A 57,418-nucleotide genomic window follows, 5' to 3' on the forward strand; every position below is an offset into this window, starting at 1 on the left:
CGCCGGCCCGATCCCCAGCGCCTGGGCATAGGTGTAAAGGACGCCGATGACGAGTACCGCGAGGATCAGGCCATTGATCGCCGGATTGGCCCGGAATGCCGCTCCCAGCGGCTCGATCAGGAACAGGGCGATGGCGGCAACCGCCGCCGTGAACAGCGCCATCCAGACGATATAGCGCCAGGGTCCGGTAAAGCGCACCGCCGGTGCGGAATGCGTGCGGTCGTTCCGGTCGAGAACAGGCATGCCTTCCCCTCGTGTCAGCTCCAGCCCTTCCTTACCCCGGATTGGGACATTTTGGAGGCGAGGTCAAAGCCTGCCTGCCGCGGGGTACGCGAGCGTCTCGCGACACCTTATTCCAGATCGGAATTAATGGAATTCCAAAAGGCGAATTAAATCCGGACGGGAGGGAACCTAACTGTCGGTCGTCGCGCGGCAGACCCGCCGCCGGACCTGACAAGCCGATGGAGTCTTCCGATGACCGATACCTCGCCCCGCCACATCCTCCGCGTCGATGCCAGCATGCGCCGGGAGGGCTCGCACAGCCGCGGCCTGGCCGACCGTGTGATCGACCGCCTCACCGCACAGCGCCCGGACACCCGTGTCACGGTGCGCGATCTTGCGGACGGGTCGATGCGCCTCGTCGACGAGACCTGGATCGGCGCGAACTTCACCGATCCGGCCCAGCGCTCGGACGACCAGAAGGCGGCACTGGCCTTCTCCGACCGGCTGGTCTCGGAACTGCGCGCCGCCGACACGCTCGTCATCACCGTGCCGATCTACAATTTCACCATTCCGGCCTCACTGAAGGCCTGGATCGACCTGGTCGCACGGGCCCGGGAAACCTTCCGCTATACCGAAGCCGGCCCGGAAGGCCTGCTGACCGGCAAGCGCGCCATCGTGGTCTATGTCTCCGGCGGCGTTGCGGCCGGCAGCGAGACCGACTTCGCCACGGACTACATGAAGCATGTGCTGAAATTCATCGGCATTACCGATGTCGAGATCATCGACGCCGGGCAGCTGATGTTTGCGGAAGCCGAGAAGCTCGAAGCCGCGCACGCACGGATCGAGACGCTGGCAGCCTGAAGCGTGATCAGGTGAAGTGGGTACCGGTTCACCGGTTCGATCACGCGACCACCCAAGTAGAGCGTGATCAGGTGAAGGAGCAGAACCGGTTCCGCAGGAAACGATCCTGCCCTAGGCCGAAGCCGTCTTCAGGCGTGCGGTGAGTTCGGCGAGCATGTCTTCATTGCCGGCAGCGATATTGCCGGTGCGCAGGATGTCCTCGCCGCCATCGGCTTCGGCCACGAAACCGCCGGCCTCTTTCACCAGCACGATACCGGCCGCGATATCCCAGGATTTCAGATTGCGTTCCCAGAAGCCGTCATAGCGGCCGGCCGCAACCCAGGCGAGATCGAGCGCCGCGGATCCCATGCGGCGGATACCCGCCGTGTAGGGCATGATCTGGTGCAATTCCTTGAGGAAGCGGGCATGACCGGTCTTGCCCATGAAGGGCATGCCGGTGGCGATCACGGCCTCGTCGAAATGCTTGCGATTGGCTACGCGCAGACGGCGGTCCGCCAGCCAGGCACCGCGGCCCTTCTCGGCGTGGAACATCTCGTCGGTGGCGGGATTGTAGATCACGCCGGCGACCAGCTCGCCCTCGCGCTCCAGCGCGATGGAGACGGCAAAGTGCGGCATGCCGTGCAGGAAGTTCAGCGTCCCGTCCAGCGGATCGACGATCCAGCGGTGGGACCGGTCGGTGCCCTCGACCACGCCGCGCTCTTCCATCAGGAAACCGTAACCCGGGCGGGCCTGGGTCAGACGGTCATAGATGATGTCCTCGGCCTTCTTGTCCGCGATCGAGACGAAGTCGGCCGGCCCCTTGCGGGACACCTGCAGGTGCTCGACATCACGGAAGTCGCGATTCAGCGAGCGCCCGGCGCGGGCGGCCACTTCTGTCATCACGGTCAGGAGAGGAGAAAGGGCACCCATGCCGGATCAGTCCGCGCGGCGGACGTAGGAACCGTCCTCGGTTGCCACGATGATCTTTTCGCCGATACCGACGAAGGGCGGCACGGAAGAGCGCACGCCGTTGGACAGGATGGCGGGCTTATAGGAGTTGGCGGCCGTCTGGCCCTTCACGACCGGCTCGGTCTCGGCCACTTCCAGCGTCACGTGCTGCGGCAGGGAAATGCCGATCGGGCGATCTTCGTGGAATTCCACGACGACCGTCATGCCTTCCTGCAGGTAGGCGGCGCGGTCTTCGCCGACGAAATCCTTCTGCAGCTCGATCTGCTCATAGCTCTCGGAGTCCATGAAGGTCAGCATGTCGCCGGTGTCGAACAGGAAGGTGTGATCCTTCTGCTCCAGACGCACGCGCTCGACCTTGTCGGCGGCGCGGAAGCGTTCGTTCAGCTTGCGGCCATCGAGCAGGTTCTTCAGCTCGACCTGAGCGAAAGCGCCGCCCTTGCCCGGTTTCACGTGGTCGGTCTTCACCGCAACCCACAGCGTGTCCTGGTGCATCAGGACGTTGCCGGGCCGGATTTCATTGCCGTTGATCTTCATGCCGTCACCTTGGGGCAATAAGCGGAACAGCGGCCGGATGGCCGCGAGGTGGCGCTCTCCTATCAGCGAGGACAGGGAACGGCAAGCGCGGTGCCGCAATCGGCTCAGTCGCCCGCGCCGGCCTCGCGGACACGCGCCTGGACTTCCAGCGGCAGGGCGCGTTCGAGTGCAGCCTGCAGACGGTCGCGGTCGCGGTTGTGAACCGGTGCGCCCAGCGCGTCCGCGCCGGCCGCAACGACCCAGCGATAGGCCGCCTCGAGATCCTGTTCGACACCATCGCCCTGGGCCAGCACGAAGGCGTAGAGGAACTGGCTTTCCGCATCGCCGCCGCGCGCGCCCTGGCCGAACCAGTGCGCCGCCAGTTCGGCATCGGCCTCGCCGCCGCGGCCCTGGTAGAGCATGAGGCCGTACTGGCCCTGAGCCGGCGGATAATTGCTTTCTGCGGCAATGCGCAGCCAGCGCCTTGCTTCGGCATCGTCCTGCTCGCCGCCCTCGCCATCGGCCCACATCATGCCGGCCTGGAAAGCGCCTTCGGCCAGATTGGCATCGGCCGCCCGCTCGTACCAGATACGCGCGCCCTCGGCGTCGCGCTCGCCGCCATCGCCGGCATCGAGCATCTGGGCCAGCTGGTACATGCCTTCGGCCGATCCCTGCTGTGCCGCCCGTTCCGCCCAGCGCCGGGCCGACTGGCCGTCCTGCGGGACCGAGGAGGCTTTCAGGGCGAGCGCATAGGCGACCATGGCGTCGATATGACCGGCCCGGGCAGCGCGTTCGAACCAGCGGCGCGGCTCGCCCAGATCGAGACTGTCATCACCCAGCCGGGCCAGCAGGCCGAGCTGGTAGAGCGCAACGGGGTGATCCTGCTCGGCCGCCCGGCGGAACCAGCCGGCGGCCGCGGCCATGTCAGCCTCACCGCCGCGGCCGTCGCGTGCCATCAGGCCTGCCAGCGCTGCGGCGTCGGGGATACCCGACACGGCGGCGGTCTCGGCATAGCGGCGGGCGAGGTACCAGTCCTCGCCGACAAAAGCCATCTGTGCGCGATACCAGGCTTCCTGGGCGGCGGTCATGCCGGTGGGGACCTCGGCCGTCTCGGCGTTGAAATCGCCGGCCTGCGCTTCGCGCTGCACGTCTTCGGGCAGCAGGATCAGCTCGTCGGGAAATGTGGCATCCGGGTCCTCCTGCGCGTGAGCGGCGGAGAGGACGGCAAGGCAGGCGGCGGTCAGGACGGATCGGATCATGGCGTCTCTTTCAGCGTGACGCAGGGGTGCCGGTCAAGTGACATAGCGGTCACATGCGGCCCTCACAGCTGCCCGCTCAGCGGCACACTTCGTTGAAAGCCTTCACCGCGACAGCGGGTCCGTCAGGATGGTTCCAGACACCGCCGGAAACGGCGAGGAAATCGGCCCCCGCCTCGACCAGCGGTCCGGCATTATCGACCGTGATCCCGCCGATCGCGACACAGGGCAGTTCGAACAATTCGGTCCACCAGGTCAGGAGGCCCGGCTCGGCCTGCGTCGGGGCATCCTTGGTCGAGGTCGGGTAGAAGGCGCCGAAGGCGACATAGTCCGCCCCCGCCTCGCCGGCGACCATCGCCAGATGCCGGCTGTCATGACAGGTCACGCCGACCGTGCGGTCCTTGCCCATGATCGCGCGGGCAGCCTTCACGGTCCCGTCCTGCTGGCCGATATGGACACCGTCGCAGCCCAGTTCGGCGGCCAGTTCCGGATCGTCATTGAGGATCACGGCGACGTCGCGGGCATGCGCGGCCTCGATCAATGCCGGCGCCAGGGCGCGGACCTCGTCGCGGGAATGATCCTTCAGGCGGATCTGCAGTGCCGCCACCTCGCCGCCATCCAGGGCTTCGGCCAGGCGGGCAGCGAATGTCTCGTCGATACGGGGCGGGGTGATCAGGTAGAGCGCGGTCGTCATGCCGGCTCTTCTGGCAGCTCGCCCTGCAGCCGACAACCGTTTTCAGCGCCCGCCATTGCGCGCGGGGCAAATCGCCGCCGCGCCTACGTTCAGCTTCCCTTCATCTGCATTATGTGAGAAGCACGCGTACGGGTTGGCCGTGGGCCTCCCGATTGTTTTCTCGCAGGGGGATTTCATGTCCATCAAAACCATTTTCGCCGCCACGATTGCCGCTGCCGCGGTCGCCGGCGTTGCCGCCGCCCAGGACTGGTCGCAAAGCCCGACCTTCGGCCAGACCACGCTCACGGCCGGTTTCGCGCCGGACCCGTACACGGTCTCCATCACCGCGGGCGGCAATATCGACGCCAGCTCCTCGCTCGGCGGCTCCTGCCGCGGCATGATCGCCAACGCGCCGGACTACCGCCTGCACTACAATGCCGGCAGCCTGCCGCTCTACATCGGTGCCCGCTCGAACGCCGACACGACGATCGTCGTCAACGCGCCGGACGGCTCCTGGTACTGCAATGACGACAGCAACGGCCTGAACCCGATGGTGTCCTGGTCGAACCCGCCGTCCGGTCAGTACGACATCTGGATCGGCACCTATGGTTCCGGCAGCGGCATGGCCTCGGCCACGCTGACCATCTCCGAGCTGGGCAACTAGTCCACCGGCGATATCCGAAACGAGAACGGGGCCCCGCGGGGCCCCGTTTTTTTATTGCGCAGACGTCGAAGGTCCGGCGGTTTACACCGTCTCCTTCTCCAGTGCCGCGTCCCATTCGCCGAGCGAGGCGAGGCCGTTCATTTTGGCGCGATGGTTGAAGGCGGCCTGGCCTGCGGCGACATTCTCGGGCTTGCCGGCCCAGGCCTTCAGCGGTGCGGCCTGCAGGGCACGGCCGTAGGAGAAGGTAAGCGGCCAAGGCAGGTCATAGCTGGCATTCATGGCGTTGAGGTGGGCCGTGGCCTCCTCGTCGCTCTGCCCGCCCGACAGGAAGGCGATGCCCGGCACGGCGGCCGGCACGCAATTGGCCAGGCACTGCACGGTCATGTCGGCGACTTCCTCGATGCCCGCACGGTCATCTGCCGTGGTGCCGGAGATCACCATGTTCGGCTTGAGGATCGTGCCTTCCAGCACGACGCCCTGGTCGAACAGTTCGCGATAGAGGGTTTTCAGCGCGAATTCGGTGACTTCATAGCAGCGCTCGATCGAGTGATTGCCATCCATGATGACTTCCGGCTCGACGATCGGAACGATGTTGGCTTCCTGGCACAGCGCCGCATAGCGGGCCAGGGCGTGCATGTTCACATTGATGCCGTACTGGCTGGGCACGCTGTCATCGCCATTCTGGCCGATATTGATCACGGCACGCCATTTCGCGAAGCGGGCACCGAGCTCGTAATAGTCCGCCAGACGGTCGCGCAGGCCATCCAGCCCCTCGGTCACGGTCTCGCCCTCGGCGCCGGCCAGCGCCTTGGCGCCGGTATCGACCTTGATGCCCGGGATCGCGCCGGCATTGCGGATCAGCTGGACCAGCGTGGTGCCGTCCTTGGCGCTCTGGCGGATGGTCTCGTCGTACAGGATGACACCGGAGACGTGCTCATTCATCGCCATTTCGGTGCGGAACAGCATTTCGCGCCAGTCCCGGCGATTGTCCGGCGTGTTCTCCAGACCGATCGAGGCAAAGCGCTTGCCGATCGTGCCCGTCGACTCGTCCGCCGCGAGAATGCCCTTGCCCGGCGCCACCATGGCACAGGCGGTTTCGTTGAGTTGATCGAGATCCATCGCGTCTACCCCAGCTTTAAATACCGATTGGCGGACCGCCGCGGTCCGCCCGTTGTCTACCGCAGAGCCCTTTTAATACGCCGGGCGCCGCTTGCCCACCGCCCTCCGGCGACAGGCCGGGCGTGCCCGCGGGCCGCCCGATGTTATCGTTACCAGTCGTGGCGCGGCAAGCCGGTCCCGCGGCTCAGGCCGCGATGCCGGCCTCGTCCCGGAGCACGCTCACGCCCGGAAGAACCTTGCCTTCCATCCACTCGAGGAAAGCGCCGCCTGCCGTGGAGATGAAGGAGAAATCATTCGACACACCGGCCTGGTTCAGCGCCGCCACCGTGTCGCCGCCGCCGGCGACAGCCACGAGGCCGCGTTCCTTGACCGCGGTTGCCGCCTGCTGGGCAGCCGCCACGGTCGCGGTCTCGAAGGGCGGCGTCTCGAACGCGCCCAGCGGACCGTTCCAGATCAGCGTCTTTGCCTCTTCCATCGCCATGGCGAGCGCCACGACAGTGGCCGGGCCGCAATCGAGGATCATCTCGTCACCGGCGACATCATTGACCGCGGCGAGACGGGTTTCCGGGTTCGGCTTGAATTCCTTCGCCACCACCACGTCGGACGGCAGCATGATGCGGCAGCCGGATTCCTCGGCCGTTGCGAGAATGGCGCGGGCCGTATCGACCAGATCCCTTTCGCACAGGCTGGCGCCGACACGGATACCCTGGGCGTGCAGCAGCGTGTTGGCCATGCCGCCGCCGACAAACAGGATGTCGACCTTCTTCACCAGGTTCTTCAGGAGATCCAGCTTGGTCGAGACCTTGGCGCCGCCCACGAGGGCAATAACCGGGCGTTCCGGCGCTTCCAGCGCGGCGACCAGATGGTCGATCTCGCGCTGCATGGCGAGGCCCGCATAGGCCGGCAGCAGACGCGCGACACCCTCGGTCGAGGCGTGCGCACGGTGCGCGGCAGAGAAGGCGTCGTTGACATAGATGTCGCCCAGATCGGCGAGATCCTTTGCAAACGCCGGATCATTGGCTTCCTCGCCGGCGTGAAAGCGGGTGTTCTCCAGCAGGAGGACATCGCCGGGCTGCATGTCGGCCACGGCCGACAGAGCCTCATCGCCGGTGGTCTCGGTGCAGAAATCCACCGCCACCCCCAGAAGATCGGCCAGCGGCTGGGCCACCGGTTCCAGCGACATCTCGGCCACGCGCTGGCCCTTGGGACGGCCGAAATGCGCCAGCAGGATCACTTTCGCGCCGGCACCGGTGAGATGCTCGATGGTCGGGATGGCCGAGACCAGACGCGTGGCGTCGGTCACCTGCCCGTCCTTCATCGGCACGTTGAAGTCGACACGCACGAGGACGCGCTTGCCGGCGACCTCCGCGTCCTGGATCCGGCGGATCTGCGTCATGATCAAAGGTCCCGAGCGCGATCTAGAGGTATTTGCCCATGGCGACAGCCGTGTCGATCATGCGGCAGGCGAAACCCCACTCATTGTCGTACCAGGTCATGACGCGCGCGAGGCGTTCGTCGACCACGTTGATCTTGTCGATCGCGACGATGGAGGAGCGGCTGTCGTGATTGTAGTCGATGGAGACGAGCGGGATGCTGTCATAGCCCAGCACACCCTTCATCGGACCGTCGGCTGCGGCCTTGATGGCCTCGGCCAGTTCTTCCGCGGTCGTGGCCCGGCCCGGCGTGAAGACCAGGTCGATCAGCGACACATTCGGGGTCGGCACGCGGACCGAGGCGCCGTCGAGCTTGCCGGCGAGTTCCGGCAGCACCAGACCGACAGCCTTGGCGGCACCGGTCGTGGTCGGGATCATCGACATGGCTGCGGCACGGGCGCGGTGCAGGTCCTTGTGATTGCGGTCCAGCGTCGGCTGATCGCCGGTATAGGCGTGGATCGTCGTCATGTGACCGCGCTCGATGCCGACGGCATCGTTGAGCACCTTGGCAACCGGAGCCAGGCCATTCGTGGTGCAGGACGCGTTGGAGACGACGAGATCGTCGGCCGACAGCTGGTCGTGGTTCACACCGTAGACGATCGTCTTGTCGGCATTCTTGGCCGGCGCCGAGCACAGCACCTTCTTGGCGCCGGAGCTCTCGATGTGCGCCATCGAGGCTTCTTTCGAATTGAACTTGCCGGTGCATTCCAGGACGATGTCGATGCCCAGATCCTTCCAGGGCAGCTGCCCGGGATCGCGGTTCGAGACTTTCTGGATCTTGCCGAAACCGGCATCGATCCAGTCGTCCCCAACCTTGATCTCGCCGGGATAGCGGCCGTGCACGCTGTCATACTTCAGGAGGTGTGCATTGGTCTCCGGCGTCGAGCTGTCATTGATCGCCACAACCTCGATCTCGCCCCAGCGCTTCTCTTCCAGGACGGCACGCAGTGCCAGGCGGCCGATACGGCCAAAGCCGGTAATCGCAACGCGAAGAGCCATGCTCACAATTCTCCATGCAGCACGCCGGAAGGCAGATTCCCGGCCAGATTTTGGCGCGGATTTAGCGGCCTTTCGCGCCTGCGTCCACCGATGCGGTGCGGCAAATGGGTCCGGACGGGAAATTTTTCATTCTGCCCCCGGAGCAAACACAATTGCGGGACGCAGCGTGAGCCGGAAAAGCTCCTTCGGCAACCTCCCGGAAAGCCGAAATAATTTTTCGTGGTAACGTTACCGTTTGGGGCGATGAACCGCGGCCGGGCGCCCGCATCGCCGGTCCACGGTGCGCAGCAGCTCTCGCAGGCGAGGACTTGAAATGCCGCCGCCCCCCTGCGAGAACCCTTTTCAACAGTTGATCAACACGTCAAGGGCAGGCGCGTAACACATGAAAGTAATCGTTCTGGGCGGAGACGGCTTCTGCGGATGGCCGACGGCGCTTCACCTCTCCAATCTCGGTCACGATGTTGTCATCGTGGACAATCTGTCCCGGCGCATGATCGACGTCGAGCTGGAGGTCGACAGCCTCACACCGATCCGTCCGATGTCGGAACGTCTGGCGGCCTGGAAGGAAGTCTCCGGCCGTGAAATCCGGTTCGTGAACATGAATGTCGGCAAGGACTACCAGGAGCTGGTGGACCTGATCGAAGCGGAAGCACCGGACACGATCATCCATTTCGCCGAACAGCGCGCCGCGCCGTATTCCATGAAGTCGGCCCGCCACAAGCGCTACACCGTCGACAATAATCTCAACGCCACCAATGACGTGCTCGCCGCGATCGTCGATAGCGGCCGCGACATCCACCTCGTCCACCTCGGCACGATGGGCGTCTATGGCTACGGCACGGCCGGGATGAAGATCCCGGAAGGCTATCTCAAGGTGAAGGTGGAGACCGAGAACGGCCTGCAGGACCAGGAAATCCTGTATCCGGCCAATCCGGGCTCGATCTACCACATGACGAAGACCCAGGATCAGCTCTTCTTCCATTTCTACAACAAGAACGACAAGGTGAAGATCACCGATCTCCACCAGGGCATCGTCTGGGGCACCCAGACCGAAGAGACCAAGCGCGACGAGCGCCTGATCAACCGGTTCGATTATGACGGCGATTACGGCACCGTGCTGAACCGCTTCCTGATGCAGGCCGCCGTGGGCTATCCGATGACGGTGCACGGCACGGGCGGCCAGACCCGCGCCTTCATCCACATCCAGGACACGGTGCGTTGCGTGCAGCTGGCGGTCGAGAACCCGCCCCAGCACGGTGAAAAAGTGCGCATCATGAACCAGATGACCGAGACGCACCGCGTGCGCGATCTGGCGAAGATGATCGCCGATCTCGCCGGCGCCGAGATGCAGCTGGTCCCGAACCCGCGCAACGAGGCCGACGAGAACGAGCTTCACGTCGAGAACGACACCTTCCTGCGGATGGGCCTGAAGCCCACCACGCTGGCCGACGGCCTGATGGAAGAGGTCACCGACATCGCCCGCAAATATGCCGACCGCTGCGACCGCACGAAAATCCCCTGCATCTCCTACTGGGGCAAGGGCCGCGAGGAAGCCGCCGAAGGCGCCAAGACAGCCGCGGAAACCGCGGCGGAATAGGTTTCCGCTTACCGGAACGAGAAAAGGGGCGCCCGATGCGGCGCCCCTTTTTTGTGTGCGCGTGCCGGCCATCACACTCTCAACCCTCCCCATCTCCTAACGTCATTCCGGCGAACGCCGGAACCCAGTCGGACGGAAGGTCTGGGGCCTGACTGAAGCCTGCGCCCGCGAAAGCGGGTGTCAGGATGACGGTATGTGGGTGGGAAACTGCTTGAGGCCGGGCAGCAAGAGCTGGACAGACCAAACTTCGCCGTCATTCCGGCGAACGCCGGAACCCAGTCGAGCAGCCGGTCTGGGTCCTGACTTTCGTCAGGATGACGGTGTCGGGGATGGAGGCAGAAGTGGCGAAGCACCCGTGCGTCTACATTCTCGCCAGTCAGCGAAACGGCACACTCTACACAGGCGTGACAGGCAATATCGCAAACCGTGTCATGCTGCACAAACAAGGCAAGGGGTCGGCCTTCACCAGAAAGTACGGCGTCACGCGGCTGGTCTGGTATGAGTTTCACGAGGATTTCGGCTTTGCCATCGAACGCGAAAAGCGGATCAAGAACTGGCGCCGTGCATGGAAGCTCGAGCTGATTGAGGCCACCAATCCCGATTGGGAGGACCTCTACGAAACGATCCAGATGTGGGCCCCGATGGATTGAGTGTCCCATTCTCTACCGTCATTCCGGCGAACGCCGGAACCCAGTCGGACGGAAGATCTGGGTCCTGACTGAAGCCTGCGCCCGCGAAAGCAGTGGCAGGCTGACATCATATGGGTGGGAAACGGCTTGAGGCCGGGCAGCAAGAGCTGGACAGAACGAATATCTCCGTCATTCCGGCGAAAGCCGGAACCCAGTCGGGCGGAAGATCTGGGTCCTGACTTTCGTCAGGATGACGGTCTGAGGGAGGAAAACCGTTTGAGACAAGTGATCACTCAGCCGGAAGAACTTGCCAGACCGAACTCCAACGTCATTCCGGCGAACGCCGGAACCCAGTCGGCCAGTTGGTCTGGGTCCTGACTGAAGCCTGCGCCCGCGAAAGCGGGTGTCAGGATGACGGTCTGTGGGAGGAAAACCGTTTGAGACAAGTGATTGCTCAGCCGGAAGAACTCGCCAAACCAAACTTCACCGTCATTCCGGCGAACGCCGGAACCCAGGCGGACGGAAGGGCCGGGTCCTGACTGAAGCCTGCGCCCGCGAAAGCGGGTGTCAGGATGACGTCGGAGACATGCCCTTACCCTTCCAGCACCCGCACCAGCTTCTCCATGAACACGCAGCACTGATCGAGCTGGTCAATCGCCACAAACTCATCCGGCTGGTGGGCCTGGGAGATCGAGCCGGGACCGCAGACGACGACGGAGAGGCCCGCGGCCTGGAACTGGCCGGCCTCGGTGCCGTAGGAGACGACGCGGGTGGAATTGTCGCCGGTGAGCTGGCGGGCGAGGCGTTCCGCGGCACCGTCGACTTCCGGAGCGAAAGCCGGCACGTCCGAGCGCACCTTGATCTCGATCCTCGCTTCCGGCGCGCCCTCGCGCATCTTCGCCTCGATCGCGGCGGCCCGCTCGCGCAGGCCTTTCTCGATAGCCTTCACATCATCCCAGGGCGCCGGACGCATCAGCGAGGCAAACTCGGCTTCCAGCGCCAGGATGTTCAGCGCGGTGCCGCCGTGCATCTGGCCGATGGTCAGCGTGCCATAGGGCGGGTTGAACGGGCTGTCCGCCGGCGCCGCAGCCTCCATCTTCGCGGCCTCGTCGACCAGATACTGCATCAGCGGCACGGCATGGGTGACGGCGCAGGCGCCATCCCTGACCAGCGAGGAATGCGCCTCGCGGCCGCGCAGTTTCACGGTCAGCGAGAACAGGCCCTTGTGAGCGGTGACGACCTTCATGTCGGTCGGCTCGCCGACGACCACGATGGCCGGCTTTACCGGACCCTCCATGATCCGGTCGATCAGGGCCGGCGCGCCCAGGCAGCCCACCTCCTCGTCATAGGAGAGCGCGATATGCACCGGCTTTTTCAGCTCCGCCGCCGCAAAGGCGGGAGCCAGGGCCAGAATGCAGGCCGAGAACCCCTTCATGTCACAGGTGCCGCGACCATAGAGCAGCCCGTCCTTTTCGGTCAGCGACCAGGGATCGGTCGACCAGGGCTGGCCGTCCACCGGCACGACATCGGTATGCCCGGACAGGATCACGCCGCCATCCACCGCCGGGCCGAAGCGCGCATGCAGATTGGCCTTCGTGCCGTCGGCATTGGGAATGCGCTCGCACACCGCCCCCAGCGCCACCAGTTTCGCCTCGACATGGTCGATCAGCGGCAGGTTGGAATTGCGCGACGTGGTGTCGAAAGCGACGAGGTCGCGCAGTTCGGCGATGGCGGTGTCGAGATGGGGGGAGGCAGCGGCCATGAGAGCAATCCGATTTATATTGTCGCCAACGTGTTAGCCGGGTTTTTACGGCAAAGACAAATGCGAGTCCGCCCCGGACGCGATCTTGGGCACAGTCGCCCGGTTCGACTGGGACATGTGGGCGATGATCACGAAGCTGGCAAACCGGATGATGATGTTCGCGCGGGCGACGCGCGGCAATGTCGCGATGATTTTCGCGCTGGTGCTGACGCCCCTGACGGTGCTGTCGGGCGGCGCCGTCGATCTCAACCAGGCCCTCAATGCGCGCACCCGCCTGTCCCAGGCGCTGGATGCGGCCGCGCTGGCCGTCGGCGTGCAGACCTCGATCAGCGAGACCGACGCCGCCACGCTCGCCCGCGATTTCCTGCAGGCAAACTATCAGAACCGCGAGATCGGCAGCGTGCAGAATCTCGTGGTGACACTGGACACGGTGAATGACCGGGTGCGGGTCAGCGCGGAGTCGAAGATCGAGACCATCGTGCTGGGCCTGATCGGCATCCCCTATCTCACGGTTGCCTGGGAGACCGAGGTCCAGCGGGCGCGCAGCGAGCTGGAACTCGTCATGGTGCTCGACAATACCGGCTCGATGGGCGGTTCCAAGATTTCCAGCCTGCGCTCGGCCGGCCTGCTGCTGACCGATATCCTGTTCGACGGCGCCGATGCCGACATGTTGCGGATCAGCCTGGTGCCCTTCTCTTCGACGGTGAATGTCGGCACCCAGTTCGATCGCGCCTGGTGGATGGACCCGGACGGGCTGTCGCCGGTGCATTCGGAGAATTTCAGCCCGGCCGCCAATCGCTGGGACATCTATGACACCATCCGCAATCGCGACTGGACGGGCTGTGTGGAAGCGCGGCCGATCCCGCACGATATCGAGGACACCCCGCCCTCGGCCGGCGATCCGGAAACCCTGTTCGTGCCCTATTTCGCACCGGACGAGTCCGACCGCGGTTCCTATTCCAACGATTATCTCGACGACGATATGGGCGGATATGACGAGCGGGCGCGCATGCGCAACACGTCGAAATACACCAATGCCTGGATCTCCGGTGCCGGTCCGGGCTGGGGCTGCACCGCCCGCCCGATCACGCCGCTCACGAGCCATCGCGGCACGATCGACGATGCGATCGGCGACATGATCGCCAGCGGCACGACCAACATCCCCAACGGTATCGGCTGGGGGGTGCGCGTGCTCTCGCCCGGCGAGCCTTTTACCGGCGGCGCGCCTTTTGACCAGGATGACACGATCAAGGCCATGGTGGTGCTGACCGATGGCGAGAACGTCATCAATGGCCGGTCCAACCAGAACTATTCCGACTATTCCGGCTATGGCTATGCACGCGACGGCCGGGTCGGGGTCGTGTCTTCGAGCTCGGGCACGCTGTCCAACGCGCTCGACGCGCGTACGCTGGCCGCCTGCGAATACGCCAAGTCGCTGGGCATCCGGGTCTACACGATCACTTTCCAGGTCAACTCCACCTCGACCCGCAACATGATGCGCGACTGCGCCAGCAACCCCTATCTCTATTTCGACTCGCCGTCGGAATCGGCGCTGCGCAGTGCCTTCGAGATGATTGCCGGCGACCTGACCAATCTGCGCCTCTCCCGGTAGGCGCTTAACCCTCCGGAAACCCTGCGGGATAACGTGCCCTTAATTCAGAACCGCTAGCATTTTAGCGAGTTCGAACGGGATTCCGTCATGCCGCTTGCCAGGCTGTTGAAAAACCTGCGCGCATTCCTCGCCGACCGGCGCGGCAATGTGGCCATGATCTTCGCGCTGTCGCTGATGCCGATCACGCTGCTGGCGGGCGGTGCCGTCGACCTGAACCAGGCCATGACTGCACGGACCCGCCTGTCGCAGGCGCTCGACGCCGCTGCGCTGGCCGTGGGTGTGAATACCAGCCTGTCCGATGCCGACGCCCTGCGCATCGCGAACGATTTCATTGCCGCCAATTATCCCAACAATCGCGTCGGCACGGTGACCAGCGTCACGGTGGTGATCGACGACGACACCGACACGGTGACCGTGACCGGCGAGGCCACGGTGAACACCATCATGCTCGGACTGGCCGGGATCGACCATCTCACGGTCGGCTGGGAGAGCGAGGTCCAGCGGGCCCGCCAGCGGCTGGAACTGGTCATGGTGCTCGACAATACCGGCTCGATGGGCGGCTCGAAGATCCGCTCGCTGCGCGACAGTGCCGAACTGCTGACCGAAATCCTGTTCGAGGCGGCCGACGAACCCTCCGACGTGAAGATCGGCCTCGTGCCCTTCGCGGCGACGGTGAATGTCGGCACCCAGTATGAGCGCGCCTGGTGGCTCGATCCGGACGCCCTGTCACCGCAGCATGCCGAGTGGGCCGGACCGAATGGCGAGATCGAGATCGAGACCTGTTCGGGCTGGGGCTGGCGGCGGCGCTGCGAGACCGAGACGATCGAGGTCAATCACTGGGACCTCTATGACGAGCTGCGCAATGCCGAATGGATGGGCTGTGTCGAAGCACGCGCTCTGCCGCATGACATCGAGGACACGCCGCCCAGCGCCGGCAACCCGGCAACCCTGTTCGTACCCTATTTCGCACCGGACGAGCCGGACAATGGCTATTTCTCGAACAGCTATCTCAATGACGGCACCAGTGGCGGTGTCGAGGAGCGGCTGGAGAACATCGCCAAATACGAAAATGCCTCGGTCTGGTCCGGCTATCCCAACCGGTCCTGCACCACGACGCCGATCACGCCGCTGACCTCGAACCAGCGCACGGTCGAGAACGCCATCGGCGACATGGAAGCCAGTGGCAATACCAATATTCCCAACGGCATCGGCTGGGGCATCCGCGTCATCTCGCCCGGCGAACCCTTCACCGAAGGCACCGGCTATGACGATGACGAGGTCATCAAGGCCATGGTGATCCTGACCGACGGCGACAATGTCATGTCCGGCCGAAACACAAACCTGATGTCGGACTACGAGGCCTATGGCTATGCCCGCGACGGCCGTCTGGGCATTCGCACATCCAGCGGCGGCGTTCTGTCGAACGAGCTCGACGAACGCACCGAAGCGGCCTGTGACTATGCCAAGGCCCAGGGCATCCGCGTCTACACGATCACCTTCCAGGTCAATTCAAGCTCGACCCGGAACATGATGCGCGACTGTGCCTCGCATCCCAGCCTGTATTTCGACTCGCCGTCGAACCAGGCGCTGCGGGACACGTTCGAGATGATCGCCGGCGACCTGACGAATCTGCGCCTGTCGCGCTAAAGCAATTTCACGGCCATCGATGCCAATGAAATTGCTCCAGCTTTTTTGTTGAGCGATCGCATTTTCGAACCGCAAAACCGGTTCCCACTTTTGCTGAAAATGCTCTAGCCGGCATCGTCCGCGGGATCGGCCTCGCCGTTTTCAGCTTCAGGCAGCCCCACCAGCTCGAGCTGGAAGACCAGCGCCTGGTTGGGACCGATCGGTCCGCCCGGCGTGCCGCGCACGCCATAGCCCAGATCCGGCGAAATGTAGAGTTCCCAAGTCTCGCCGACCCGCATCAGCGGCAGGGCCTCGACCCAGCCGCGGATCAGGCGGTCGGACGGGAAGGTTGCCGGCTGGCCGCGTGAATAGGAGGAGTCGAACTCCTCGCCGTGCGGAAACAGGCCGCGATAATGCACCGTCACCAGATCGCCGCGTTCCGGCGAAAGGGCATCCTCACCGGCCGACTGGCGGATGCGGAAGACAAGACCATTGTCGAGTTCGAACACGCAGCGTTCCTCGCGGACGCTGTCGAGATAGGCCGTCGCCGCGTCGGCATTTTCCTGCGCGCTCGGACGGCTTTCCGGCGCGTCCACTGTCAGGATGGCCGTGTCGTCCGGCGTGTTGCAGCTGCGGGCCCGGGCGATGGCTTCCGCGTCCGTCGCGGGCGGCGCCGCCGTACAGCCTGCAACGAGGCCCAGAACAGCAACAGTCGTCAACCAGCTGAATGTCTTCATCTCTCAAACCCTCCGGGTACTCACTCGCCGTCACGCGGCAGGATAGTAACGCGCCAGCTGTCCTGCGGTTGCAGATAGGTCTCGGCGAGCGCCACGAGATCCTCACGCGTGATGCTCTCATAGTCGGCGGTCAGGGCCCGGATCCGCTCCAGCCGGTCCGGGTGCGACCAGGACTGCGCCAGCCAGCTCATCCAGGCGCCGTTGTTCTCGAACGCATTCTCGATCTGTTCGAGCAGCGGACGGCGGGCCCGCAGCACTTCGTCCTCGGTGATCTCGCCCGCGGCGAGGTCGGCCGCCAGCTCCTCGATCGCGGCATAGGTCGCGTCGACATTCTCGATGCGGACATCGGCCCCGACATAGAGATAGCCGTAATCGGGATAGACGTCGGACGTGTTGGTATTGTTGAAGGCCGAATAGGTGAAGCCCTCCTGCTCGCGCAAGCGCTCGGTCAGCTTGAGATCGAACACGGCCCGCAGCAACGACAGGGCCCGCGTGCGGCGCGGATCGCTGTCGTCGAAGGTCGGCCAGTAGACATTCGCCATCGCCTGGTAGTCGGGACCGTTGTGATACAGCACGACAGGCTCTTCGACCGGGTCCGGGAAGCGGATGGTGCGGGCCTCGTCATAGTCCGGCCAGCTCCCAGCGCGCTGCGGCAGCGCACCGAGCGTCGGGGCCAGCGCCGCGACGAGATCCGCCTCGGACACATCGCCGACCACAGTCACCTCGATCGGTGCTTCCTCCAGGGCCGGCTCCAGGAAAGCCTGGACGGCGGCCATGTCGATGGCGGCAACCTGCTCGGAATCGGGCAGGCCATAGCGCGGATCGCCGCCCCGGATCATCCGCGTGACATCCGCCTGCAGCACGCCGGACGGCGAGGAATAGAGATTGCGGCGGATTTCCGGGATGACGGCGCGGAACTGGTCCAGACCTTCCTGGCGCCAGCCCGGATCGGTCAGGAAGGCGGTGAGAAGATCGAACTGCACCCGCAGGTCCGACGGGGTCGTCGTGGCCTGGAAGGAGAAGCTGTCATCGCCCACGCCGAAGCCGTAGCCGATATTGCGGCCGGCCAGGACACGGCCGAGCTCGTCTTCGCTGTGCTCGCCCAGACCGGCCGAGGTGAAGACCGAACCGGAAATGATGTCGACACCGTCCTGCGCCCGCGGCTCGAGCTCGCCGCGGCCGAAATCCAGACGCACCCGGATCGAGCGATCCTCGAAATCGGTCTGCTTGAAGGTCACGGCAACGCCGTTCTCGAACCGGAAGCGCACAAGGCCGAGATCCTCGATCTCCTCGCGCGAGACCACCTCGCCGGCCGGGCCGAAATCGCCATAGGCAAACTCGGTCGCGCCACTGTCTTCCGGAGCCTCGACGGGCTGCTCACGGCTTTCCGTCCAGACCTGCCGAATCTCGTCCTCCGGATTTTCCAGCTCCATCGGCGAGGCCAGATAGAGGAGCGGCTCAACCCCCTCCCACTGCTCGCGGAAGGCCGCATTGACGGCCTCGACGGTGACATCGTCCAGCGACGCCTCGAACCGCTCCAGCATGGAAGCCGGCGTGGTCAGCACCTGGTCCTGGCGCCACATCGACCAGGTCTGGTCGGCGAGATTGGCGCTGGTGCGCGTGCCGGCCTGGTCGGCCGCATCGCGCAGGGCGGTGCGCATATTGGCGATCTGCTCGGCGAGCTCGGCTTCGGTGAAGCCATGCTCGACGGCCCGCCGCAGCTCCTGCTCGACCACGGCGATCCCGTCCTGCCACTGGTCCGGCCGCATGATGGCCAGCACCGTGGCCCGGTCGGCGATCTCGAAATCGGAACCGTGATTGGCCGAGGCCTGGATCAGCGGCGAGGTGCCGGAACTGGTCAGCGTCGCAAAGCGGCGCGACAGGATGGCATCGCCCAGATTGGCCAGATTGTTCTCGAAGCGGGCCTGGGTGGTATCCAGCTCGTCCTCGTGGGGACGCACGGCGTCGACCGTGAAGATGGTGTAGATTTCCGGGTCGTGGAGATAGCCCACCGAAAGCGGACGGCCCTCGGTGACGGATCCGATATCCGGATCGCCGCGCGGATCCTCGATGGATTGCCAGTCGGCGAACGCGTCGCGGATCTTGGCCTCGATCGTGTCCGGGTCGACATCGCCGACGACGACCAGCATGCCGCGCTGCGGCACGTAGAAATTCTCGTAATAATCGACAAAGCGCTCGCGCTGAGCGGTCTCGATCACATCGACCGTACCGATGGCATCGCGGTCGGGCACAAGCGAATCCGGCAGGCGGAAGCGCCACAGCGCCGTGTTCCAGCGGCGGATCGGCGTGTTGCGGAAACGCTCCTCGGACAGGATGACGCCGCGCTCGCGATCGATCGCCTCGCTGTCCATCAGGAGTTCGCTGGCGGTCTGGCGCATCAGGAAGAGCGCCGTATCTACCGTTTCCTCGTCCACTTCGGGGATGTCGAGCTGATAGCCAACCGTCTCATAGCCGGTAAAGGCATTGGTATCGGGACCGAATTGCAGGCCGTGACGCTCAAGCAGCGGCACCATCTCGCCCTCGGGCACTTCGGCGGAGCCGTTGAAGGCCATGTGCTCGATGAAGTGGGCCAGACCGCGCTGGTCCTCCGCTTCCGCAAGCGAGCCGACATTGAAGACCAGGCGTACGGAGGCGACATTCGGCGGCGTGTCGTTCTGGCGGATGGCATAGCGCAACCCGTTGTCGAGCTGGCCGTAGCGCACATCCGGATCGGCCGGCAGATCGGAGACCTCGTGGACCCAGGTGTAGTCCTGCTCCTGCGGCGTCTCGGCAGACGGCTGGCAGGCCACAAGGAATGCGGCCATCGCGATCAGCGATACGCGCTTGAATACTTCGTACACCGGACCTTGCGACATGAGGCTCCCCCTGTTTTCAGCGGGCCGAGCCTAGCGATCTGCAGCCGCAAGTCGAGTGAAAGCCCCGTCAGACTGCAGTCACGTGATGCAGATCACGCCTCGACGGGATCGTGTTCGGCAACCCAGTGGCCCGGCACGACCTCGACCAGCTCGGGGCGGTATTGCTCCGCATCCGGATCGTCGATCAGCTTCGACTTCATGAAGCGCAGCTGGGCGCGGGTATCCATCGGCGAGGGCAGCTCGCCATCCAGCTTGATGCGGACCTTGTTCTTCTCGACCTTGGGATCGGGCACCGGCACGGCAGAGATCAGCGCCTGGGTATAGGGGTGGCGCGCATCCTCGTAGATCTGGTCGCGATCGGCCATCTCCACCACGCGGCCCAGATACAGCACCATCACGCGGTGCGAGATCTCGCGGACCACGGACAGGTCGTGCGAGATGAAGATCATCGACAGGTCCATTTCCTGCTGCAGCTTGATCAGCAGCTCGACGATCTGGGCCTGGATCGACACGTCGAGCGCGGACACCGCCTCGTCGCAGATCACCAGTTTGGGCTTCAGGATCATCGCCCGCGCGATGCCGACCCGCTGGTTCTGGCCGCCGGACAATTCGTGCGGGTAGCGGTTGATCATGTTCGGATCGAGCCCGACGCGCTTCATCATCTCGCGCACGGCCTCGGTCCGTTCCTTCTTCTTCATCGACTTGCGGAAGGTGAGCATCGGCTCCTCGATCGAGGCACCGATGGTCATGCGCGGGTCGAGAGAAGCAAGCGGATCCTGGAAGACGATCTGCAGATCTTCCCGCGTCTTGCGCATGTCGTCCTTTTTCAGGCCCAGCAGGTCGCGGCCGATCCAGGACACCGTGCCCTCCGTCGACGGCACCAGGCGCAGCACGGCGCGCGCGAGGGTCGACTTGCCGCAACCGGATTCGCCCACCACGCCCAGCGTCTCGCCGGGCTTCAGGTCGAAGGTGATGCCGTCGACAGCGCGCAGCGTCTTGTATTGCGGCTGCAGACCGCCGGAGACGCGGATCGGGAACTGCACCTTGACGTCGGCGACCGACAGCAGCGGCTCGGCATCGGCGCCTGCAGCGACAGGGGCCAGCGGCGTGTGACCCGGGCGGTCCGGCTGGTCGAGGCGCGGCATCGCGTCCAGCAGCATGCGCGTATAGGCGTTCTGCGGTGCGTCGAAAATCGCTTCCGCCGTGCCTTCCTCGACATAGACGCCGTCCTTCATCACCTGGACCCGGTCGGCCATGCGGGCCACCACGCCCATATCGTGGGTGATCAGGGCCAGCGCCGCACCGGTATCGCGCTTCAGCTCGTCCATGATGTCCAGCACTTCGGCCTGGACCGTCACGTCGAGCGCGGTGGTCGGTTCGTCACAGATCAGAAGATCCGGCTCGCACAGCATCGACATGGCGATCATGACACGCTGGCGCATGCCGCCGGAGAGCTCGTGCGGATATTGTTTCAGGCGGCGCGCGGCCTCGGGGATGCGCACCCGGTCGAGCCATTCCAGCGCGCGCTTCTCCGCGTCGGCGCCTTTCAGCTTCATGTGGATGCCCAGAACTTCCTGCATCTGGGCACCGATCCGCATGTGCGGCGTCAGCGAGGTCAGCGGATCCTGGAAAATCATTGTCATGTGACGGCCGCGCACACTGTTCAGCTGGCGCGGCCGCAGGCCAAGGATTTCCTTGTCGCGATACTTGATCGAGCCCGTGGCCTTGCCGTTCGAGGCCAGCAGACCCATCGCCGCGAGGAAGGTCTGGCTCTTGCCCGAGCCCGACTCGCCGACCACCGCCAGGCATTCGCCGGGATCGATCTTCAGCGACACGCCCTTGACCGCATTCACAGTTCCATCCGGCGTATCGAAGGCCACCGTCAGGTCGGAAACCTGCAGTATAGGCGCAGTATCCTTGCGGACGCCTCCTGTGTCGGACAAAGCACAACTCCTCAAACACACGCTCGAAACGGGGGAGCATATCGACGGAATCCGCCTTGACCAGTACCCGCATCATGGTCGAATGCAGCGATCCGGCGGCGGAACTTGCCTCTTCAGGGCGCCCGCTACGGAAACCCTTCCCATGATATACGCGATTGATGCAAACTGAGACCGATGCATGGCACGATCGGGCATTTGGGACGAAGATCTGACCGGATGACAGGATGACTGCGAACGCTGCGGAAATGCTGCGCGCGCTTTATCGCGCTGCGCCGGTCGCCGTCATCATGCTCGACACCAGGGGCCGGATCGACAGCGCCAATCCCGCAGCGACGCGCCTTTTCGGACAGACCGAAGCCAGCCTCGCCGGCCAGCGCGGCGATGTGCTGTTCGCCTCGCCCCGTGATTTCGACGCCCTGGCCGAAGCCGGCTTCGGGCTGGATACAGACCGCGAGACGCACGAATTCACCGCCCGCTACCGGGCCCGCGGCGGGCGCGTTCTCGATGGCGAGACCGTTGCCAGCCGCATCGCCGGCGATGACGAAGCCTTGCTGGGCACGCTGCTGATCATTCGTGACGTTTCGGCGGAGCGTTCGCTGCAGGCACGGCTGGAAGCCAGCGACATCCAGCTTCGCGCCGCCCTGGCCTCGGCCAATGAGGGCGCCTTCTCGCTCAATCTTGCGACCGGTCTCGGCTCGTCGCGCGGCTTCATCAACGAGTTCCTGGGCATCCAGACGTCCGATGCCACGATCCGGCTGGAGCGCCTGCTGGATGTGATCGCTCCCGACATGCGCGACACGGTCGCCAGTGCGATCGGCCGGCTGTCGCGCGCGCCGGGCGAGGCCCTGCATGTCACCTTCCCGGCCACGCGGGCCGATGGCGAGCCCCGCTGGCTGGAAATGCGCGGCCGGGTATCCGAGTTCGCGCGCGACGGATCCCCGCTGCGCCTGTCCGGCGTGATCTCCGACGTCACCGAGCGCCAGTCGCTGGAGGAACAGCTGGCCGAGCGCGAACGCCAGCTGGCCAACGCCATCGATGCCGGGTCCTGCGGCGTCTGGGAGCTGGATACGGAGACGGGGCGCGTCACACTAATCGGTCCCATTCGCGACATGCTGGGCCTCGAGCCCGGCCGGACGCAGATCGATACCGCCGACTGGCTCGACCGGATCCACACCGATCAGCGTGGCAGTGTGACCGCCCAGATCGATGCGCTGGCGGCCGGGGAGTCCGACCGCATGGATGTGGAATACCAGCTGCGCGACGCCCGCACGGACAGCTGGACCTGGCTGCGCTCGCGCGGCCGACGGCTCAGCGAGGATGCCGAGGGACGCCTCGCGGCGGGCATTCTGACCGACATCAACGAGCGCAAGGTCCTGCAATCCCGTCTTGCCGCCAATGAACGCATGCTGCGCGAAGCGGTCGATTCGGCCAATGAAGGGGCCTGGAGCCTCGACGTCGAAGGCAGAACGCTCCGGGCCTCCGGCCTGCTGGCGAGTCTTCTGGGCCTGACCGGCAGCGACGAGACCGTGCCGGCACAGCGATGGGCCGATGCCATTGCACAAGACGATCTGGAAGATGGCCGCAAACGCTTCCAGCGCCTGCTGCAGGTTCGCCGGCACTCACCATCCGGACCGCCAAGTTCGCGAACCTGGGAGTTCCGCATGCAGGGCCGTGACGGCGAGCTGCTCTGGCTGCGGGCCGGCGGGCAGATCGTCGGCTGGACCGCCGAAGGCAGCCCGGCCCGTATCGCCGGCACCGTGATCAACATCACCGAGGAGCGCCGACTGCGCGACGAGCTAGACCAGAGCGAGGCACGCCTGCGCGAGGCACTCGCCGGCGCACGCGAAGGCGCCTGGCATTTCGATCTCCAGACACGGGTCGGCGAGGTCACCGGGATCATTTCGGAAATGATGGGCCTGCCGCCGCGCGACGCCCGCATCACCTATGACGACTGGGCCGCCCGGATTCACCCCGACGACGCGGACGAAGCCCGGCATATCGTCGATTCGATGGCGGACGGCGAAACCGCGTCCATCGACACGGTCGTGCGCTACCGGTCCGAAGCGGACGGCTGGATCCACATTCACGTCCGCGGGCGCGTCTCCCGGCATGACGAAGATGGCGCGCCGCGCGTCGCCGACGGTTTCATTACCGATATTTCCGAACGCGTGCGCACCGAACGCCGGCTCAGCCAGCGAGAACAGCAGCTCGCCGAAGCGGTGGACGCGGCATCGGTGGGACTGTGGCGCATCGAGACCGAAAGCCAGACCGTCACGCTCCAGGGCACCATTGTCGCAGAACTCATCGCCGATGAAACCGAAGCCACGCTCGCCCTGGAAGACTGGTTCTCACGGCTGCACCCGGATCATCTTCCGGCGGTCGACATGGCCCGCCAGGCCTTCCGGGATCCGAACCACGGCGCGGTCGATGCCGAGCACCGCGTGCGCGACCGCAATGGCGACTGGACCTGGTACCGCTCGACCGGCAGCGTCGTCGAACGCGATGCGGACGGACTGCCGCGTGTCATCAGCGGCGTGATCTGGAATATCGATGCGGCGCACCGGGCCGAGGCGGAGCTCGCAGACCGCCAGATGCGGTTCGAGCGCATTTTCCGCGCCACGCCGGCGATGATGCACACGATCGACGGCAATGGTTTTATCGTCGAGGTCAGCGATTACTGGCTTGCCCATCTGGGCTATCGGCGGGAAGACGTGATCGGCCGCAGGTCGATCGACTTTCTGGATGCCGAGTCGCGCAAACGGGCCGTGGAAACCAACCTGCCCAACCTCTTCAGCACAGGCTCCAACACCAACGTCCCCTATCGCTTCCTGCGGTCTGACGGCAGCACGATCGACGTGCTGCTCTCATCCTTCCTGGAACGCGACGGCGACGGACAGCCGCTGCGCAGCTATGCGACGCTGACCGATGTGACGGCCCTGCGCGAGGCCAATCTGCTTCTGGAACGCTCCAATCGCGAGCTCGACCAGTTTGCCACCGTCGCCTCGCACGACCTGCAGGAACCGCTGCGCAAGATCGCCGCCTTCTCCAGCCTGGTCCGCCGCCGCTATGGCGAACGCCTCGACGAGGACGGGCGACGCAATCTGGAATTCCTGGTCGATGCCGCCCACCGGATGCAGCGCCTGATCGACGACCTCCTGACCTATTCGCGCCTGGCCAGCCAGCCTTTCGAATATCAGCCCGTCGACCTGACCGGCCCTGTGGCCCAGGCCCTGGAAAACCTCGACGCCTCGGTGTCGGAGAATCATGCCCGCATCGAGATCGGCGACATGCCGACCGTGCGGGCGGACCCCGTGATCCTGACGCAGATTTTCCAGAACCTGATCGGCAACGCGCTGAAATACCGCAGCTTTGCCACACCGGAAGTCGACATCAGCGCGCGCCGGGATGGCGATCGCTGGATCATTGCCGTCAGCGATAACGGCATCGGTCTGGACATCAAGTTTGCCGAAAAGATCTTCGCGCCCTTCCAGCGCCTCCATTCGCACGAGGCCTATCCGGGCACGGGGATCGGGCTGGCGATGGTGCGTCAGGCCGTGGAGCGTCATGGCGGCGAGATCTGGGTGAAGAGCGCGCCGGGCAGCGGCGCGACCTTCTATTTCACCCTGCCCGCCGACCGGTCCATGCCGGCGCCGAAGCAGGAAACAGCCAGTCTCGATAACGCTGCCAAATAAGCCGGTTATTCGAACCGCAGCGCCTCGATCGGATCGAGACGCGAGGCGCGGTGTGCCGGGTAGAAGCCGAAGAAAACCCCGACGAGCGCCGACGCACCGATGGCAATCGCAACGATCAGCGGATTGATGGCGATCTCCAGCTCGCCGACCTCGGCATAGACGAGCGTGCCGCCGACGCCGACCACAAGTCCGGCCAGACCGCCGATCAGGCACAGAACGATGCTCTCGATCAGGAACTGGTTGCGCACATCGCGCCGCCGCGCACCGACGGCCAGGCGCAGGCCGATCTCGCGCGTGCGCTCGGTCACCGAGACCAGCATGATGTTCATGATGCCGATACCGCCGACCAGCAGCACGATCCCCGCCCCCACGGCGAGCAGCAGGCCCAGCTGGCTCTCGGTCTCGTTCTGGGCGCGGATGAATTCGGCCAGATTGCCGACGAAGAAATTGTCTTCCGCACCGGGCTGGATATCCCGCCGGATCCGCAGCATATCCTGGATATCCTCGATGACGCGCGCATTGTTCTCGCCCGGAGCGATATCGACGAACACCGTCTGCACGCCGTCGCGCTGGGTGACACGCACGCCGGCGCCGAAGCGCTGGCGGATCGTGTTGAGCGGCGCGAAGATCACATCGTCCTGGTCCTGGCCCCAATTATTGTCGCCGCGCTCCATGACGGTGCCGATCACCTCGAAGGGCTGGCCGCCGATGCGCAGGGACTGGCCGATCGGACTGGCGCCATCGAACAGTTCGGAAATGATGGTCTGGCCGACGATCGCATAACGCCGGCCGGCCGCTTCCTCGGCGGCCGAAAAACTGCGTCCCTGATCGATCTCCCAGCCGCGCGCCGACAGATAGTCGGGATTCATGCCGACAATACGCGTCGTCCAGTTGGCGCCGCCGAACACGACGGCCGACGAGGTCGTCACTTCGCCGGAGGCGCCCGCGACACCGGCAATCTGCGTGCGCAGGGCTTCCACATCGCCGTCGGTCAGCGGATCGGCCGTACCGGCCCCGCCGCGCCGTCCGCCGAACATGCTGGAGCCGGGCCGGATGATCAGCAGGTTGGCGCCGAAACTGGCGATCTGTTCCTCGACGGCCTGCTTGGTGCCTTCGCTGATCGAGACCAGTACGATGACCGAGGCGACGCCGATCACGACGCCCAGCATGGCCAGCGCGCTACGCAGGGCGTTCACGCGGAGCGCGATCAGGGCGATGCGCAGGGAGGCGGCGAGATTCATTGGCGGTCCTCCACGATCCGGCCGTCCCGGAACACGATCTGGCGCCGCGCGTGATCAGCGACTTCCTGTTCGTGGGTCACGACGATGATGGTGATCCCCTCGCGATTGAGCTGGTCGAAGATCGCCATGATGTCGTCCGAAGTTCGCGAGTCGAGCGCGCCCGTGGGCTCGTCGGCCAGCAGGATTTTCGGATCGTTGACGAGACCGCGGGCAATCGCCACGCGCTGCTGCTGACCGCCGGACAGCTGGTTGGGCTGGTGGTCCGAGCGGTCGCCCAGCCCCACCTGTTCCAGCCGCGCCATCGCCCGCTTGCGCCGTTCCGCGGCGGGCACCCCGGCATAGACCAGCGGCAGGGCGGCATTTTCCAGCGCCGAGGTGCGCGAGAGCAGGTTGAACTGCTGAAAGACGAAGCCGATCGTCCGGTTGCGGAAGGCGGCGAGCCGGTCGGCATCCAGCGCCAGAAGGTCTTCGCCCGCAATGTGCAGCGAGCCGGAGTCCGGCCGGTCCAGCGCGCCCAGCATGTTCATGAAGGTCGACTTGCCGGATCCCGATGCCCCCGTGACGGCGACATACTCGCCGGCCTCGATATCGACACTGACCCCGTCCAGCGCCCGCACGGTCTGGTCGCCCATCGTGTAGACGCGGACAAGGTCGCGGCAGGCGATCAATGCGCTCATTCGCGCACCTCGCGGGCGCGGGTCACCACGGCCTCGCCGGCTTCCAGACGGCCGCCGACCACTTCGCTTTTCTGGCTGTCGGAAATACCGACGCGGATCGGCCGCTCGACCAGCGTGCCGTCCGCCTCCTCGACCCAGACCGTCGCCGAGCGGGTCTCGCGCATCTGGCGCTGGAAGGCGCGATAGCGTTCCAGCTGGTCTTCATCGAGCAGCGGGCGGATCTCGCGATCGATCTCGGCCTGCAGGGCTTCGCGATCGAACTCGCCACCGGCCTGGGCCTGGCTCATCGCCCGCCCCATGGCGGCGCGGAAAATGCCCCGGATCTGGTCCTGCTGGGCGGCATCCAGACCGACCGCCTCGCTGAGACGCGTCATGGGATCATTGCCGCCGCCCGGACCGCCGGGACCGCCCCGGCCGCCGCCTTGCGGGCCACCACCGCCTTCGCCCAGCGGCTGTGTCCGCCCCTCCAGTGCCGGCGAGGGCCGGAAGCGCAGGGCCGCGTTGGACACGGTGAGAACGCCGGTGCGCTCGCCGGTGATGATATCCATGTTCGCCGTCATGCCCGGCAGCAGCAGCTCGTCCGGGTTCGCGGCCAGAACGACGACTGTGTAGGTGACGACATTGTTCAGGGTTTCCGGCGCCAGGCGGATCTGGTCGACCACGCCTTCCATCTCGGTGTCCGGATGCGCATCCACCGTGAAGCGCACCGGCTGGCCGGCGCGGATCTGGCCGATATCGGCCTCGTCGATCTGGGCGTCAATCTGCACCTGTCCCAGATCCTGGGCGATGGTGAACAGCACGGGCGCCGTCATGCTCGCCGCGACGGTCTGGCCGACATCGACGGCACGGTCGACGACAATGCCATTGATCGGCGCGCGGATCGTCGTGCGCTCGAGATCGATACGGGCACTGGCCAGCGAGGCATCGCGCTGGGCCAGCACAGCCTGGGCATTGGCGATCTGGGCGCGCGCCACCTCGACATCGGCCTGGGCCGCGTCGAGCGCGGTCTGGGCAGTGTCCAGCGAAGTCTGGGCCACCGTGCCGCGCTCGCGCAGCGTTGCCATGCGGTCGAATTCCAGCTGGGCCTCGCGCAGCGTGGCCTGGGCCCGGGCGAGCGAGGCGCGCTGCAATTGCAGGCTCGCCGCCGCTGTCGCACGCGCGGCCTCGGCTTCGGTAACACGGGTCTCATAGGTCTGCGGGTCGAGCCGGGCGATGACCTGGCCTTCCTCGACCTCATCGTTGAAATCGACATGCAGTTCGGCGATCTGGCCGGACAATTGCGATCCGACCTCGACCGTTACCAGCGCGCTGACAGCGCCGGACGCCGCCACGATACGGCGCACATCGGCCGGGGCCGCTGCCTCGGTCTCGATTGTCACCTCGCCGCTGCCGCCCTCGCCGCGGCCGAACATCCACCAGCCGCCGCCGGCGATGACGACAAGTGCTACCGCCCCGGCAATCCAACGCCTGTTGTCGAGCATTCCGTACCCCTTCACGATCCGGCCTGTGCGGCCCCGCCACCCCTGCGGACGGTGCAACGCAGCACGACGGATATTCCGTCGCGGCAGATGCAGATCATCGCATGTAGCTCACGGGCGGGGGAAAGGCTATGACAGGACGTATCGAGTTCAGCGGAAGGCACCGCGCGTGGAGGAAATCGAGTTCCTGCTGTCCGTCCCGGGCATGCCGCTGGCCTTGCGCCTCGCACCGCTGGTCGCCGTGGTCGTGTGGATCTTCATCACCGTCAATCTCTGGCGCGGCGGGTTCACCGACCTCACCGAACGCCTCAGCCGGCCGCGCTGGGCCGGGCCGGAACGCGCCCGCGCCGTGATGATGATCCCGCTGCGCGCGCTCATGCTGGCCGGCGTCGCAGGCTTCGCCGCCGTGATGACCGTGCTGGGCCTGCTGTTCAACGCCGCCGTGATCCTGAACATCATCCAGGCTGTGCGCGGGCTCTGAGCGCGGGCGGAGGTCCGGCGCACCGGCGCCCTTCCCCGACCAGCCAGTCCCCGAAGGCCTCAGCGGCCGCATGCGGCTGCCCGGCCGGCCGGATATAGACATAGGCCAGACCGGTATCGGCCAGCCCCAGCGGCGCGACCAGCTGGCCGTCCGCCAGATCGTCCTGCACCAGGCTCCAGCCGCCGATCGCCACGCCCAGCCCGGCCGAGGCCGCCGCGAGCATGTAGAAGGTGTGATCGAAAAAGGTGCCGGCATGGCCGTCCGATGGCGGCCAGCCGGTGCGCGCCTCCCATTCCGCCCAGCCTTCCGGATAGGTGCGCGTGTGAAGGCGGGTCAGCCCGTCCAGGCCCGCGCCTGCCGCGTGCTCTGCCCACACGGACGGTGCGACGACCGGGCCCTGATAGTCCGGCAGGAAAGCGGTGACCTCTGGTCCGGCGACACGGGCCGCGCTCTGCATGCGGATCGCGGCATCATAGCCGCCGGTGCGGAAATCGACCGGCGCATGCGACTCGCTGACTTCCACCGCGATCTGCGGATGGTCGCGATAAAAGCGCGGCAGGCGCGGGATCAGCCAGCGCATGGCAAATGTCCCCAGACAGGAGACACGCAGGACCGACTGGGCCGCGCGCGCACGGCGCGGCAATCCGGCCTGGATATCGTCAAACGCCCGGTCCAGCACATCGGCGAGCTGGCGGCCCGCCGGGGTCAGGCGGAGATCGGTCCTCGGCCCCTCGACCAGCGACACGCCGAGCCAGTCCTGCAGCGCCCGGACCTGCCGGCTCACCGCGCCATGGGTGACGCACAGCTCGTCGGCCGCGCGCAGCATGCGGCCATGCCGGGCAAAGGCCTCGAAGGCCCGCAGCGCGCTGAAAGGCGGCAAGTCGCGGCGTTTGTCCATCGGGTTCCAGGCCGTCATCTATGTGCGTCAGGATCGGACAAACGGTGCCCTGTCTCTGCTCACAAGAGCAGTATGTGATCTGAACTCACATCAAAAGGAAATAGTATCGCTTGTTTCCACTGCCCGGGTGGCGATGCTCCGGCGCCGTGACGCCAAGGAGACGCCATGCCCCGGATCGCCGCTTCCCCGCTGCTTCAGGCCTGCCTGCTGGGCGTGACCCAGATCGTCGGCTTCGGCTCGACCCTCTACCTGCTGACGGTGCTGGCGGCACCAATCGGCAATGCGATGGGCTGGCCGCTGGCCTGGGTGTCCGGCGGCATGTCGGCCGGGATCGTCACCTCCGCCCTGGTCGCACCGCATGTCGGACGCCTGATCGCCCGCGAGGGCGGCCGCCGGGTCCTGATGACGGGATCGCTGCTGCTGGCCGCCGGTCTGGCGACTATCGGCCTGGCCTGGCACTACGCCATCTACCTGATCGGCTGGAGCCTGGTCGGCCTGGGCATGGCGTGCAGCCTCTATGATGCGGTGTTCAGCACGCTGGGCCGGGCCCATGGCCACAAGGCGCGGCGCCTGATCTCCACCGTCGCCCTGTGGGGCGGGTTTGCCAGCACCGTGTTCTGGACACTCAGCGGCGTGCTGGTCGAGGCGGCCGGCTGGCGCGTCACCTGCCTGGTCTATGCAGCAGCCCAGATCGCGATCTGCCTGCCGCTGTTCTTTTTCGCCGCACCCGCAGGCCTGGCCGAGGCCGCACCGGCAGATCCGGACCGCAAGGCGCGTCCCCATCCCGTTGCCCGCACCGTGCATACGCTGGAACCGGCCCGCACCCTGTCGGCGATCCTCTTCATCGCGGAAGTCCTGGTGGCGTCGATCATCGCCGTCCATCTGGTCAATCTGCTGGCGCGCATGGATGTCGGACTGACCGCCGCAGTGGCGCTCGGCGCCTTTATCGGCCCGGCCCAGGTCGCCGGCCGCGCGGTCGAGATGACTCTGGGCCAGCGGCTGCACCCGGCGATGACGGTGATCCTCGCCATCGGCGCGATCATCACCGGGCTGGGCCTGCTCACGATCGATGCGCCCGCTGTCCGGATGCTGGCCGCGATCGTCTATGGCGCGGGGATCGGTGTGCTCTCCATCGCCCGCGGCACGCTGCCGCTTGCGCTGTTCGGGCCGGTCCGCCAGCCCGTCGTGACGGGCCAGATCGCGCGGCCGATCATGCTGGTCCAGGCGGTCTCGCCGGTCGCCGGCGCCTTCGCGATCACCCGGCTGCCGCCGGAAGCCGTGCTCTGGCTGCTCGCCGCCATTGCCGGTATCGCCCTTGCGGCCGGCCTGCTTCTGCGCCGGATCTGCCTGGCGCAACCGGACCCGGCCGCACTGCCGGACAGTCAAAGCACCTGACAGATCGACAATCCGGGTCCGCAGGCGTATCTGCCAAGCGGCAATCCGGCCTGAAGGAAACCTGTCATGAGCGAGCTCCCGCCCTGTCCCGAATGCGGCTCGGCCTTCACCTATGAGGACGGTGCACTGCTCGTCTGCCCCGAATGCGCCCATGAATGGACGGCCGGTGCGGCACCGGTGGCGGCAAGCGGCCCGGTCTGGCGCGACGCCAACGGCACCGAGCTGGCCGACGGCGATACGGTCACCGTGATCAAGGACCTCAAGATCAAGGGCACGTCCCAGGTCGTGAAAGTCGGAACCAAGGTGAAGAATATCCGCCTGGTCGAAGGCGATCACGATATCGACTGCCGCATCGACGGCGTCGGCCAGATGGGGCTGAGAAGCGAGTTCGTGAAGAAGGTCTAGAAGCTCAGCGTCACCTGTCCGTAGCCGAACAGGGTGGTATCCGTGCCCGGCCCGCCAGGGACATTGTCCGGAAACGCGCCGGCCAGGAAAGCCGACGCACCGATCTCGAATTCCAGCCCTTCAGGGCCGGGCCGGTAGCGGGCGCGCCCGTCGATCGCGTGTCCGAGAAAGCGGCCGGACTGGCCGGACGGGTCGCGCAGCCCGGCAATCACCCAGCTGTCAGTCGCACTGGCCAGGGATGCCGCCGACCAGGCGATGCGCGCATCCCAGCGCGCCCCGGGCACGACGTCCAGCCGCAGGCCCGGCGCGCTGAGATTGGCCGGGGTCAGCGGTCCGTGCAGGCTGGTATTGTTCAGATCCGTGCGCCGCGAACCGAACAGCCGCTCATACTGGTCGAACCGCCCGTCATCGGGCTTCTCGTCGCCGCTTGCCCAGTAGTATTCCGCCGCCAGCCGGGGCTGCCAGGGCAGATCGAATGTGTATCCGACCGCCGCAAACAGCATGGTGGCGCTGACATCCAGGTTTTCCGTGTCTGTAGCCGCCCGGCTGGCCCGGCGGCGGCCCAGACGCCAGGCGCCTTCCACATCGACATCCCAGCGGCCGGCCTGCGGTGCCCGATAGGCCCGCACGCCGGAGGTCACATACTGCCGGTTCGGCGTGGGCGTATCGGCGGTGTCGCGCTCCGTCAGCCCGTAGACGAAGACCTCGCCGGTCAGACCATCGGCGAGTGCCGGCGCCACATCCTTGCGCCGGTAGTGGACGGCCCAGATGCGCCGGTTCCACTCCTCTTCATCGCCGGACATGCGGTTGTCCGCGATCTCGGCCCGGTCGCCGGGCCGGCGGGAGACCGGGACCACCGCCACCAGGTGCAGTTCGTCGCCGCGGGCATTGTCCGCACGGTAGTGAAAACCGGTATAGCTCTTGATCACATTGGCATAGCTGATGCGCTCGATCTGCCGTTTCGAGCCGATGCTCACCGTCTGCCGGCCCACCGTCAGTGTTGCCGATCCGTCCGCACCGAGAAGCGAGGGCAGATCGGCGCGGACGTAGAGCTGCAGCACGTCCAGCGGATTGACATAACTCGTGCTCAGCGGCGTGCCGCTGTCATCCAGCCAGGCGCGGCTGTCCTGCAGTTCCAGACCGAAAGTGACCGGCTGCATCTCGTATTCGGCGAGCAGAAGATTGCGCATAAACAGCGCCTGGTCGCCGCCGGAACCGCCGGCGCGGAACTGGCCGTCCAGCGTTTCGTAGCGCAGGCGCGTTTCCCCCGACACCGACAGGCGCGGCGGCGGCACGTCCTGGGCCGGTGCGCCGGCGCTGACGATCGTGGCCGACACAAGGGCGGCAGCGAAAGAGGCAGAACGCAGAAGGCGCGATTGGCCATGGCAGCGCGGCGCATGCATGATAGGTCTCCGAAACGATGCCCGCCCCGCCTATACGATACGGTTCAATTGTTCAATGACCATTGAAATGAATGACAACCCGGCCGATGACGAAGCCGCCGCCCGCCTGTCCGCACTCGGCCATCCGACCCGGCTGCGCGTCTTCCGCACGCTGATCGCAGCAGGCCCCGACGGCATGCCGGCCGGCGAACTGGCTGCGCGCGTCGGGGTGGCAAAGAACAATCTGTCCTCGCATCTCAACGTGCTCCGGCAGGGTGGGCTGATCGTCATGCGACCGTCAGGCCGGTCCCGCATCTATGCCGTCGACCTCGACACGATCGCCGCCACGATCGGCTATCTCGTTTCCGACTGCTGCCAGGGCCATCCCGAAGTGTGTGAAGCCCTGTCGCCCGGCATGGAGCGCGCCTGTTGATTCAATAGTACATGAACTATTGAATTATTGGACTGACAGGATCATACTCCTCGGACACACAACCGGGAGGTCATCATGGGCATTGCAACACTGAACAGCATTCTGGCGGCGACGCTCGCAGCCGCGGTCCAGACAGGTATCGAACCGTCGGATGTCAGCATCCGCATCATCGGTTCCGGCACGCTGGACTGCACGTTCCAGACCGCGGACGGTGAGATCAGCCGGCAGGAACGGGCGCGCCGGTCCGGCAGTTTCGAGACCGTCCGCGCAAGCGACGCGCTGTCGGGCCAGTGCACCTACAGCGTTCCGGAGAACCGCGACCTGCTCATCCGCATCATGGAAGCGGGACAATTTGCCTGCCCGTTCGAGCCGGGCATCACCCCCGAAGAATGCTCGGTCACGTTCAATGGCGAAACAGGCGGCACGTTCGACCTGACCCCGGCGGGATAATCAGCCGGCCATCTCGTCCGGGAAATTGCGGGTCCAGACATCGCCGAAACGGTCATGCGCCCGCACGGCACGGCCGATCGCGGCGAGGCGCGGGGCCTCGGTGTCGAACCAGTCGCGGCCGGGACGCCAGAACGTCATCGCGCCGAGATAGATGTCGACCGCGGTCAGACGTCCGCCAAGGAACCAGGGACCGGCCGCCCGGCTGCTGGACGCCTGCTGTTCGAGAATGCGGTAGAGCCGCTTGCCATAGGCATCGACCGTCTCGCGGAAACCGGCCTGGCCCTCCGGCACCGGCACGAAACGCGCCGGCACATCGCCATAGGTATAGGTCGGGTAGACATTGGCGACCAGGAAGACGAGGGCGTTGAGAAAGTCCGCCCGCTCGTGCGCATCCGGGCCGGGGACGAGCGAGGTCTCGGCGGCCAGGTCTGCCAGGTGCAGCGTGATCGCCGCGCTCTCGGTCATCACCGTGCCGTCATCGAGCACCAGGGTCGGGATCTGGGCCAGCGGATTGATGCCCTCCAGCGCATCCCGCGCGCCGTCGTCGGCGAACAGGTCGCCGACCGGCTCGAGTGTGTGCGCCAGCCCGTACCAGGCCAGCTGCGCCTCGGCGATCACCGATCCCCAGCCTGCGCGTGCATAGAGTTTCATCATCCTCTCCCGTCTCCATTCACCGGTCGCGCTGTCTCCGGTCTGGCGGCGAGCGCGACTAACTGGTAAAAACTAGTTTGGAGATTATCAATGAGTCAACTTGTAAAACGCATTTTATCGGTTAGACGGGTTTTGCCGTGACCGATTTCGGGCCGGAACACTTCATCGGCGGCCGCTTGTGTATCGACTTCTGCAACACGGCAGACGGCCGCGAGACACGCTTTGCCGATACGCTGGTCGAACCGGCGGATGCGGTGCGCTGGATGACGGCGTCGGGCCATTGGCCTGACGGCGAGGTTGCGGCACTGGACGCATACCTCGCCGACGGCAGCGCCTGGCCCCGCTTCCACGCGACCGCCCATGATCTGCGCGAAGCGATCTATCATGCCCTGACCAGCCGGATGCGGGACGGCCAGCCGGCCGCAAAGGCACTCGCCGGCCTTGCCGGGCACTATCGCGCCATGGCCGGGCAGGCCGCCCTCATCACGGACGCCGGTGGCCAGACACAGCTGGACTGGTCCGGCGCAGATGCCGCCACGCGCCTGCTTGCGCCCATCGTGATGGATGCGGTGGCACTGCTGGGCGAAGACAATGCCGTGCGGCTGAAACAGTGCGATGGCGAGCGCTGCGGCTGGCTCTTCCTCGACACCTCCAAGGCCGGGCGCCGCCGCTGGTGCGACATGGCGACCTGCGGCAATGTCTCGAAAGCCCGCCGCCACGCGGCCCGGAAGCAGCCGGCGCGTTAGTTCCAGGCGGCCTCCGGCGGCGCCGGAAACCGAACATTACGGGAATTTTACTTAACCGGGTGGTGTCCGGCGTTGCACTTTGCGACCATAAATCCTGCATCACAGGTTAGGGGTACACCATGAAACGACTACTCACGGCTGCGCTCGCTGCGGCCGTCTCGCTTGGCGGTCTGGCCCATGCCCAGACGCCCGAGATCGACATTCCTTACGAAAGCTTCGAGCTCGAGAACGGCCTGACGGTCGTCGTCCACGAGGACCGTAAGGCGCCGATCGTCGCCGTGTCCATCTGGTATGGCGTCGGTTCCGCCGACGAACCGGCCGGCCGCACGGGCTTCGCCCACCTGTTCGAACACCTGATGTTCAACGGGTCGGAAAATTACAATGACGATTATTTCGGTCCGTTCGAACAGGTCGGCGCGACCGGCATGAACGGCACCACCTGGTTCGACCGCACCAATTATTTCCAGACCGTGCCGACGCCGGCCCTGGAAATGGCACTGTGGATGGAATCCGACCGGATGACCCACCTCTTGGGCGCCATCGACCAGGAACGCCTCGACGAGCAGCGCGGCGTTGTGCAGAACGAGAAGCGCCAGGGCGACAACCAGCCTTACGGCCTGGTGGAATACTCCCAGCTGCGCGCACTCTTCCCGGAAGGCCACCCGTACGCCCACTCCACGATCGGCTCGATGGAAGACCTCGACGCCGCCTCGCTGGAAGACGTGCAGGACTGGTTCCGCCAGTATTACGGCGCCTCCAACGCGGTTCTGGTGCTCGCCGGCGACATTGACGCCGAAGAAGCCCGCCCGCTGGTGCAGCGCTATTTCGGCGACGCGCCGGTCGGCCCGCCGGTCACCCGCATGGACCAGTGGATCCCGGAACGCGACCGCAACACGACCGAGACGATGTATGATGACGTGCCGCAGGCGCGCATCTACCGCACCTGGGTTGTGCCGGGCCGCATCACCGAGGAACGTGCCCAGCTGGAACTGTTCGCCACCGTCCTGGGCGGCGGCCGCACCTCGCGCCTCTATCGCGACTTCGTCTTCGACCGCCAGGTCGCAACCCGCGCCGTGGCCTATGTCGAGGAACACCAGCTCGCCAGCCAGTTCCACATCGAGGTCACCCTCAATCCGGGTGAAGATCCCGACGCCGCTTCGGCCCGTATCGACGAGATCGTCGCCGAACTGCTGGCCGAAGGCCCGACCGACGACGAGCTGGCCGCTGCGCGTACGCGCATCAACGCCTCCACCATTCGCGGTCTGGAACAGATCGGCGGATTCGGCGGCAAGGCCGTCACGCTTGCCGAAGGCCAGCTCTATGCCGGCGATCCGGCGTTCTGGCGCACCCTGCTGGACCGTCTGAACACAGCCAGCGCCGAGGCGATCACCGCCACGGCAAACGAGTGGCTGTCCACCGGCTATCACGAGATCACCGTCCTGCCCTTCGGCGAATTCCAGAGCGTCGCCACCGACGCTGACCGTTCGGCCCTGCCGTCGGTCACGGAAACGCCGGAACTGGTCTGGCCGGCCGTCGAGACGGCCGAGCTGTCCAATGGCATGGATATCGTCTTCGTGCGCCGCGACGCCGTTCCGGTCGTGGAAATGCAGATGGTGTTCGATGCCGGCTATGCCGCCGACAGCGTCGAAGGCGGTCAGACGGGTCTCGCCAGCTTCACCATGAACATGCTGGACGAAGGTGCCGGCCGCATGGATGCGCTGGAAATTGCCGCCGAGGCCGAACGCCTGGGCGCCAACCTGTCCACCGGTGCCGGTCTCGACCAGTCCACGGTGACGCTCTCGGCCCTGCGCTCCAACCTGCGCGACTCGCTCGATCTGATGGCGACCGTGATCACCGATCCGACCTTCGCCGATGACGATATCGACCGGATCCGCGAGCAGACGCTGAACGGCATCCGTCAGGAGATGGCCAATCCGATTGCCATCGCCCTGCGCATGCTGCCGCCGGAAATGTATGGCGAAGGCCATGCCTATTCGGTGCCGTTCACGGGTTCGGGCACGATGGAAAACGTGACGGGCTTCACCCGTGACGATCTCGTCGCGCACCACCGCACCTGGATGCGTCCGGACAATGCGACCCTGTTCATCGTCGGCGACACGACGCTGGACGAGATCACGCCGATGCTGGAACGGGCCTTCCGCCGCTGGGATGCGCCGAGCACCCCGCTGCCGCAGAAGAACATGGCCCGCGCCGAGAATGCGGACAGCGCTCGCGTGATCATCGTCGATCGCCCGAACTCGCCGCAATCGCTCATCCTGGCCGGTCTGATCGGTCCGGAAGGCACGGTGGAAAATCCGGAAGTCTATTCCGCGATGAATGACGCCATCGGCGGCTCCTTCTCGGCGCGCGTCAACATGAACCTGCGTGAAGACAAGGGCTGGTCCTACGGTGCCCAGACCCTGCTCTGGGGCGCCCGCGGACAGCGTCCGTGGATCGTCTATGCGCCGGTCCAGACCGACCGCACGGCGGACAGCCTTGCCGAACTGCTGCGGGAGTTCAACGAGTTCACCTCCACCAACCCGGCCACGGCCGAGGAGCTGGAGCGCTCGATCAACAACTCCACCCGCTCCCTGCCCGGTCAGTTCGAGACCGCCGCCGCCGTCCGCGGCAGCCTCGTCTCGAGCCAGAATTACGGCCGTGACTGGGACTATCCGGCGAGCCTGACCGAGCGCTATCGCTCGCTCGACCTCAACGAGGTCCGGGCCGCGGCGCAGGAAGTGGTGCACCCCGAACAGCTGGTCTGGCTGATCGTGGGCGATGCCGCCCAGATCGAGGAGAGCATCCGCGCCCTCGACATGGGTGAAATCGAAGTGCGCCAGCTGGGCCAGTAAGGCCGGCCAGCCGGCCGCAAGGCCGCAGGCGAAACAGGATCGGGCGCCGGAGACATCTCCGGCGCCCGTTTCTTTTTGCCGCAGGGTCAGCAGCGCCTGAATCCGCTATTGCAATTCACTCGCATAAGCGGATAGAGCAAGCGCATGGGCCCGATTTCCCGATATACCGGCATGGCCGCACTGATGGCTGCAGCCATCGCACTGCCTGTCCTGCTGTCGCTGCCGGCCGGCGAGGCGGCAACGCCGGAACCGGCTGCGTGCGGCGCGCAGTCCTGTCCGGCCGGTGCCAGACTGCGTGCGGTCTATCAGGGCGAACCGGACAGCTGGCCGCCAGCCCATATCGACGAGGACATCGATTATGTCGAGCTGGGCGCTCTGCCCGAACCGGGTCCGGCACCGGACCCGGCACTGGCGGCCCTCGGCGAGCAGCTGTTCCACGACCCCGCACTCAGCGCCTCGGGCCAGATCAGCTGCGCCAATTGCCACAGTCCGGAACTGGGTTTCACCGACCGGCTGCGCACCTCGTTCGGCCATGACCGCGCCCGCGGCCGCCGCAACGCGCCCACCCTGCTCGACAAGGCCGGCCAGACCTCCTTCATGTGGGACGGTTCGGCCGGCAGCCTCGCCGAACAGGCCGTAATGCCCATTCTCAATCCCGAGGAGATGGCAGCCGACGCGTTCGAGCTGATGAACCGGCTCAATGCCGATACCGGCTATCGCGACGCCTTTGCGACAAGCTTCGGCCAGGACACCGTCACGCTGGCCATGGTCGGCGAGGCGCTGGCCGCCTTCGAGGCGACACTGCACCGCACGACATCCTTCGACCGCTTCATGCGCGGCGATCACGACCGGCTCAGCGACCAGCAGATTCTCGGCCTGCACCTGTTCCGCACGACGGCGCGATGCGCCAATTGCCACATGGGCCCGCGGCTGACCGACGATGAATTCCACAATATCGGCCTGACCTATTACGGCCGCCAGTACGAGGATCTGGGCCGCTATACTGTCACCGGCGATCCCGCCGATGTCGGCGCTTTCCGCACGCCCAGCCTGCGTCATGTCGGCGAGACCGGGCCCTATATGCACAACGGCCTCTTCCCGCATTTGCGGGGCGTCGTGAACATCTATGCGGCCGGCGGACCCCGTCCGCGGCCCCGGCCGGACCAGGCCGGCGACCCGCTCTTCCCCAAGACCAGCGATCTGCTGCACCGGCTCGACCTCACACCCGAGGAGCGCGACGCGCTGGTCGCCTTCCTGGAAACCCTCTGACCGGACGCACGCCCCATGTTTCGCGACGCCCTCGCCAGCCACAGCCTGACCGTCTGGACCCTGCTGCCCCTCGCGATCTGCTCGATCGTCGCCCTTGCGGTCATTCTCGACCGGCTGATCGCGGCCGGCGCGACGCGGCGCGTCCCCGCCGCAGCCCGCAGACAGTTCGACAACGCCATTGCGCGCGGCGATATCGATGCCGCCACCGATATCCTGGCCCGCGCCCGGCCCTTCTTCGCCCCCGCCATCGACAGCGTCATCGCCATGCGGGCGGCGCCAAAAGCCCTGCGCGACGAAGCGGCCAGCCAGGCCCTTCGCGACGCGGCGCGCGGTCTCGACCGCCGCCGCAGCGCGCTTGTAACGATTGCTGCGCTGGCGCCCATGCTGGGCCTTCTGGGCACGGTGACCGGGATGATGGAAGCCTTCCGCGCGCTGGAAGCGCATCAGGGCCCCGTCGATCCGTCGATCGTCGCCGGCGGGCTCTGGCAGGCGATGATCACCACAGCCGCGGGCCTCGCCATCGCCCTGCCCTGCCTGCTGGCCAGCGCCTGGCTGAAATCCTGGTCGGCCGAGCGCGTCCGCCAGGCCGGCTCGCTCCTGACACGCCTGTCCATCGCCATGGAAACGGAGCGGTCGGCATGATTTCCGCCGGACCTGACGCGGACGAAGACGGGACGGGCGAGACCGGGGCGGCCGAAACCGGCGCCGTCCTGACGCCGCTGGTCGATGTCGTCTTCATGCTGGTCGCCTTCCTGCTGCTCACCGCCAACAGCGCCCAGCTGGCGCTGGATGTCGACCTGCCGCTGACCGATGGCGCCCGCGCCAGCGCGGCCGAGCGCCCGGTCGCCATGCTGGGCGTCACGGAGGCGGGATGGGTGCTTGATGACACCCCGCTGGCCGGACAGGCCGAGACCGAACAGGCCGTGCGGGCCTGGCTCGCCGGCGAACCGGACGGGCTGGTCGTCATCGCGGTGGACCGGGCCCTGCCCGCCCAGCGGCTGATCGACACATTCGACCTCCTGCGCAGCGCCGGCGCGCAGCATGTCGAGATCGCGGCGGAGAACGACGGAGCGGCGGGCCGGTGAGCGCGCGCACCGGCCTCGCCTCGCTGGTCGCGCTGTCGGCGGCCCTGCACGGTCTGGCCGGCGCGGGTGCCTGGGCCGGATGGACGTTGTTTAATGCCTCGACATCCGAGACCGAGGCAGCCTCCCTGCGCATCGCGCTGGGCACGCGGGGCGCCGCGGCCGGCGCACAGCCCGCCGAACGGGCCGAACCGGCGCCGGAACCTGTCGCGGCGCCGGCAACCACAACACCATCTCCCGCCCCGCCCGAACCCGCGCCCCGTGCACGTCCTGAGCCTGCGCAACGCCCCGCTCCAGCCGCGGAGCCCCAATCCCCCCCGGAGCCGGCAATCGAGCCGGCCGCCCCGTCACAAGCCGTGACAGCGGACACGGCCGCCATGGCGCCGCAGACAGCCGGTTCGGCCGGCATTTCGGGTTCACAGGACCGGCCCGACGCGGCCCAGACGTCCCGGGCCGATGACGCGCCGGGATTTGCCGGCAGCCTGCAGTATGACGGCCTTGTCCTGGCGGCCCTGGAACGCGCCAAACGCTATCCCGCCATGGCCCGGCAACGGGGCCGCGAAGGGGTGACGGGGATCGTGTTCGAGATCGACCGGCAGGGCCGGGTTCTCGACGTCCGGATCGCCGCACCGTCCGGATCGCGCAGCCTCGACCGGGCCGCCCTGGAACAGGTCCACCGAGCCGCGCCCTTCCCGGCCGCGCCCGCCGGATCGGACTGGCCCAGCCGCCGTTTTGCCACCGAGATCCGGTTTTCGCTTAGCGAACAGAGCGTGATCAGGTGAAGTGGAAACCGGTTCACCGGTTCGATCACGCGACCGCCCAGGATACTGTCCCATTAAAAGCCCGGACGCGGCGACGCGCCCGGGCTCCCCCAGCCCTCCGGGCTGCGGAGGGATATCTGTCGGCCGGATCAGTAGGTGTAGTTCACACCCAGCCAGACACTGCGGCCGCGCTGCCAGGGATCGTCGGCGGTGAAGCTGGTGTGCGGCAACTCGTTGAACAGGTTGGAAATGCGCACTTCCAGCCCGAGCCGGCCGTAACCGGTCTGCGGGAAGAGATAGTCGATATTCAGATCGGTCTCGAGATAGGGATCGCGGGTCACAACGTCATAGACATCGTAGCGCGTACCGTCCCGCGTCTCGTTGATGCCGGTATCGGCGAGCGTGTCGTACTCGCCGCGCCAGTTGAGCCACAGCGTGGTGGTCAGCGCATCGTTGAACCAGTGCGACACCAGGCTGGCATTGGCCGTGAAGGGCGTCGCGAAATTGCTCTGGTTGGCGATCGCCTGCAGCTCGGCCAGCGAGATGATCGCATCATTGTAGATGACCAGATCGCCCAGCATGTCCTCATAGTCGAGCTGGTCGAAATAGTCGGAGAAGAATTCCGCATTGTTCCGGGTCTCCGACCAGTTGGCATTGAAGGTGATGGCATGGTTGCGCCAGCTGGCCGACCATTCCGCCGAGGCGCCGATATAGTCGGTCTTGCCCTCATTGGTCGGGTAGTAGACGGAGCGCGTATAGGGCGCGCCGTCCTCATCGGACTCTTCCACCGAGACACGCGGCTGGCCGATGATTTGGTCGCGGTGCCAGCGCTGGACCGCCTTGACCCGCCCGACACCGATCCAGGCCGGGAAGGTGAGCGCCAGCGTGGCTTCATCACTGTAGGGCGTGGACAGGCCGGCCTGACGATATCGGGCCGGGCGTGTCAGCCGGTACACTTCCCAGTCGTCGGGGCTGAAGACAATATCGCTTCCCGAGACCGTCGCATCCCGGCGATAGATCACAAGGTCGGGATAGTGCTCGCGGATGGCATAGCCGACGAAGTCACCGGCATAATAGCGGTTGAGACCGCCGGTGAGCGTCCAGTCCTCACGGAACTCCCAGACCGCGGTCAGGCGTCCGGCAACGTCGTGATTGTCCAGGAAGTCGTCATGCGTCCAGCGCAGGCCCGAGCGCAGGGTCAGCGGACCGAAGCTGCGCTCGTCCTCGATCCAGGCGGATGTCTGGTTCAACTCCACAGTGGCGTCGAACTGCGACAGCTCGATACGCTGGCGCAGCGCTACCTCACCGTCGATACAGGCGACATCGTCCGGATCGGCACAGACCGTGTTGGCGTCCACCCCGCTGCTCATCGTGTAGTAGAACACGTCTTCCAGCCGCGCCTTGTGCGCCTCGGTGTGCGAGAACTCGCCGCCTCCGCTCAGCGTGCCGCCCAGGAAGGGCCGCGTGAAGTCCGCCTCGAACTGCAGGTCGCGCTGGTATTGCTCCAGATCGCCAAAGCCCCCGCGCGAACAGGACGTACGTCCGGTGCAGTAATCGACACTCGGCGCCGCCGTCGGGAAATTGGTGTGGGTCGGCGGTGCGTCGCGGCTCATATCGGCATCGAGATAGGCCACACTCACCGACCAGTCGGTCTCGCCCGTCGCACCGGCCAGCTCGGAGCGCAGGGTCAGCCCGCCGCCCTGGGAGACGGTGAGGCTGTCTGCCGAGTTGCTTTGCGAGAACTCGCTCTCATAGGGGCTGTAGGTGATGCTGGAGGTCAGGCTGAGCGTGCCGGAAAAATCATAGACGCCCTTGACCAGGACATTGTCCGAGGTCGAGCGGGAGCCGCGATAGCCGCCGCCGAAGTCCTCGTCGACGGCGTAGTCGACCCGCGAGGTCGACCGGCCCAGCCCGACCAGCAGCGAGAAATTCTCCGTCACGGGCATGTCGACCGTGCCGTGCAGGCGCCAGCGTTCGAAGGTCGGCGGCGTGTCGGCCCCTTCCGCATCGACACTGTCGTCATAGATGTATTCGACGAAACCGTCGTTCTCGTAGCCGAAGGTCAGCGTGGCGGCATAGTCGTCGCCGGGATCGCGGACATCCACCTCCACGACACCGCCGGAGAAGTCGCCATAGCGGGCGGAGACATTGGAATCGCGCACCGTCAACGCGCCGATCAGCGCCGGATCGATGAAGACAGACTGATTTCCCGCCCCGACGGTCTCGTTCATGTCGTTCACGGTGGTGCTGGTCGTGTCCATGATGTTGGTCACGCGCACACCGTCCAGCCGGAACAGGTTTTCGAAGGGCCGGCCGCCGGCGATCGAGATGTCGGAGGGCCGCAGGTCCTGCAGGTCGGCGCGGTCGACGGACTCATAGTCGGCATCGAAACGGATGTTCGGGATGAGACGCAGCATGTCCATCGGATCGCCGGACCCGTTCTGGTGTGCCTGGATGGCTTCCTCGCCAACCGTCGATGCGCCGCTGTCGACCGGATCATAGCCGGTATAGGCCGGCGCCGGCGCTCGCGTTTCCACCACATCGACCGGCGCCAGCTGCACCGTGTCTTCGTCCTGCGCCCGCCCGGCCGCAGCGTTTTCCTGCGCCAGGACCGGTACCGGCATGGCGGTAAGCGCGGCGATCAGCGCCGCCCGTGAAATCGTTTTCATGACTATGCCCCAACTTGCGAATGAGTTGCATCACTATTGCGACGCATTTTCATTTGCAAGTGACAAACTGTACCGGCTGCAGCTGGCTACCCCCGGGATTGCGGGTGGATACCGGCGCGCGCAGACGGCAATATGCTGTGCTGCACAAGGGGTGACATCATGATCGAGGCGTTCGCCGACGGGCTGTGGCTGGCAGACGGACCCGTAGTCCAGGGGGCCGGCGGCTTCCGCTATCCCACACGCATGGCGCTGGTCCGGCTGGCCGATGGCGGATTATTCGTCTGGTCGCCGGTCGCGCTTGACGCCACGCTGCGGGCCGAAGTGGATGCGCTCGGCCCGGTGACGCACATCGTGGCGCCGAATTCCCTGCACCATGTTTTCGTCGCCGACTGGGCGGCCGCCTGGCCGGAGGCCCGGGTACATGCGGCGCCGGGGCTGGAGACGGTCCGGCCCGACCTCACCTTTCACGCCACGCTGGACGACACGCCCGATCCGGCCTGGGCCGGCACGCTCGACCAGGTCGTCATGCGCGGCAATGCGATCACCACGGAAGTTGTGTTCTTTCACCGGCCCAGCGGCACGGTGATCGTGACCGATCTCATCCAGCATCTGCCCGATGACTGGTTTTCCGGCTGGCGCAGGCTGATCGCGAAATGGGACCGGATGACCGGGCCCGAGCCCGCCGTGCCGCGCAAATTCCGCCTCGCCTTCACCGGCCGCAAGGCGGCCCGCGCCGCGCGCGACCGCCTTCTGGCCTGGCCGGCCGAAAAGCTGGTGATGGCCCATGGCGCCCCGGTCACCGAAGACGCCGCCGGCCTCCTCCGCCGGGCATTTTCCTGGCTCTGAGCGGAACCCGGAGCCCTACGAGCCGCCGCGGGTATGGGCGACGCCGCCATCGACGATCAGGGTCGAGCCGACGACATAATCGCCCGCCCGCGACGCCAGGAAGATCGCCGCGCCCGCCATGTCCTCCGGCGTGCCGATCCGGCCGGACGGCACATAATTGGAAACGAGATCGGCATGATCGCGCGCCGCCTTGTTCATCGAGGAGGCAAAGGCGCCCGGCGCGATGGCCGTCACCACCACGTTCGACTTCACCAGTTCCAGCGCCATGCGCTTGGTCAGATGGATCAGGCCGGACTTGGAGGCGGCGTAGGAATAGGTCTCCATCATGTTGACCGACAGGCCGTCGATGGAGGCGATATTGATCACCTTGGAGGGGCGTTCCGGCGAGGCCTTGGCCTTCAACGCGCCGAACAGGGCCTGGGTCAGGAAGAAGGGGGATTTCACGTTGAGATCCATCACCTTGTCCCAGCCGCTCTCGGGAAATTCCTCGAAAGGCGCACCCCAGGCGGCACCGGCATTATTGACCAGGATGTCCAGCGAGCTCTCGTGCTCGAGATACTGTTTCGCCAGCGCCTGCGCGCCGTCCGCGCCCGACACATCGGCCGGCAGGGCGATACACGTGCCCAGTTCGGACAGGCGCTCCGCCGTCGCCAGGCAGTCCGGCGCCTTGCGCGAGGAGATATAGACTTTCGCCCCGGCCCGCACATAGCCCTCGGCAATCATCTCGCCGATCCCGCGCGACCCGCCGGTAATCAGCGCCGTGCGCCCTTCAAGGGAAAACAGAGTATCGAGCATGGGGACCTCCCGCTTTGGATTATTGTGTTGCGGGAAGAGTTAGCGGGTGGTGGCGAAACTGTCGAGGGGGCGGTATGGAGATGGCGCTGTCTTGCCCACATGAGGCTGTCTCATCCCGGCCGTCACCCTGACACCCGCTTTCGCGGGCTTTCGTCCGGGAAAAATGGTGCGGGTTTGGGAAGACGAAAGAAACGCACAGAATCACCCCTTCTCCCCCACCGGGGAGAAGGTGCCGCGAAGCGGCGGATGAGGGGCGCGCGTCAGCGCCGCAAAGAGTCTTTGATTGGCCGCTCCCGCGGCCGCCCCTCACCCTACCCTCTCCCCGGCCGGGGAGAGGAGGTGCGTACCGCGAACACAGAACCCTGTTTTCCCCGGGCTGAACACTTGTTCCGGGGAAAATCGGAGTGGGCCGGGGAAAGCGGAGGGGGGCGGAGAAACGGCGGGTCCGGGAAAACGGAGGGCGAGAAAACTTATCCCCGCCCGGCCGGGCCGGGTTAGACTGGCGGGGCTGTTTCTCATTGCCGGTTTTCCGCCTTCGCGCCCCGCCTTCCGGGCTTTGGTGCAGCTTTGCCACCCCGTGGCACAGCCATGTCGCACCAATGGAGCAGCCATGATGGCACTATGGGGCAGCCGCGCGACAGGTCCGGCGCATGAAACGCCGGACCATATCACCATAACTGATTTAATTTTCAGAACTTTTTCGAGAAGCCCGGCAAAAACTAGTCCCGCACCCTTATCAGACCTTCCTGGGCCGCCGAGGCGACCAGTTTGCCGTCGCGGGTGAAGATCTGGCCGCGATTGAAGCCGCGGGCCCCGCCGGACCAGGGCGCGTCGGTGGCATAGAGCAGCCAGTCATCCATGCGCACATCGTCATGGAACCACAGGGCATGATCGAGGCTGGCGGACTGCATCTTGCGCGTCATCCAGCTCACCCCGTGCGGCTGCATGCAGGTCGACAGGAGGCCCATGTCCGACGCGAAGGCGAGCACGGCCCGGTGCATCAGCTGGTTCTCGCCGATCGGGCCGCAGGCGCGGATCCACAGATTGCGCACCGGCGCGCGCTTGTCCGGATTGACCGGGTTCCAGATCTCGACCGGCCGGATCTCGATCGGCCGCGAACGGGTGAGGAATTTGTAGAGCGGTTCCGGGATCTCGTCCTTGTAGCGCTGAAAGATTTCCGCTTCCGAGGGCAGGTCGTCCGGTGCCGGCACGTCCGGCATTTCGACCTGGTGCTCCAGCCCTTTTTCCTTGCGCTGGAAGGAGGCCGTCATGTTCAGGATCGGCTTGCCGCGCTGCATGGCGATGACGCGGCGGTTGGAGAAGCTGCCGCCGTCATAATCGCGCTCGACGCGATAGATGATGGGGAAATCCTCGTCGCCGGGCCGCATGAAATAGGCGTGCAGGGAATGCACCTCACGCTCGGCCTCGACCGAGCCGACCGCCGACATCAGCGCCTGGGCAATGACCTGGCCGCCGAAGACGCGCCCGCGCCCGCCCGGATTGCGGGGGCCGCGATAGAGGTCGACATCGATCTCCTCGACATCGAGCAGGGTAACGAGGCCCTGGGCCAGTTCCTGCGGTGTCGGGCGGCGGCGTTTCTTCGCTTCGCCGTGCGGGTGTTCATCCCCGTCCATCATGCGGCCTCTTTCACGATTGCGTGTTGCACTGCGGCAAGTCTGGACCGTCCGGAGGCAAATTTCCAGCTTCCGGTACGCCGCAATGCAGGAGGCAGAGCGTCTAGGAGGCGACGAGCTTCAGCGACTTGGTCGGCGCGTCCCAGGGCAGGTGATTGTCTTCGAGCATCACCATATTGTCGCGATTGATGATTTCCGGGCGCGCGTGATAGCCCAGCAATTCCTCGACATCCTGGTCGGCATGGCGCGCGAGCACCATGGTCTCGTCGGACGAGAAATTCGTCAGGCCGCGGGCCAGCTCCTCACCGTCCTCGTCATAGACGTGCAGCACATCGCCCTTCTGGAAGTCGCCATGGATCTTGACGATGTCCTCATGGCCGACGCCCGCCTTGCTCTCGCGCAGCTTGGCGGCGGCGTCCTGGCGGATCACCAGACCGCCGGCCCGGTGCAGGCGGTTGGTCAGCCAGACCGCCCAGGACGAGGCCGGCGTACCCTTGGCGATACAGCGCGTGTGGCGGCGCTCGCCCTTGAGGATGCCGGACACGGGACGGTCGATGACACCCTCGCCGATCAGCGTGTTGACGCCAGCATTCTGCGCCATGTTGGCGGCGCGCATCTTGGTCAGCATGCCGCCCGAGCCCAGCGAGCTGGTACCGGTGGTGACCTCGAGATACTCGCTGACATCCTCGACCGTCTCGATGAACTGGGCCTCCGGATCTTCCGGATTGCGGTCATAGAGCCCGTCGATATTGGTCAGCAGGATGAGGTGATCGGCCTGGATCATCTGCGCCACCTTGGCGGCCAGGCGGTCATTGTCGCCGACGCGGATTTCCTCGGTCGTGATCGTGTCGTTCTCGTTCACGATCGGCATGATGCCGTGCTCGAACAGGCGCTGGATCGTGTTCTTGGTATTGAGGAAGCGGCGGCGCTCCTCCAGATCCTCGAGCGTGACGAGAATCTGGGCGATGTCGAAGCCGTGCTCGTGAGCGACCTGTTTATAGGCGTTGAGCAGCAGCGGCTGGCCGCAGGCGGCAGCGGCCTGCTTGTCCAGCACGCCGGCCTCTTCCGGCGACTTCTTGATCGAGTTCAGCCCCAGGGCCACCGAGCCCGAGGAGGCCAGCACCACATCATACCCTTCCTCGCGCAGCTGCGCGATATCGGCCAGAAGACCATGCATGAAGGCGTATTTCAGGGTCAGCCGGCCATCATTGGCCAACAGGCTGGACCCGATTTTCACGACGATGCGGTTTCGAACACTCACAAGAGGCTCCTGCGTGACGCGGTGCTATGCTGCTCCGCAAAAAAGACTGGGCGCAAAATATTTTGCGTTCAAATTTTTTCAACCCCAAAACCCGGACACGGCCATGCATTATCGCCGGGTCCGCCTCATAATTTATGGCGCAAAGCTGAACGATTGCTTGCCATCCCGGTTTTCTGCACCCCCGGAAATATAATTTGAATTCGAAATATATTTTGCTATGTATCCGGTCATCAGCGGCTCGATGCGCTTTCCGGCGCGTCGAGCGCATTTGTTGTGAGCCTGTCGCAATCGCGTCAACACGTGCGTAATCTGGCGCCGGGCCTCGACAGCGCAGAAGGATTGGCGATGGACATTCTGATGATCGGTTGCGGGAATATGGGCGGTGCCATGCTGCGCCGCTGGGTGGATGCGGTTCCGGCCAGCTATACGGCCGTCAACCGGACACCGTCCGCGATACCCGCCGGCGCCGGTCATGCAGGGTCTCCGGACGCCCTGTCAGGGCGGACATTCGACGCCATCGTCATCGCCGTCAAACCGCAGCAGATCGCCAATGTCGTGCCGGCCTACATGCCTTTCCTGAAGGATGATGGCTGCCTCATCTCCATCGCTGCGGGCTTTTCGATCGCCTCCATGAAGGCCGCCCTAGGCGACCGGCCGGCGATCCGCATCATGCCCAACCTGCCGGCCCAGATCGGCCGCGGTGTGAACGGTCTCTATGCCGACCCGTCCTGTTCCCCGGCGCATCGCGACCTGGCCGACCGGCTGGCGAAAGCCACCGGCTCTGCCATCTGGCTGGACACCGAGGACGAGATCGACCGGATCACGGCGGTGGCCGGCTCCGGCACGGGCTATGTCTTCGAGATCGCCCGCGCCTATGTGGCGGCGGCCGAGCGCCTGGGCTTCGCCCCGGACACCGCCCGCACCCTGGTCCTCGAGACCCTGGCCGGTGCGGTGGAAATGGCGGCGCAGAGCGAGACGAGCCTGGAAGATCTGCGCAATTCCGTGATGAGCAAGAAGGGCACGACCGAGGCGGGCATCCACGCGCTGCGCCGCGACGGGCTGCTCGAGCAATTGCTCGTCGAAACCACGGAGGCGGCGTACGCACGCGCCTGCGAACTGCGCTAGTTGCCGCGCCTCCGAAACTCACCGACACTCCAGACCCCGAGCGAACGAGACATGTCAGATCGTATGCAAGCCTATATCGAACAATTGGGACGCCAGGCCAAGGAGGCGGCGCGCCAGCTCGCGACAGCCTCCACCGAGCGCAAGAATGCCGCACTTACGGCCGCGGCCGCGTCCCTGCGTCTTCACGCCAACGACCTCATCGCGGCCAATCGCAAGGACGTCGAGAGCGTCCGCGAAGCCGGCAAGCCGGACTCCTTCATCGACCGGCTGATGCTGGACGAGGGCCGGATCGAGGGCGTCGCCCAGGCCATCGAGGCTATCGCGACCCTGCCCGACCCGGTCGGCCGCCAGCTGATGTCCACCGAACGCCCCAACGGGCTGCGCATCGAACGCGTCGCCGTGCCGCTGGGCGTGATCGGGATGATCTATGAGTCGCGCCCGAATGTCGGCGCCGATGCCGGCGCGCTGTGCCTGAAATCCGGCAATGCCGTGATCCTGCGCGGCGGTTCGGAAAGCCTCAACTCGACCCGTATCATCGTGGAATGCATGAAGGAAGGCCTGCGCGAGGCGGACCTGCCGGAAAACGCGATCCAGATGGTCGACACCACCAATCGCGCCGCCGTGCAGCACCTGCTGCAATGCACCGATTATGTCGACCTGGTGATTCCGCGCGGCGGCAAGGGCCTTGTCTCGCTGGTGCGCGACCAGGCCAAGGTGCCGACGCTGCTGCACCTGGACGGCAATTGCCACACCTATGTCCACCAGCGCGCCGACCTGACCAAGGCGGCCGCCATCGTGAAGAATGCCAAGCTGCGCCGCACCGGCATCTGCGGTGCGACCGAGAGCCTGGTCGTCGATCGCGCGGTCGCCGGCGATTTCCTGCCCGGCCTGGTCGACAGCATGGCGGGCTGCGAATTCCGCGGCGATGCCGATGCGGTGGCGATCGACAGCCGCATCAAGCCGGCCAGCGAGGAAGACTGGGACACCGAATATCTCGACAGCTGCCTGTCGGTGAAACTGGTCGACGGGCTGGAAGAAGCGATGAACTGGGTGTCCGATCACTCCTCGGCCCACACCGACGCCATCGTCACCGAGGACACCGATGCTGCGGCCGCCTTCCTAACGGCCATCGACAGCGCCGTCGTGATGCACAATGCTTCGACGCAATTCTCGGACGGGGGCGAGTTCGGCATGGGCGCAGAAATCGGTATCGCGACGGGCAAGATGCATGCCCGCGGCCCGGTCGGGCTCGAGCAGCTCACCTCCTTCAAATACCTCGTACACGGGGACGGCCAGACCCGCGCCTGACGCACCCGTGTCCGGCCGCCCCTTCCTGACCATCAACCCAAGGCAAGTTCATGGATATTGAAGCTCTGATCTCCCTTGCGCTCTATTTCGTCCTGATGATGGCGATCGGCCTCTACGCCTATCGCAAGTCGACGGACGACGTGTCGGGCTACATGCTCGGCGGGCGCCAGCTGAACCCGGCCGTGGCCTCGCTGTCGGCGGGCGCCTCGGACATGAGCGGCTGGATGCTCATGGGCCTGCCCGGCGCAATCTTCGCCACCGGCATGTCGGAGGCGTGGATCGCCATCGGTCTGATGATCGGGGCCTATTTCAACTACCGCCTGGTGGCGCCGCGGCTGCGCGTCTACACCGAGATTGCCGACGACGCGATCACCATCCCGGACTTCTTCGAGAAGCGTTTCGCGGACCACTCACGCACGTTGCGTGTGATTTCCGCCGTGGTGATCATCATCTTCTTCACCCTTTACACCTCGGCCGGCGTGGTGTCGGGCGGCAAGCTGTTCGAGGCCTCCTTCGGCCTGGACTACCGCCTCGGCCTGTTCCTGACGGCGGGGGTCGTCGTTGCCTATACCCTGTTCGGCGGCTTCCTGGCGGTGTCCCTGACCGACTTCGTGCAGGGCTGCATCATGTTCGTCGCCCTGGTCCTCGTGCCGGTGGTGACCATCATGCAGCTGGGCGGGTTCGGCCCGACGGTGGATGCGCTGAGCACGCTGAGCGTCGATGTCGGCGGATGGGAGAAATCCTATCTCTCGATGATCCCGCAGGAGAGTCTCGGCCTCGCCGCGATCGGCATTATCTCCACCATGTCCTGGGGCCTGGGCTATTTCGGTCAGCCGCACATCATCGTGCGCTTCATGGCCGTGCGTTCGCTCAAGGACGTTGCCGTCATGCGCCGCATCGGCATGAGCTGGATGCTGATCACGGTGCTGGGCGCCGTGCTGACCGGTGCCGCCGGCCTGGCCTATGTGAAAAGCCAGAATATCGACGTTGCCGACGGCGTTCCGATCGCCCGCGTGATCGAGGCACCGACCGATGCGACGACGTTCAGCGAGCTGGACAATATCGACACCACCGGCGCCTTCTCGGACGGCGATGTGGTTCTGGGCGACCAGGAGACGATCTTCATTCTCCTCTCCCAGGTGATCTTCCACCCCTATATCGCCGGCTTCCTGCTGGCCGCGATCCTGGCTGCGATCATGAGTACGATCTCGTCGCAATTGCTGGTCTCGTCGAGTTCGCTGACGGAGGACTTCTACAAGATCTTCCTGCGACGGGGGGCCAGCCAGAAGGAGCTGGTCCTGGTCGGACGCCTGTCCGTGCTGGCGGTGTCACTCGTGGCGATTGCCCTGGCTTTCGATCCGGATTCGAACATCCTCAACCTGGTCTCCAACGCCTGGGCCGGTTTCGGTGCAGCCTTCGGTCCGGTGGTGCTGATCAGCCTGTTCTGGCGCGGCATGACCAAGCTGGGCGCGATTGCCGGCATGGTGACCGGCGCCGTCACGGTGCTGGCCTGGATCTACCTCTTCAACCTGTCGGGTGTGATGTACGAGATCGTGCCGGGCTTCATCGCCGCGACGATCGCCATCCTCGTCGTCTCCATGGTGACGAAGGATCCGGAAAGCCATGTCACCGACTATTTCGACGAGATGACCGGTATCCTGAAAAAGGGCGAATTGCCCGGCAAGGAATAGACCGTCCGGTCCTTGAAACGTCACAACAAACGGCAACGGCCGGCGGACCGCTCCGCCGGCCGTTTTCATTCCGATGACAATGCCGATCAGGTGGGGAAGCGGATGGTGACGCAGGCTCCGCCCTGCGGCGAGACCGACCGGGCGAGCTGGCCGCCGAGACGCTGGGCCAGGGCTTCCATCAGCGAGGAGCCCATGCCCTTGCCGGCGCCCTCGGCATAGCCCTTGCCATTGTCGCTGACCGAGACGGTCGCCTCGCTCTCATCGATCCGTTCAAGACTCACCGTCACCAGGCCCGGCTCGGTCATGCCCGGCTCGAAGGCGTGCTTGTAGGCGTTGGTCACGGCCTCGGTGATGAACAGGGCCGCCGGGATGGCGATGTCGGGGTCCAGCTCGACATTGTCGGCCTCGACGCGGGTATCGACATCACAGCCATAGACCGTGCTGGCCTGGCGCAGATGGTAGAGCAGCTGTTCGAGGAAGGGCGCCATCTCGACCACCCGCAGATCGTCATTCTCGTAGAGTGTGCGGTGGACGAGGGCGAGCGCATTGATCCGTCCGCCGGCCTCGGAGAGGACGCGCCGGGCTTCGGCATCGCTGGTCCGGCGGGCCTGGATGTTCAGGAAGCTCATCGTCACCTGGAGATTATTCTTCACCCGGTGATGGATTTCCCGCAGCAGCGCCCCGCGCTGTTCGGCCTCGTTTTCCAGCTCCGCCGTCCGGGCTTCCAGATCATTGGCCATCGAGGCCATCGTCTCGGCCAGGGTGCGGATTTCCGCCGGCGCGCGGCTGGCCCGCACAGGCTGAAGACCCAGCCGTCCGCTGCCGTAGAGACGGGCCATGCGGCCCAGATAGGCGAGCCAGCGCAGCACGAAGAAATCGACGGCGAGCGAAACACACAGCAGCGCCAGCAGCCACATCAGCGACGGCACCAGCACCGTTCCCACAATGTCGAAACCGGCCCAGCTGCCCAGCAGCAGCGACGGCGCGATCAGCACCAGCTGGATGTCGCGGCCGGCCAGCGGCGCCACCAGGAGTGCCCGGCCCGCGAGACCGCTGACATTCTCCAGCATGACCGGCTCGCCGGTTTCGCGCACCCGGGCCAGAACCCCGTCGGGCAGGCGGGAAATACGTTCCTCGCGCGGGCCGTCGGGAATATAGGCGAGATTGCCGTCGGCATCGCTCAGCGCCAGGCTGGCCTCCGGCGGCAGGGCCTGCATCTGCAGCAGGCTGCGGGCCGGGCGGGTGTCGATATCGACCGCAATCGCGCCGGCGAACTCGCCCTCGGCAACGAGCCGGCGCGCCACCGTCATCACCGGCCGCTGCACCGTCCACCAGTCCAGATAGACGTCGCTGAAAACCTCTTCCTCGCCCTCGCGGAGGCGCACGAACCAGTCGAGCCCGGCCAGCTGGACGCTGTTGGAATCGACGGTCTCCACCGCAGCGCAGACGATGATACCGTCCTCGTCGATCAGCTTGATGTTGGAATAGATCGGCTGGGCCGCCCGCACGGCGGCCAGCGTGTCGACACAGCGGCGGCCGCTGAGATTGCCGATATCGGGATAATTCGCCAGCGCAGTGACCACGCCGGACACCCGCTCCAGCTCACCGGCCAGATCGGCGGACGCCTCGACAAGTGCGGAATGCAGGCTGTCGCGCTGGCGGGCGCTTTCCTCGCGGAATTCGATGACGCCCTGGGCGACGGAAAGGACAAGGAGCGGGCTCAGGCTGAGCGTCAGAATCGCCAGCAGCTGCAGTCGCAGACCCCGGCCCTGCTCCCGCCCCCCGTTTGATTTGGAAGGCCCGCTCAGCCGGCCGACTGACATTCGGATATCTGCTCGAGCTCGTTGAGAATGGTGTCCAGCGCGTCGGACGCCGAAACGCCATCCTCGCCGCCGGCCAGGGCCGGCCCCTTCTCGAGCACTTCAAGCAGCCTGGCCCGGGCGCGATTGACCCGGCTCTTCATGGTCCCCACCGCACAGCCGCAGATATCGGCCGCCTCCTGATAGGCATAGCCGCCCGCGCCGACCAGCAGCAGCGCTTCGCGATGCTCGGCCGACAGTTCGTCGAGCGCGCGGCGCACATCGTCCAGCGCCAGCACATTGTCCTGGTCGACGGCCGCCGGCAGCGTCTCGCGCGCGGTTTCCTCGTCCAGCTGGACCTGGCGCCAGGAGCGGCGCTTGTCGGAATAGAACTGGTTGCGCACGATGGTGAGCACCCAGGCCTTGAAATTGGTGTTGGCGCGGAACTGGTGACGCCGGTGCCAGGCACGCAGCATGGCGTCCTGGGCCAGATCGTCAGCCGCCGTCGCATCGCCGGTGAGACCGCGTGCGAACGCGCGCATATGCGGAATCATGTCGTGGAGCAGGGCCTTGAACTCGGTCTCGGGCACCTGCTCGACTGGACTGCCGTCAGCCATCCGACACCCCCTCTTTCGCCTTGTCTGCCGTCTTGCCGGCAGGCTCGGCCGCATCGTCGCCGGTCTCGTCCAGCGCGCTGAGGAGTGCTGCGAAATCGTCCGGGACACCTTCGTCCAGGACGCTGTCATACATGTCCCGCAACCGGCGCCCGATGAGTTGCTGTCGCGACCGCGCCGTATCGGCGTCGACGGACCTGGGCGGACGGGAATCTGAAGAATCGTCTCTCATGATTTCCATGTTTTCAATGCCGCACGCTTTTGCAAGCCTAACACGAACCGGCGAAAAAGCACCGTCTCGGCGCATGAAACGCCCCAAGCTGCAATGGGTTCCATCTTTTTTCAGAGACGCTGGAACCGCTCGCGCGGGAATGCGTTATGCTGAGGGCTGGACTGTTGATTATCGGAGGGACGAGGGCCAGATGCCGTTCTCGGAAAACGTAAAACCCCACATTCCCTATCTGCGCCGCTATGCGCGCCTGCTGACGGGTGATCAAGGGTCGGGCGACGCGATTGTGCGGGCCGCTCTGGAAGCAGCGGTCGCCGGCGTCACGCCGATCGACCGGGACCTGCCGCCGCGGGTTTCGCTCTACAAGCTGTTCCACGACAACTGGAAGCAGGACACGGTGGCGCCGGCCGGCGGCAGTGCCGCCCAGGAACGCCTGACGCGCATTCCGACCAAGGCCCGCCAGGCGCTTCTGCTGACGGCGGTCGAGGGTTTTTCCGTACGCGATGCCGCGATCATCCTCTCGGTGTCGACCGACGATGTCGACCGGCTCACCGTCCAGGCGCAGGGCGCGATCGAGGACGGTCTGCGCACGCGTGTCCTGATCATCGAGGACGAACCGGTTGTGGCGCTGGATATCGAGGCGATCGTTGCCGAGGGCGGCCACGAGATCGTCGGCATTGCCCGGACCCGCCAGGAAGCCGTCGACCTGTATCGTACCAATGACGTGGAACTGGTCCTGGCCGATATCCAGCTGGCGGACGGCTCCTCCGGCATCGATGCGGTCAATGACATTCTCGCCGAGTCGGACGTGCCGGTGATCTTCATCACCGCCTATCCGGAGCGCCTGCTGACGGGTGAGCGGCCGGAACCGACCTATCTCATCACCAAGCCCTTCATGCCGGAAACGGTTGCGGCGACGATCGGCCAGGTCCTGTTCTTCTTCGAGCCGGCCGAACCCGCGCCAGCACAATAGTCACAGCGCTTTTTGAACTCCACTTGCGGGAGGCTCGCCCCGGGCCTCCCGCTGCTGCGTTCAGCTGAGCTGAACGAGCAGCAGGATCACCGAAAGGCTGAACAGGGTCAGATAGATCACGACCCGTGACGGTGTCTCTCCGGGCTTCATCCTCGCCTCCATCGTCTTTGTCTTATCAAGGCACCAGATCAACGCACCGGCCCTGCTTCTGTTCCCCGTCGACGCATCGATTTTCCTTGTATTACAGGCGGTCCGGGGATTCTGCGCCACACATCCCGCCCTGCACAAATGAAAACGCCCGCCTCTTTCGAGACGGGCGTTTCGCAACGTACCGGGAACCGGATTAGCCGTTGTACGGCTCGGTTTCGGTTTCCGTGTCGTCCTCGTCGGTCGACGCATCTTCGCTGCTCTCTTCCGGGTTCGCCATCTTCCAGGTGTCGAACTCGTCTTCATTGAGTTCGCCATCGGCGTCGGCGTCATAGGCATCGAAGCCCTCGGACGTCACGTCCGGAGCGATCGCCTGAACTTCGGCGAGGCTCAGGCCACCGCTCATGTCCGTGTCGGCATCAGCAAAGGTGGTATCCTGGGCAAAAACCGGAGCGGCCAGACCAAGGGCAGCGACGGAAGCGATCAGAACAGTCTTTTTCATCTAGGTCTCTCCATTGTTGACCGGTGCTGCGGGCCTGAACCGGGGGGATCTTGTGGCCCGTGCACTTCATCAACGCACCGGTCTCGACTTCGATCCATCGCCGGATGCGAAATTTCGCAGAAATCTTCATGACCGCGATACCGCATGCTGGATTTGCCGGGCGACTGCCGGTATCGCTCACACGGTTGATAAGGAAAAGCAGGAGCCTCCCATGAGTTCACTGACCGGACGCGTGGCCGTTGTCACCGGCGCATCGAGCGGCCTCGGCCGCCGCTTTGCCCATCTTCTCAGCGATGCCGGTGCCTCGGTTGCCCTGATGGCCCGCCGCGAGGATCGCCTCGCCAGCGAAGTCGAAGCCATCAAGGAAAAGGGCGGCAAGGCCATCGCGCTGCCCCTCGATGTCGTCGATGCCGAGGCCATCGGTCCGGCGCTCGACAAGGCCCAGGATGCGCTCGGCCCGAT

Annotated in this window: 50 protein-coding genes (2 of these 50 only partly in view); 24 read left to right on the forward strand and 26 right to left on the reverse strand. The window is 65.7% G+C overall.

Annotation, left to right across the window (positions count from 1 at the left end):
- Positions 1-243, reverse strand: partial view of a hypothetical protein gene (locus tag JJ918_RS04695; protein ID WP_291883934.1) — the beginning only. The gene continues 750 nt to the left of window position 1, outside the view; 243 of the gene's 993 nt are visible here — the first part of the coding sequence; the start codon lies at positions 241-243; its stop codon lies beyond the left edge, outside the window.
- Positions 244-474: 231 nt separating this feature from the next.
- On the opposite strand from JJ918_RS04695, the gene JJ918_RS04700 reads away from it, so the two are divergent.
- Positions 475-1,083, forward strand: a complete 609-nt coding sequence (locus JJ918_RS04700) for an NAD(P)H-dependent oxidoreductase (RefSeq protein ID WP_291883937.1) — start codon at positions 475-477, stop codon at positions 1,081-1,083.
- Between the two features lie 111 nt (positions 1,084-1,194).
- Here JJ918_RS04700 and JJ918_RS04705 read toward each other — a convergent pair whose 3' ends face one another.
- From JJ918_RS04705 to thiE, 4 genes are all read right to left on the reverse strand, one after another.
- On the reverse strand, positions 1,195-1,992 hold the full coding sequence (locus JJ918_RS04705) for an inositol monophosphatase family protein (RefSeq protein ID WP_291883939.1): 798 nt from the start codon (positions 1,990-1,992) through the stop codon (positions 1,195-1,197).
- A gap of 6 nt (positions 1,993-1,998) precedes the next feature.
- Positions 1,999-2,565, reverse strand: coding sequence for an elongation factor P (gene efp, locus JJ918_RS04710; protein WP_271186942.1), 567 nt, complete (start codon positions 2,563-2,565; stop codon positions 1,999-2,001).
- Between the two features lie 104 nt (positions 2,566-2,669).
- Complete coding sequence (locus JJ918_RS04715; RefSeq protein WP_291883961.1) at positions 2,670-3,803, reverse strand: hypothetical protein; 1,134 nt, start codon at positions 3,801-3,803, stop codon at positions 2,670-2,672.
- Between the two features lie 76 nt (positions 3,804-3,879).
- A complete protein-coding gene (thiE, locus tag JJ918_RS04720; protein WP_291883964.1) occupies positions 3,880-4,494 on the reverse strand; it encodes a thiamine phosphate synthase in 615 nt (204 codons plus the stop codon).
- Between the two features lie 175 nt (positions 4,495-4,669).
- Between thiE and JJ918_RS04725 the strand changes: the two genes are divergently transcribed.
- The gene (locus tag JJ918_RS04725; protein WP_271186939.1) at positions 4,670-5,137 is read left to right on the forward strand and encodes a peptidase S1; all 468 of its coding nucleotides are present in this window, start codon (positions 4,670-4,672) and stop codon (positions 5,135-5,137) included.
- A gap of 81 nt (positions 5,138-5,218) precedes the next feature.
- On the opposite strand, the gene JJ918_RS04730 is transcribed toward JJ918_RS04725, so the two are convergent.
- The 3 genes from JJ918_RS04730 to gap form a co-directional block, all read right to left on the reverse strand.
- Positions 5,219-6,256 carry a class I fructose-bisphosphate aldolase gene (locus tag JJ918_RS04730; RefSeq protein WP_291883967.1) on the reverse strand — a complete coding sequence of 346 codons (1,038 nt, stop codon included), beginning with the start codon at positions 6,254-6,256 and terminating at the stop codon, positions 5,219-5,221.
- Positions 6,257-6,440: 184 nt separating this feature from the next.
- Entirely contained in the window at positions 6,441-7,652 is a 1,212-nt protein-coding gene (gene pgk, locus JJ918_RS04735; protein WP_291883969.1) for a phosphoglycerate kinase, read from the reverse strand.
- Between the two features lie 22 nt (positions 7,653-7,674).
- On the reverse strand, positions 7,675-8,688 hold the full coding sequence (gene gap, locus JJ918_RS04740) for a type I glyceraldehyde-3-phosphate dehydrogenase (protein ID WP_291883971.1): 1,014 nt from the start codon (positions 8,686-8,688) through the stop codon (positions 7,675-7,677).
- Positions 8,689-9,070: 382 nt separating this feature from the next.
- On the opposite strand from gap, the gene JJ918_RS04745 reads away from it, so the two are divergent.
- Together JJ918_RS04745 and JJ918_RS04750 are read left to right on the forward strand one after the other, a co-directional pair.
- On the forward strand, positions 9,071-10,285 hold the full coding sequence (locus JJ918_RS04745) for an NAD-dependent epimerase/dehydratase family protein (protein WP_291883974.1): 1,215 nt from the start codon (positions 9,071-9,073) through the stop codon (positions 10,283-10,285).
- Positions 10,286-10,614: 329 nt separating this feature from the next.
- Positions 10,615-10,935, forward strand: coding sequence for a GIY-YIG nuclease family protein (locus JJ918_RS04750; protein ID WP_291883976.1), 321 nt, complete (start codon positions 10,615-10,617; stop codon positions 10,933-10,935).
- Between the two features lie 571 nt (positions 10,936-11,506).
- Here the strand turns inward: JJ918_RS04750 and argE are convergent.
- Positions 11,507-12,676, reverse strand: a complete 1,170-nt coding sequence (gene argE, locus JJ918_RS04755; RefSeq protein WP_291883980.1) for an acetylornithine deacetylase — start codon at positions 12,674-12,676, stop codon at positions 11,507-11,509.
- Between the two features lie 85 nt (positions 12,677-12,761).
- Between argE and JJ918_RS04760 the strand changes: the two genes are divergently transcribed.
- Together JJ918_RS04760 and JJ918_RS04765 are read left to right on the forward strand one after the other, a co-directional pair.
- Positions 12,762-14,288: a TadE/TadG family type IV pilus assembly protein gene (locus JJ918_RS04760; protein WP_291883982.1), complete on the forward strand. Its 1,527-nt coding sequence runs from the start codon at positions 12,762-12,764 to the stop codon at positions 14,286-14,288.
- An 87-nt stretch (positions 14,289-14,375) separates the two neighbouring features.
- Entirely contained in the window at positions 14,376-15,935 is a 1,560-nt protein-coding gene (locus tag JJ918_RS04765; RefSeq protein ID WP_291883984.1) for a pilus assembly protein, read from the forward strand.
- Positions 15,936-16,039: 104 nt separating this feature from the next.
- Here JJ918_RS04765 and JJ918_RS04770 read toward each other — a convergent pair whose 3' ends face one another.
- The 3 genes from JJ918_RS04770 to JJ918_RS04780 all read right to left on the reverse strand — a co-directional run bounded on the left by JJ918_RS04770 (position 16,040) and on the right by JJ918_RS04780 (position 21,470).
- Positions 16,040-16,651, reverse strand: coding sequence for an FKBP-type peptidyl-prolyl cis-trans isomerase (locus JJ918_RS04770; RefSeq protein ID WP_291883987.1), 612 nt, complete (start codon positions 16,649-16,651; stop codon positions 16,040-16,042).
- Positions 16,652-16,671: 20 nt separating this feature from the next.
- Entirely contained in the window at positions 16,672-19,527 is a 2,856-nt protein-coding gene (locus JJ918_RS04775; protein ID WP_291883990.1) for a pitrilysin family protein, read from the reverse strand.
- A gap of 92 nt (positions 19,528-19,619) precedes the next feature.
- Positions 19,620-21,470, reverse strand: a complete 1,851-nt coding sequence (locus JJ918_RS04780; protein ID WP_291883993.1) for a dipeptide ABC transporter ATP-binding protein — start codon at positions 21,468-21,470, stop codon at positions 19,620-19,622.
- A gap of 224 nt (positions 21,471-21,694) precedes the next feature.
- On the opposite strand from JJ918_RS04780, the gene JJ918_RS04785 reads away from it, so the two are divergent.
- Entirely contained in the window at positions 21,695-25,162 is a 3,468-nt protein-coding gene (locus JJ918_RS04785) for a PAS domain S-box protein (protein WP_291883996.1), read from the forward strand.
- 5 nt (positions 25,163-25,167) lie between these two features.
- Here JJ918_RS04785 and JJ918_RS04790 read toward each other — a convergent pair whose 3' ends face one another.
- Genes JJ918_RS04790 through JJ918_RS04800 form a run of 3 tightly spaced genes read right to left on the reverse strand, consistent with a single transcriptional unit; the run spans position 25,168 to position 28,561 of the window.
- A complete protein-coding gene (locus JJ918_RS04790) occupies positions 25,168-26,403 on the reverse strand; it encodes an ABC transporter permease (protein WP_291883998.1) in 1,236 nt (411 codons plus the stop codon).
- A complete protein-coding gene (locus tag JJ918_RS04795) occupies positions 26,400-27,080 on the reverse strand; it encodes an ABC transporter ATP-binding protein (RefSeq protein ID WP_291884000.1) in 681 nt (226 codons plus the stop codon). Before JJ918_RS04795 ends, JJ918_RS04790 begins: the two co-directional genes overlap by 4 nt.
- The gene (locus tag JJ918_RS04800) at positions 27,077-28,561 is read right to left on the reverse strand and encodes an efflux RND transporter periplasmic adaptor subunit (protein ID WP_291884002.1); all 1,485 of its coding nucleotides are present in this window, start codon (positions 28,559-28,561) and stop codon (positions 27,077-27,079) included. Before JJ918_RS04800 ends, JJ918_RS04795 begins: the two co-directional genes overlap by 4 nt.
- Before the next feature lie 166 nt (positions 28,562-28,727).
- Here JJ918_RS04800 and JJ918_RS04805 point away from each other — a divergent pair, with 166 nt between their 5' ends.
- Positions 28,728-29,039, forward strand: a complete 312-nt coding sequence (locus JJ918_RS04805) for a hypothetical protein (RefSeq protein ID WP_291884004.1) — start codon at positions 28,728-28,730, stop codon at positions 29,037-29,039.
- On the opposite strand, the gene JJ918_RS04810 is transcribed toward JJ918_RS04805, so the two are convergent.
- Positions 29,014-29,955: a LysR substrate-binding domain-containing protein gene (locus tag JJ918_RS04810; protein ID WP_291884007.1), complete on the reverse strand. Its 942-nt coding sequence runs from the start codon at positions 29,953-29,955 to the stop codon at positions 29,014-29,016. The two genes, JJ918_RS04805 and JJ918_RS04810, sit on opposite strands and share 26 nt — an antisense overlap.
- Positions 29,956-30,102: 147 nt before the next feature.
- On the opposite strand from JJ918_RS04810, the gene JJ918_RS04815 reads away from it, so the two are divergent.
- Complete coding sequence (locus JJ918_RS04815) at positions 30,103-31,332, forward strand: MFS transporter (protein WP_291884010.1); 1,230 nt, start codon at positions 30,103-30,105, stop codon at positions 31,330-31,332.
- Positions 31,333-31,398: 66 nt separating this feature from the next.
- On the forward strand, positions 31,399-31,737 hold the full coding sequence (locus JJ918_RS04820; protein WP_291884013.1) for a zinc ribbon domain-containing protein YjdM: 339 nt from the start codon (positions 31,399-31,401) through the stop codon (positions 31,735-31,737).
- On the opposite strand, the gene JJ918_RS04825 is transcribed toward JJ918_RS04820, so the two are convergent.
- The gene (locus tag JJ918_RS04825) at positions 31,734-33,140 is read right to left on the reverse strand and encodes an alginate export family protein (protein WP_291884015.1); all 1,407 of its coding nucleotides are present in this window, start codon (positions 33,138-33,140) and stop codon (positions 31,734-31,736) included. The two genes, JJ918_RS04820 and JJ918_RS04825, sit on opposite strands and share 4 nt — an antisense overlap.
- A 55-nt stretch (positions 33,141-33,195) precedes the next feature.
- On the opposite strand from JJ918_RS04825, the gene JJ918_RS04830 reads away from it, so the two are divergent.
- Both JJ918_RS04830 and JJ918_RS04835 read left to right on the forward strand, forming a co-directional pair.
- The gene (locus JJ918_RS04830; RefSeq protein ID WP_291884018.1) at positions 33,196-33,552 is read left to right on the forward strand and encodes a helix-turn-helix transcriptional regulator; all 357 of its coding nucleotides are present in this window, start codon (positions 33,196-33,198) and stop codon (positions 33,550-33,552) included.
- A gap of 75 nt (positions 33,553-33,627) precedes the next feature.
- Positions 33,628-34,002 carry a hypothetical protein gene (locus JJ918_RS04835; protein ID WP_291884020.1) on the forward strand — a complete coding sequence of 125 codons (375 nt, stop codon included), beginning with the start codon at positions 33,628-33,630 and terminating at the stop codon, positions 34,000-34,002.
- On the opposite strand, the gene JJ918_RS04840 is transcribed toward JJ918_RS04835, so the two are convergent.
- Complete coding sequence (locus JJ918_RS04840; RefSeq protein WP_291884021.1) at positions 34,003-34,653, reverse strand: glutathione S-transferase family protein; 651 nt, start codon at positions 34,651-34,653, stop codon at positions 34,003-34,005.
- A gap of 137 nt (positions 34,654-34,790) precedes the next feature.
- Between JJ918_RS04840 and JJ918_RS04845 the strand changes: the two genes are divergently transcribed.
- The 6 genes from JJ918_RS04845 to JJ918_RS04870 all read left to right on the forward strand — a co-directional run bounded on the left by JJ918_RS04845 (position 34,791) and on the right by JJ918_RS04870 (position 41,384).
- Positions 34,791-35,399, forward strand: a complete 609-nt coding sequence (locus tag JJ918_RS04845; RefSeq protein WP_291884023.1) for a CGNR zinc finger domain-containing protein — start codon at positions 34,791-34,793, stop codon at positions 35,397-35,399.
- Between the two features lie 119 nt (positions 35,400-35,518).
- The gene (locus JJ918_RS04850; protein WP_291884027.1) at positions 35,519-38,251 is read left to right on the forward strand and encodes a pitrilysin family protein; all 2,733 of its coding nucleotides are present in this window, start codon (positions 35,519-35,521) and stop codon (positions 38,249-38,251) included.
- Between the two features lie 144 nt (positions 38,252-38,395).
- The gene (locus JJ918_RS04855; protein WP_291884029.1) at positions 38,396-39,520 is read left to right on the forward strand and encodes a cytochrome c peroxidase; all 1,125 of its coding nucleotides are present in this window, start codon (positions 38,396-38,398) and stop codon (positions 39,518-39,520) included.
- A gap of 15 nt (positions 39,521-39,535) precedes the next feature.
- On the forward strand, positions 39,536-40,162 hold the full coding sequence (locus tag JJ918_RS04860) for a MotA/TolQ/ExbB proton channel family protein (protein WP_291884031.1): 627 nt from the start codon (positions 39,536-39,538) through the stop codon (positions 40,160-40,162).
- A complete protein-coding gene (locus JJ918_RS04865; protein ID WP_291884033.1) occupies positions 40,159-40,605 on the forward strand; it encodes a biopolymer transporter ExbD in 447 nt (148 codons plus the stop codon). Before JJ918_RS04860 ends, JJ918_RS04865 begins: the two co-directional genes overlap by 4 nt.
- On the forward strand, positions 40,602-41,384 hold the full coding sequence (locus tag JJ918_RS04870) for an energy transducer TonB (RefSeq protein ID WP_291884035.1): 783 nt from the start codon (positions 40,602-40,604) through the stop codon (positions 41,382-41,384). The genes JJ918_RS04865 and JJ918_RS04870 overlap by 4 nt, the downstream gene beginning before the upstream one ends.
- Before the next feature lie 128 nt (positions 41,385-41,512).
- Here JJ918_RS04870 and JJ918_RS04875 read toward each other — a convergent pair whose 3' ends face one another.
- Positions 41,513-44,032, reverse strand: a complete 2,520-nt coding sequence (locus JJ918_RS04875; protein WP_291884039.1) for a TonB-dependent siderophore receptor — start codon at positions 44,030-44,032, stop codon at positions 41,513-41,515.
- 159 nt (positions 44,033-44,191) lie between these two features.
- On the opposite strand from JJ918_RS04875, the gene JJ918_RS04880 reads away from it, so the two are divergent.
- Entirely contained in the window at positions 44,192-44,878 is a 687-nt protein-coding gene (locus tag JJ918_RS04880; RefSeq protein ID WP_291884042.1) for a DUF4336 domain-containing protein, read from the forward strand.
- Between the two features lie 15 nt (positions 44,879-44,893).
- Here JJ918_RS04880 and JJ918_RS04885 read toward each other — a convergent pair whose 3' ends face one another.
- From JJ918_RS04885 to proB, 3 genes are all read right to left on the reverse strand, one after another.
- Positions 44,894-45,673 (reverse strand): SDR family oxidoreductase, encoded by a 780-nt coding sequence (locus JJ918_RS04885; protein WP_291884044.1) that lies wholly within the window; start codon positions 45,671-45,673, stop codon positions 44,894-44,896.
- A 719-nt stretch (positions 45,674-46,392) separates the two neighbouring features.
- Positions 46,393-47,310, reverse strand: coding sequence for an acyl-CoA thioesterase II (locus JJ918_RS04890; protein ID WP_291884046.1), 918 nt, complete (start codon positions 47,308-47,310; stop codon positions 46,393-46,395).
- A 100-nt stretch (positions 47,311-47,410) separates the two neighbouring features.
- On the reverse strand, positions 47,411-48,568 hold the full coding sequence (gene proB / locus JJ918_RS04895; RefSeq protein ID WP_291884049.1) for a glutamate 5-kinase: 1,158 nt from the start codon (positions 48,566-48,568) through the stop codon (positions 47,411-47,413).
- A 345-nt stretch (positions 48,569-48,913) separates the two neighbouring features.
- On the opposite strand from proB, the gene JJ918_RS04900 reads away from it, so the two are divergent.
- The 3 genes from JJ918_RS04900 to JJ918_RS04910 are packed head-to-tail and all read left to right on the forward strand — an operon-like array spanning position 48,914 to position 52,692.
- The gene (locus JJ918_RS04900; RefSeq protein ID WP_291884051.1) at positions 48,914-49,693 is read left to right on the forward strand and encodes a pyrroline-5-carboxylate reductase; all 780 of its coding nucleotides are present in this window, start codon (positions 48,914-48,916) and stop codon (positions 49,691-49,693) included.
- Positions 49,694-49,744: 51 nt separating this feature from the next.
- Positions 49,745-51,001, forward strand: a complete 1,257-nt coding sequence (locus JJ918_RS04905) for a glutamate-5-semialdehyde dehydrogenase (protein WP_291884054.1) — start codon at positions 49,745-49,747, stop codon at positions 50,999-51,001.
- A gap of 50 nt (positions 51,002-51,051) precedes the next feature.
- Complete coding sequence (locus tag JJ918_RS04910) at positions 51,052-52,692, forward strand: sodium/solute symporter (RefSeq protein WP_291884056.1); 1,641 nt, start codon at positions 51,052-51,054, stop codon at positions 52,690-52,692.
- 86 nt (positions 52,693-52,778) lie between these two features.
- On the opposite strand, the gene JJ918_RS04915 is transcribed toward JJ918_RS04910, so the two are convergent.
- From JJ918_RS04915 to JJ918_RS04925, 3 genes are read right to left on the reverse strand one after another with little or no spacing between them, the layout of a single operon-like run.
- Entirely contained in the window at positions 52,779-54,515 is a 1,737-nt protein-coding gene (locus tag JJ918_RS04915) for a histidine kinase dimerization/phosphoacceptor domain -containing protein (protein WP_291884058.1), read from the reverse strand.
- Complete coding sequence (locus JJ918_RS04920; protein WP_291884061.1) at positions 54,497-55,108, reverse strand: sigma-70 family RNA polymerase sigma factor; 612 nt, start codon at positions 55,106-55,108, stop codon at positions 54,497-54,499. Before JJ918_RS04920 ends, JJ918_RS04915 begins: the two co-directional genes overlap by 19 nt.
- Positions 55,101-55,412, reverse strand: a complete 312-nt coding sequence (locus tag JJ918_RS04925; RefSeq protein ID WP_367277638.1) for a NepR family anti-sigma factor — start codon at positions 55,410-55,412, stop codon at positions 55,101-55,103. Before JJ918_RS04925 ends, JJ918_RS04920 begins: the two co-directional genes overlap by 8 nt.
- Positions 55,413-55,527: 115 nt before the next feature.
- Here JJ918_RS04925 and JJ918_RS04930 point away from each other — a divergent pair, with 115 nt between their 5' ends.
- On the forward strand, positions 55,528-56,307 hold the full coding sequence (locus JJ918_RS04930; RefSeq protein WP_291884066.1) for a response regulator: 780 nt from the start codon (positions 55,528-55,530) through the stop codon (positions 56,305-56,307).
- 343 nt (positions 56,308-56,650) lie between these two features.
- On the opposite strand, the gene JJ918_RS04935 is transcribed toward JJ918_RS04930, so the two are convergent.
- Positions 56,651-56,956 (reverse strand): hypothetical protein, encoded by a 306-nt coding sequence (locus JJ918_RS04935; RefSeq protein ID WP_291884069.1) that lies wholly within the window; start codon positions 56,954-56,956, stop codon positions 56,651-56,653.
- A gap of 211 nt (positions 56,957-57,167) precedes the next feature.
- Here JJ918_RS04935 and JJ918_RS04940 point away from each other — a divergent pair, with 211 nt between their 5' ends.
- A protein-coding gene (locus tag JJ918_RS04940) for an SDR family NAD(P)-dependent oxidoreductase (protein ID WP_291884071.1) crosses the window boundary here: on the forward strand, positions 57,168-57,418 show its beginning. Its footprint extends 511 nt past the window's final position; only the first 251 of its 762 coding nucleotides appear in the window; its start codon is at positions 57,168-57,170; its stop codon lies off the right edge, out of view.

It is taken from the genome of Maricaulis sp., from assembly GCF_017642925.1.
Lineage (GTDB): Bacteria > Pseudomonadota > Alphaproteobacteria > Caulobacterales > Maricaulaceae > Maricaulis.

Bases quoted from the DNA above. Each gene is read 5' to 3' on its own strand.
- JJ918_RS04930 (WP_291884066.1), top strand. From the start codon at position 55,528: ATGCCGTTCTCGGAAAACGTAAAACCCCACATTCCCTATCTGCGCCGC.
- JJ918_RS04875 (WP_291884039.1), bottom strand. From the start codon at position 44,032: ATGAAAACGATTTCACGGGCGGCGCTGATCGCCGCGCTTACCGCCATG.
- JJ918_RS04920 (WP_291884061.1), bottom strand. From the start codon at position 55,108: ATGGCTGACGGCAGTCCAGTCGAGCAGGTGCCCGAGACCGAGTTCAAG.
- JJ918_RS04855 (WP_291884029.1), top strand. From the start codon at position 38,396: ATGGGCCCGATTTCCCGATATACCGGCATGGCCGCACTGATGGCTGCA.
- JJ918_RS04830 (WP_291884018.1), top strand. From the start codon at position 33,196: ATGACCATTGAAATGAATGACAACCCGGCCGATGACGAAGCCGCCGCC.
- argE (WP_291883980.1), bottom strand. From the start codon at position 12,676: ATGGCCGCTGCCTCCCCCCATCTCGACACCGCCATCGCCGAACTGCGC.
- pgk (WP_291883969.1), bottom strand. From the start codon at position 7,652: ATGACGCAGATCCGCCGGATCCAGGACGCGGAGGTCGCCGGCAAGCGC.
- JJ918_RS04705 (WP_291883939.1), bottom strand. From the start codon at position 1,992: ATGGGTGCCCTTTCTCCTCTCCTGACCGTGATGACAGAAGTGGCCGCC.
- JJ918_RS04860 (WP_291884031.1), top strand. From the start codon at position 39,536: ATGTTTCGCGACGCCCTCGCCAGCCACAGCCTGACCGTCTGGACCCTG.
- JJ918_RS04865 (WP_291884033.1), top strand. From the start codon at position 40,159: ATGATTTCCGCCGGACCTGACGCGGACGAAGACGGGACGGGCGAGACC.
- JJ918_RS04915 (WP_291884058.1), bottom strand. From the start codon at position 54,515: ATGTCAGTCGGCCGGCTGAGCGGGCCTTCCAAATCAAACGGGGGGCGG.
- JJ918_RS04700 (WP_291883937.1), top strand. From the start codon at position 475: ATGACCGATACCTCGCCCCGCCACATCCTCCGCGTCGATGCCAGCATG.
- JJ918_RS04850 (WP_291884027.1), top strand. From the start codon at position 35,519: ATGAAACGACTACTCACGGCTGCGCTCGCTGCGGCCGTCTCGCTTGGC.
- JJ918_RS04715 (WP_291883961.1), bottom strand. From the start codon at position 3,803: ATGATCCGATCCGTCCTGACCGCCGCCTGCCTTGCCGTCCTCTCCGCC.
- thiE (WP_291883964.1), bottom strand. From the start codon at position 4,494: ATGACGACCGCGCTCTACCTGATCACCCCGCCCCGTATCGACGAGACA.
- JJ918_RS04825 (WP_291884015.1), bottom strand. From the start codon at position 33,140: ATGCATGCGCCGCGCTGCCATGGCCAATCGCGCCTTCTGCGTTCTGCC.
- JJ918_RS04815 (WP_291884010.1), top strand. From the start codon at position 30,103: ATGCCCCGGATCGCCGCTTCCCCGCTGCTTCAGGCCTGCCTGCTGGGC.
- efp (WP_271186942.1), bottom strand. From the start codon at position 2,565: ATGAAGATCAACGGCAATGAAATCCGGCCCGGCAACGTCCTGATGCAC.
- JJ918_RS04785 (WP_291883996.1), top strand. From the start codon at position 21,695: ATGACTGCGAACGCTGCGGAAATGCTGCGCGCGCTTTATCGCGCTGCG.
- gap (WP_291883971.1), bottom strand. From the start codon at position 8,688: ATGGCTCTTCGCGTTGCGATTACCGGCTTTGGCCGTATCGGCCGCCTG.
- JJ918_RS04835 (WP_291884020.1), top strand. From the start codon at position 33,628: ATGGGCATTGCAACACTGAACAGCATTCTGGCGGCGACGCTCGCAGCC.
- JJ918_RS04795 (WP_291884000.1), bottom strand. From the start codon at position 27,080: ATGAGCGCATTGATCGCCTGCCGCGACCTTGTCCGCGTCTACACGATG.
- JJ918_RS04725 (WP_271186939.1), top strand. From the start codon at position 4,670: ATGTCCATCAAAACCATTTTCGCCGCCACGATTGCCGCTGCCGCGGTC.
- JJ918_RS04745 (WP_291883974.1), top strand. From the start codon at position 9,071: ATGAAAGTAATCGTTCTGGGCGGAGACGGCTTCTGCGGATGGCCGACG.
- JJ918_RS04935 (WP_291884069.1), bottom strand. From the start codon at position 56,956: ATGAAAAAGACTGTTCTGATCGCTTCCGTCGCTGCCCTTGGTCTGGCC.
- JJ918_RS04730 (WP_291883967.1), bottom strand. From the start codon at position 6,256: ATGGATCTCGATCAACTCAACGAAACCGCCTGTGCCATGGTGGCGCCG.
- JJ918_RS04890 (WP_291884046.1), bottom strand. From the start codon at position 47,310: ATGATGGACGGGGATGAACACCCGCACGGCGAAGCGAAGAAACGCCGC.
- JJ918_RS04790 (WP_291883998.1), bottom strand. From the start codon at position 26,403: ATGAATCTCGCCGCCTCCCTGCGCATCGCCCTGATCGCGCTCCGCGTG.
- JJ918_RS04910 (WP_291884056.1), top strand. From the start codon at position 51,052: ATGGATATTGAAGCTCTGATCTCCCTTGCGCTCTATTTCGTCCTGATG.
- JJ918_RS04885 (WP_291884044.1), bottom strand. From the start codon at position 45,673: ATGCTCGATACTCTGTTTTCCCTTGAAGGGCGCACGGCGCTGATTACC.
- JJ918_RS04765 (WP_291883984.1), top strand. From the start codon at position 14,376: ATGCCGCTTGCCAGGCTGTTGAAAAACCTGCGCGCATTCCTCGCCGAC.
- JJ918_RS04750 (WP_291883976.1), top strand. From the start codon at position 10,615: ATGGAGGCAGAAGTGGCGAAGCACCCGTGCGTCTACATTCTCGCCAGT.
- JJ918_RS04925 (WP_367277638.1), bottom strand. From the start codon at position 55,412: ATGCGCCGAGACGGTGCTTTTTCGCCGGTTCGTGTTAGGCTTGCAAAA.
- JJ918_RS04840 (WP_291884021.1), bottom strand. From the start codon at position 34,653: ATGAAACTCTATGCACGCGCAGGCTGGGGATCGGTGATCGCCGAGGCG.
- JJ918_RS04775 (WP_291883990.1), bottom strand. From the start codon at position 19,527: ATGTCGCAAGGTCCGGTGTACGAAGTATTCAAGCGCGTATCGCTGATC.
- JJ918_RS04900 (WP_291884051.1), top strand. From the start codon at position 48,914: ATGGACATTCTGATGATCGGTTGCGGGAATATGGGCGGTGCCATGCTG.
- JJ918_RS04820 (WP_291884013.1), top strand. From the start codon at position 31,399: ATGAGCGAGCTCCCGCCCTGTCCCGAATGCGGCTCGGCCTTCACCTAT.
- JJ918_RS04905 (WP_291884054.1), top strand. From the start codon at position 49,745: ATGTCAGATCGTATGCAAGCCTATATCGAACAATTGGGACGCCAGGCC.
- JJ918_RS04880 (WP_291884042.1), top strand. From the start codon at position 44,192: ATGATCGAGGCGTTCGCCGACGGGCTGTGGCTGGCAGACGGACCCGTA.
- JJ918_RS04800 (WP_291884002.1), bottom strand. From the start codon at position 28,561: ATGCTCGACAACAGGCGTTGGATTGCCGGGGCGGTAGCACTTGTCGTC.
- JJ918_RS04810 (WP_291884007.1), bottom strand. From the start codon at position 29,955: ATGACGGCCTGGAACCCGATGGACAAACGCCGCGACTTGCCGCCTTTC.
- JJ918_RS04770 (WP_291883987.1), bottom strand. From the start codon at position 16,651: ATGAAGACATTCAGCTGGTTGACGACTGTTGCTGTTCTGGGCCTCGTT.